51 protein-coding genes (1 of these 51 running past the window's edge) are annotated in these 48432 nt (G+C 67.3%); 44 read left to right on the top strand and 7 right to left on the bottom strand.

Annotated features, from left to right (window positions below; translation table 11 throughout):
* The 12 genes from infB to BIU82_RS18410 form a co-directional block, all read left to right on the top strand.
* Window positions 1-1948: the 3' portion of a translation initiation factor IF-2 gene (infB, locus tag BIU82_RS18355; RefSeq protein WP_070350897.1), read on the top strand. The gene continues 875 nt to the left of window position 1, outside the view; the window shows 1948 of its 2823 coding nt (coding positions 876-2823); its start codon lies off the left edge, out of view; it ends in the stop codon at window positions 1946-1948.
* Window positions 1949-2183: 235 nt separating this feature from the next.
* Window positions 2184-2693: a 30S ribosome-binding factor RbfA gene (gene rbfA, locus BIU82_RS18360; RefSeq protein WP_070350898.1), complete on the top strand. Its 510-nt coding sequence runs from the start codon at window positions 2184-2186 to the stop codon at window positions 2691-2693.
* 86 nt (window positions 2694-2779) lie between these two features.
* Window positions 2780-3256: a nucleoside deaminase gene (locus BIU82_RS18365; protein WP_070350899.1), complete on the top strand. Its 477-nt coding sequence runs from the start codon at window positions 2780-2782 to the stop codon at window positions 3254-3256.
* 10 nt (window positions 3257-3266) lie between these two features.
* On the top strand, window positions 3267-4232 hold the full coding sequence (gene truB / locus BIU82_RS18370; protein WP_074466467.1) for a tRNA pseudouridine(55) synthase TruB: 966 nt from the start codon (window positions 3267-3269) through the stop codon (window positions 4230-4232).
* A 2-nt stretch (window positions 4233-4234) separates the two neighbouring features.
* The gene (locus BIU82_RS18375; RefSeq protein WP_070350900.1) at window positions 4235-4588 is read left to right on the top strand and encodes a hypothetical protein; all 354 of its coding nucleotides are present in this window, start codon (window positions 4235-4237) and stop codon (window positions 4586-4588) included.
* A 1-nt stretch (window position 4589) separates the two neighbouring features.
* Window positions 4590-5066, top strand: a complete 477-nt coding sequence (locus tag BIU82_RS18380) for a hypothetical protein (RefSeq protein WP_070350901.1) — start codon at window positions 4590-4592, stop codon at window positions 5064-5066.
* A 76-nt stretch (window positions 5067-5142) separates the two neighbouring features.
* Entirely contained in the window at window positions 5143-6108 is a 966-nt protein-coding gene (locus tag BIU82_RS18385; RefSeq protein ID WP_070350902.1) for a bifunctional riboflavin kinase/FAD synthetase, read from the top strand.
* Window positions 6105-6959: a tryptophan 2,3-dioxygenase gene (gene kynA, locus BIU82_RS18390; protein WP_070350903.1), complete on the top strand. Its 855-nt coding sequence runs from the start codon at window positions 6105-6107 to the stop codon at window positions 6957-6959. Before BIU82_RS18385 ends, kynA begins: the two co-directional genes overlap by 4 nt.
* Before the next feature lie 185 nt (window positions 6960-7144).
* A complete protein-coding gene (rpsO, locus tag BIU82_RS18395) occupies window positions 7145-7414 on the top strand; it encodes a 30S ribosomal protein S15 (RefSeq protein ID WP_070350904.1) in 270 nt (89 codons plus the stop codon).
* A gap of 243 nt (window positions 7415-7657) precedes the next feature.
* Entirely contained in the window at window positions 7658-9895 is a 2238-nt protein-coding gene (locus BIU82_RS18400) for a polyribonucleotide nucleotidyltransferase (protein ID WP_070350905.1), read from the top strand.
* A 75-nt stretch (window positions 9896-9970) separates the two neighbouring features.
* Window positions 9971-11314, top strand: a complete 1344-nt coding sequence (locus BIU82_RS18405; RefSeq protein ID WP_070350906.1) for a pitrilysin family protein — start codon at window positions 9971-9973, stop codon at window positions 11312-11314.
* A 152-nt stretch (window positions 11315-11466) separates the two neighbouring features.
* A complete protein-coding gene (locus BIU82_RS18410; RefSeq protein ID WP_070350954.1) occupies window positions 11467-11925 on the top strand; it encodes a DUF1579 family protein in 459 nt (152 codons plus the stop codon).
* A gap of 17 nt (window positions 11926-11942) precedes the next feature.
* Here the strand turns inward: BIU82_RS18410 and BIU82_RS18415 are convergent, their stop codons facing one another.
* Both BIU82_RS18415 and moaA read right to left on the bottom strand, forming a co-directional pair.
* A complete protein-coding gene (locus BIU82_RS18415; protein WP_070350907.1) occupies window positions 11943-12209 on the bottom strand; it encodes a MoaD/ThiS family protein in 267 nt (88 codons plus the stop codon).
* 5 nt (window positions 12210-12214) lie between these two features.
* Window positions 12215-13342 (bottom strand): GTP 3',8-cyclase MoaA, encoded by a 1128-nt coding sequence (moaA, locus tag BIU82_RS18420; RefSeq protein WP_139146686.1) that lies wholly within the window; start codon window positions 13340-13342, stop codon window positions 12215-12217.
* Between the two features lie 154 nt (window positions 13343-13496).
* Between moaA and BIU82_RS18425 the strand changes: the two genes are divergently transcribed.
* The 9 genes from BIU82_RS18425 to BIU82_RS18465 all read left to right on the top strand — a co-directional run bounded on the left by BIU82_RS18425 (window position 13497) and on the right by BIU82_RS18465 (window position 21114).
* Entirely contained in the window at window positions 13497-14300 is an 804-nt protein-coding gene (locus tag BIU82_RS18425; protein ID WP_070350909.1) for a response regulator transcription factor, read from the top strand.
* Window positions 14287-15507, top strand: a complete 1221-nt coding sequence (locus BIU82_RS18430; RefSeq protein ID WP_083292418.1) for a HAMP domain-containing sensor histidine kinase — start codon at window positions 14287-14289, stop codon at window positions 15505-15507. The genes BIU82_RS18425 and BIU82_RS18430 overlap by 14 nt, the downstream gene beginning before the upstream one ends.
* Window positions 15504-17066 (top strand): molybdopterin-dependent oxidoreductase, encoded by a 1563-nt coding sequence (locus tag BIU82_RS18435; protein ID WP_070350911.1) that lies wholly within the window; start codon window positions 15504-15506, stop codon window positions 17064-17066. Before BIU82_RS18430 ends, BIU82_RS18435 begins: the two co-directional genes overlap by 4 nt.
* Window positions 17067-17134: 68 nt before the next feature.
* Entirely contained in the window at window positions 17135-18370 is a 1236-nt protein-coding gene (glp, locus tag BIU82_RS18440) for a gephyrin-like molybdotransferase Glp (RefSeq protein WP_074466468.1), read from the top strand.
* Complete coding sequence (gene moaC, locus BIU82_RS18445; protein ID WP_070350912.1) at window positions 18358-18888, top strand: cyclic pyranopterin monophosphate synthase MoaC; 531 nt, start codon at window positions 18358-18360, stop codon at window positions 18886-18888. The genes glp and moaC overlap by 13 nt, the downstream gene beginning before the upstream one ends.
* Entirely contained in the window at window positions 18885-19385 is a 501-nt protein-coding gene (locus BIU82_RS18450) for a MogA/MoaB family molybdenum cofactor biosynthesis protein (RefSeq protein WP_070350913.1), read from the top strand. Before moaC ends, BIU82_RS18450 begins: the two co-directional genes overlap by 4 nt.
* Window positions 19375-19842 carry a molybdenum cofactor biosynthesis protein MoaE gene (locus BIU82_RS18455; RefSeq protein WP_070350914.1) on the top strand — a complete coding sequence of 156 codons (468 nt, stop codon included), beginning with the start codon at window positions 19375-19377 and terminating at the stop codon, window positions 19840-19842. Before BIU82_RS18450 ends, BIU82_RS18455 begins: the two co-directional genes overlap by 11 nt.
* A gap of 42 nt (window positions 19843-19884) precedes the next feature.
* A complete protein-coding gene (dapB, locus tag BIU82_RS18460) occupies window positions 19885-20643 on the top strand; it encodes a 4-hydroxy-tetrahydrodipicolinate reductase (protein WP_070350915.1) in 759 nt (252 codons plus the stop codon).
* 3 nt (window positions 20644-20646) lie between these two features.
* Window positions 20647-21114, top strand: a complete 468-nt coding sequence (locus tag BIU82_RS18465) for a hypothetical protein (protein ID WP_070350916.1) — start codon at window positions 20647-20649, stop codon at window positions 21112-21114.
* Here BIU82_RS18465 and BIU82_RS18470 read toward each other — a convergent pair.
* The gene (locus BIU82_RS18470; RefSeq protein WP_070350917.1) at window positions 21095-22336 is read right to left on the bottom strand and encodes a heparan-alpha-glucosaminide N-acetyltransferase domain-containing protein; all 1242 of its coding nucleotides are present in this window, start codon (window positions 22334-22336) and stop codon (window positions 21095-21097) included. The two genes, BIU82_RS18465 and BIU82_RS18470, sit on opposite strands and share 20 nt — an antisense overlap.
* Before the next feature lie 77 nt (window positions 22337-22413).
* Here BIU82_RS18470 and BIU82_RS18475 point away from each other — a divergent pair, with 77 nt between their 5' ends.
* The 7 genes from BIU82_RS18475 (at window position 22414) to BIU82_RS18505 (ending at window position 30114) form a co-directional block, all read left to right on the top strand.
* Window positions 22414-22740 (top strand): hypothetical protein, encoded by a 327-nt coding sequence (locus BIU82_RS18475; RefSeq protein WP_070350918.1) that lies wholly within the window; start codon window positions 22414-22416, stop codon window positions 22738-22740.
* A 100-nt stretch (window positions 22741-22840) separates the two neighbouring features.
* Entirely contained in the window at window positions 22841-23752 is a 912-nt protein-coding gene (gene dapA / locus BIU82_RS18480; RefSeq protein WP_070350919.1) for a 4-hydroxy-tetrahydrodipicolinate synthase, read from the top strand.
* A gap of 27 nt (window positions 23753-23779) precedes the next feature.
* On the top strand, window positions 23780-25471 hold the full coding sequence (locus BIU82_RS18485) for a ribonuclease J (protein ID WP_070350920.1): 1692 nt from the start codon (window positions 23780-23782) through the stop codon (window positions 25469-25471).
* Between the two features lie 108 nt (window positions 25472-25579).
* Window positions 25580-28423 (top strand): DNA translocase FtsK, encoded by a 2844-nt coding sequence (locus BIU82_RS18490; protein WP_070350921.1) that lies wholly within the window; start codon window positions 25580-25582, stop codon window positions 28421-28423.
* Window positions 28424-28432: 9 nt separating this feature from the next.
* Entirely contained in the window at window positions 28433-29032 is a 600-nt protein-coding gene (pgsA, locus tag BIU82_RS18495) for a CDP-diacylglycerol--glycerol-3-phosphate 3-phosphatidyltransferase (RefSeq protein ID WP_070350922.1), read from the top strand.
* Window positions 29029-29532 carry a nicotinamide-nucleotide amidohydrolase family protein gene (locus BIU82_RS18500; RefSeq protein ID WP_070350923.1) on the top strand — a complete coding sequence of 168 codons (504 nt, stop codon included), beginning with the start codon at window positions 29029-29031 and terminating at the stop codon, window positions 29530-29532. Before pgsA ends, BIU82_RS18500 begins: the two co-directional genes overlap by 4 nt.
* 132 nt (window positions 29533-29664) lie before the next feature.
* Entirely contained in the window at window positions 29665-30114 is a 450-nt protein-coding gene (locus BIU82_RS18505) for a helix-turn-helix domain-containing protein (protein ID WP_070350924.1), read from the top strand.
* A gap of 69 nt (window positions 30115-30183) precedes the next feature.
* Here BIU82_RS18505 and BIU82_RS18510 read toward each other — a convergent pair whose 3' ends face one another.
* Window positions 30184-30693 carry a MarR family transcriptional regulator gene (locus BIU82_RS18510; RefSeq protein ID WP_253182845.1) on the bottom strand — a complete coding sequence of 170 codons (510 nt, stop codon included), beginning with the start codon at window positions 30691-30693 and terminating at the stop codon, window positions 30184-30186.
* A 59-nt stretch (window positions 30694-30752) separates the two neighbouring features.
* Between BIU82_RS18510 and BIU82_RS18515 the strand changes: the two genes are divergently transcribed.
* From BIU82_RS18515 to dapF, 6 genes are all read left to right on the top strand, one after another.
* Window positions 30753-30965, top strand: coding sequence for a DUF3046 domain-containing protein (locus tag BIU82_RS18515; RefSeq protein WP_253182846.1), 213 nt, complete (start codon window positions 30753-30755; stop codon window positions 30963-30965).
* A 247-nt stretch (window positions 30966-31212) separates the two neighbouring features.
* The gene (gene recA / locus BIU82_RS18520) at window positions 31213-32259 is read left to right on the top strand and encodes a recombinase RecA (protein ID WP_070350925.1); all 1047 of its coding nucleotides are present in this window, start codon (window positions 31213-31215) and stop codon (window positions 32257-32259) included.
* A 10-nt stretch (window positions 32260-32269) separates the two neighbouring features.
* On the top strand, window positions 32270-32803 hold the full coding sequence (locus BIU82_RS18525) for a regulatory protein RecX (RefSeq protein WP_070350926.1): 534 nt from the start codon (window positions 32270-32272) through the stop codon (window positions 32801-32803).
* Complete coding sequence (gene miaB / locus BIU82_RS18530) at window positions 32800-34362, top strand: tRNA (N6-isopentenyl adenosine(37)-C2)-methylthiotransferase MiaB (protein ID WP_070350927.1); 1563 nt, start codon at window positions 32800-32802, stop codon at window positions 34360-34362. Before BIU82_RS18525 ends, miaB begins: the two co-directional genes overlap by 4 nt.
* A gap of 15 nt (window positions 34363-34377) precedes the next feature.
* Window positions 34378-35289, top strand: a complete 912-nt coding sequence (miaA, locus tag BIU82_RS18535; protein ID WP_070350958.1) for a tRNA (adenosine(37)-N6)-dimethylallyltransferase MiaA — start codon at window positions 34378-34380, stop codon at window positions 35287-35289.
* A 64-nt stretch (window positions 35290-35353) separates the two neighbouring features.
* The gene (gene dapF / locus BIU82_RS18540; protein WP_070350928.1) at window positions 35354-36283 is read left to right on the top strand and encodes a diaminopimelate epimerase; all 930 of its coding nucleotides are present in this window, start codon (window positions 35354-35356) and stop codon (window positions 36281-36283) included.
* Here dapF and BIU82_RS18545 read toward each other — a convergent pair.
* Entirely contained in the window at window positions 36264-36875 is a 612-nt protein-coding gene (locus tag BIU82_RS18545) for a methyltransferase (protein WP_070350929.1), read from the bottom strand. The genes dapF and BIU82_RS18545 overlap by 20 nt on opposite strands.
* Before the next feature lie 390 nt (window positions 36876-37265).
* Here BIU82_RS18545 and hflX point away from each other — a divergent pair, with 390 nt between their 5' ends.
* Window positions 37266-38828: a GTPase HflX gene (gene hflX / locus BIU82_RS18550; protein WP_070350930.1), complete on the top strand. Its 1563-nt coding sequence runs from the start codon at window positions 37266-37268 to the stop codon at window positions 38826-38828.
* Window positions 38821-40872 carry an ATP-dependent DNA helicase gene (locus BIU82_RS18555; RefSeq protein WP_070350931.1) on the top strand — a complete coding sequence of 684 codons (2052 nt, stop codon included), beginning with the start codon at window positions 38821-38823 and terminating at the stop codon, window positions 40870-40872. The genes hflX and BIU82_RS18555 overlap by 8 nt, the downstream gene beginning before the upstream one ends.
* A gap of 72 nt (window positions 40873-40944) precedes the next feature.
* Here BIU82_RS18555 and lexA read toward each other — a convergent pair whose 3' ends face one another.
* On the bottom strand, window positions 40945-41691 hold the full coding sequence (lexA, locus tag BIU82_RS18560; RefSeq protein ID WP_070350932.1) for a transcriptional repressor LexA: 747 nt from the start codon (window positions 41689-41691) through the stop codon (window positions 40945-40947).
* Window positions 41692-42026: 335 nt separating this feature from the next.
* On the opposite strand from lexA, the gene BIU82_RS18565 reads away from it, so the two are divergent.
* The 8 genes from BIU82_RS18565 to BIU82_RS18595 are packed head-to-tail and all read left to right on the top strand — an operon-like array spanning window position 42027 to window position 48130.
* Entirely contained in the window at window positions 42027-42383 is a 357-nt protein-coding gene (locus BIU82_RS18565) for a LysM peptidoglycan-binding domain-containing protein (RefSeq protein ID WP_070350933.1), read from the top strand.
* A gap of 54 nt (window positions 42384-42437) precedes the next feature.
* Entirely contained in the window at window positions 42438-43556 is a 1119-nt protein-coding gene (locus BIU82_RS18570) for a histidinol-phosphate transaminase (RefSeq protein ID WP_070350934.1), read from the top strand.
* A gap of 40 nt (window positions 43557-43596) precedes the next feature.
* Window positions 43597-44223 carry an imidazoleglycerol-phosphate dehydratase HisB gene (gene hisB, locus BIU82_RS18575; protein ID WP_070350935.1) on the top strand — a complete coding sequence of 209 codons (627 nt, stop codon included), beginning with the start codon at window positions 43597-43599 and terminating at the stop codon, window positions 44221-44223.
* On the top strand, window positions 44220-44942 hold the full coding sequence (gene hisH / locus BIU82_RS18580; RefSeq protein WP_070350936.1) for an imidazole glycerol phosphate synthase subunit HisH: 723 nt from the start codon (window positions 44220-44222) through the stop codon (window positions 44940-44942). Before hisB ends, hisH begins: the two co-directional genes overlap by 4 nt.
* A 1-nt stretch (window position 44943) precedes the next feature.
* Window positions 44944-45102, top strand: a complete 159-nt coding sequence (locus BIU82_RS19990) for a hypothetical protein (RefSeq protein WP_171906584.1) — start codon at window positions 44944-44946, stop codon at window positions 45100-45102.
* 28 nt (window positions 45103-45130) lie between these two features.
* Window positions 45131-45877 carry a bifunctional 1-(5-phosphoribosyl)-5-((5-phosphoribosylamino)methylideneamino)imidazole-4-carboxamide isomerase/phosphoribosylanthranilate isomerase PriA gene (priA, locus tag BIU82_RS18585; protein WP_070350937.1) on the top strand — a complete coding sequence of 249 codons (747 nt, stop codon included), beginning with the start codon at window positions 45131-45133 and terminating at the stop codon, window positions 45875-45877.
* Window positions 45877-46809 (top strand): SseB family protein, encoded by a 933-nt coding sequence (locus tag BIU82_RS18590; RefSeq protein ID WP_070350938.1) that lies wholly within the window; start codon window positions 45877-45879, stop codon window positions 46807-46809. The genes priA and BIU82_RS18590 overlap by 1 nt, the downstream gene beginning before the upstream one ends.
* A gap of 55 nt (window positions 46810-46864) precedes the next feature.
* Window positions 46865-48130 carry an MFS transporter gene (locus BIU82_RS18595; RefSeq protein ID WP_070350939.1) on the top strand — a complete coding sequence of 422 codons (1266 nt, stop codon included), beginning with the start codon at window positions 46865-46867 and terminating at the stop codon, window positions 48128-48130.
* A gap of 96 nt (window positions 48131-48226) precedes the next feature.
* Here BIU82_RS18595 and BIU82_RS18600 read toward each other — a convergent pair.
* A partial coding sequence (locus BIU82_RS18600; RefSeq protein WP_253182847.1) for a DUF1844 domain-containing protein occupies window positions 48227-48432 on the bottom strand: 206 nt, incomplete at its 5' end.

The following is a 48432-nucleotide window of genomic DNA, read 5'->3' on the forward strand; positions in this document are numbered from 1 at the left end:
CCGCGGCGGCACCCAGGGTGCCTTCGGCAAGGGCGGCGCCGGTCGTGGCAAGCAGCGCAAGTCGAAGCGCGCAAAGCGCCAGGAACTGGAGCAGATGAGTGCTCCGTCCCTGGGCGGCGTATCGGTACCCCGCGGCGACGGCAACACCGTTGTCCGCCTCCGCCGTGGTTCTTCCATCACGGACTTCGCCGACAAGATCGAGGCAAACCCCGCTGCACTGGTGACCGTGCTGTTCCACCTCGGTGAAATGGCCACCGCCACGCAGTCCCTCGACGAGGACACCTTCGCCCTGCTGGGCGAGGAGCTGGGCTACAAGGTCCAGGTCGTTTCCCCGGAAGACGAAGAGCGCGAACTGCTCGACTCCTTCGACATCGACCTCGAGGCCGAACTGGAAGCCGAAGGCGACGACGTCCTCGAACCGCGCCCGCCGGTAGTCACCGTCATGGGCCACGTCGACCACGGTAAGACCCGCCTGCTCGACGCCATCCGCAAGACCAACGTGGTGGCAGGCGAACACGGCGGCATCACCCAGCACATCGGTGCCTACCAGATCAGCCACGAGCACGAAGGTGCCATGCGCGAGATCACCTTCATCGATACCCCGGGCCACGAGGCGTTCACCGCCATGCGTGCCCGTGGTGCGAAGGTCACCGACATCGCCATCCTGGTGGTCGCAGCCGACGACGGCGTCATGCCGCAGACGGTTGAAGCCCTCAACCACGCCCAGGCAGCCAACGTGCCGATCGTGGTGGCGGTCAACAAGATCGACAAGGAAGGCGCCAACCCGGACAAGGTCAAGGGCCAGCTCACCGAGTACGGCCTGGTTCCCGAAGAATACGGTGGCGACACCATGTTCGTTGAGGTTTCTGCGCGCCAGAACCTCAACATCGAGGACCTGATCGACGCCGTCCTGCTCACCGCGGACGCTGCGCTCGACCTGCGTGCCAACCCGGACAAGGATGCTCGCGGTATCGCGATCGAAGCCAACCTGGACAAGGGCCGTGGTTCCGTGGCCACCGTCCTGGTGCAGTCCGGTACCCTGGCCGTCGGCGACACCATCGTTGCCGGCACCGCCCACGGCCGCGTCCGTGCGATGTTCGACGAGGACGGCAACGCCCTCGACGTCGCACTGCCGTCCCGCCCGGTCCAGGTGCTCGGCCTCTCCAACGTGCCGCGCGCCGGTGACACCTTCCTGGTGACCCCGGACGAGCGCACGGCCCGCCAGATCGCCGAAAAGCGTGAAGCAGCCGACCGTAACGCCGCCCTGGCCAAGCGCCGCAAGCGCATCAGCCTGGAAGACTTTGACAAGGCCGTTGCCGAAGGCAAGATCGACACCCTCAACCTCATCCTCAAGGGTGACGTCTCCGGTGCCGTGGAAGCCCTCGAAGACGCCCTGCTCAAGATCGATGTGGGCGACGAAGACGTGCAGCTGCGCGTCATCCACCGCGGCGTGGGTGCCATCACCCAGAACGACGTCAACCTCGCCACCGTGGACAACGCCATCATCATCGGCTTCAACGTCAAGCCTGCTGAGCGCGTTGCCGAACTGGCCGACCGTGAAGGCGTGGACATGCGCTTCTACTCGGTCATCTACTCGGCGATCGACGACATCGAGCTGGCACTCAAGGGCATGCTCAAGCCGGAATACGAAGAATTCCAGCTGGGCACCGCCGAGGTCCGCGAAGTCTTCCGCTCCTCCAAGTTCGGAAACATCGCAGGCTCGATCGTCCGCTCCGGCATCATCCGCCGCAACACCAAGGCCCGTGTCCTGCGCGACGGCAAGGTCATCGGGGAGAACCTCTCCGTCGACTCGCTCAAGCGCTTCAAGGACGACGCGACCGAGGTCCGCGAAGGGTTCGAATGCGGTATCGGCCTGGGGTCCTACAACGACCTCACCGAAGGCGACATCATCGAGACCTTCGAGATGCGCGAAAAGCCGCGCGTCTAGTAAGTCCGTGGCTGGGGCGCCTCCGAGTTTTGAGGGCGCCCCGCCCCTACGCCGGGCGGCCTGGGATCTGCGATCCCGGGCCGCCCGGCTCCGGTAGGCCCGATGCCACTCCCGGGCGCCCCCAAAACTCTCCGGCATCGTCATAGACTCACCTCAGGTGCGCGGCAGCTCAAGCCAAGATTCGGTAGGGCAGCCGCCGTCGCCGTCGTACCCCAGATTTTTCTTAGGAGTGGAAATGGCTGATCCGGCACGTGCTGCCAAGTTGGCGCAGCGGATTAAGGTTGTTGTTGCCGAGGCGTTGGGCCGGCGGGTCAAGGATCCGCGTGTTGAGTCCATCACCGTGACCGATGCACGGGTCACCAACGACCTCCAGCACGCCACCGTGTACTACACCGTCTTCGGCGACGACGTTGCCCACGCCGACGCCGCCAAGGCACTCGAAAAGGCCAAGGGCGTCCTGCGCCAGGAAGTCGGCCGGAACATCACCGTCCGCCTGACTCCCACCCTGGAGTTCGTCCCGGACATGGTTCCCGTCAACGCCTCCAACCTGGAGGAACTGCTGCGCACCGCCAAGCAGCGCGACGCCGAAGTGGCAGCACTCGCGGCCGGGGCCAAGCACGCCGGCGACGCCGACCCCTACAAGAGCGACGCACCGCGCGATGAGGACATCGACGAAGACGATTTCGACGAGGAAGACATCGAGCTGCGCGCCAACGAGGACATCGACGAGGACGGAGGTCGCTAAGCGTCCCCGCCCGTAGGAAGGCCGGATCCGGAAACGGGTCCGGCTTTCCTGCTTTCAAAAGGGATGCCGCTGGCTATGATCGGACCATGACTGCGGACTTTGATCCCGGACGCTACCTGGACCACGCGGTCCGGCTCGCCGTGCAGAACGTTGCCGACGGCGGCGGGCCGTTCGGCGCCGTCGTGGTCACCGCCGACGGCAGCGTCCATGAAGGCAGCAACCGGGTCACCCGCGACAATGATCCCACCGCCCACGCCGAAGTCGTGGCGATCCGCCGTGCGGCCGCGGCAAGCGGCAGCTTCAATCTCAGCGGCGCGGTCCTCTACACCAGTTGCGAGCCCTGCCCGCTGTGCCTCTCGGCCGCCTTATGGGGCCGCATCGAGCGCATCTATTTCGCTGCGGACCGGCACGGTGCCGCCCGTGCCGGATTCGACGACGCCGTGTTCTACGAATACTTCAGCGGTACCCGCCCGGAGCTGCTCCCGGTCCTGCATAGCGAGGTGGACGGCTCCGAGGCGCCCTTCGATGCCTGGCGGCACAACCACGCGCGCACAGAGTACTAAACTGGGAGGCGTGCTTTCTGGACTGGTGATTGTCGACAAGCCGCAGGGATGGACCAGCCACGACGTGGTTGGACGGATGCGGAGGCTGGCCGGTACCCGGAAAGTCGGCCATGCGGGAACCCTTGATCCCATGGCCACCGGCGTCCTGGTGCTCGGCATCAACAAGGCCACGCGGCTGCTGAGCTTCATCGTCGGCACCACCAAGAGCTACTCCGCCACCATCCGCCTCGGCGAAGCCACCATCACCGACGACGCCGAAGGCGAAGTCACCGCGGCGCACAGCGCCGAAGCGGTCACGGATGAAGCCATCCACGACGGCGTCTCAGCCCTCCGCGGCGACATCCAGCAGGTGCCCAGCAGCGTCAGCGCCATCAAGGTCAACGGCGAACGCTCCTACGCGCGCGTCCGCTCCGGCGAAGACGTGAAGCTTGCCGCACGGCCGGTCACCATCCACCGCTTCGACGTGCTGGAGATCCGCAGGGTCGACGGCGGCCGCGTGGTCGACGTCGATGTCGAGGTCGACTGCTCCTCCGGGACGTACATCCGCGCCCTGGCGCGGGACCTCGGCACGGCGCTTGGCGTCGGCGGCCACCTGACGGCGCTCCGCCGCACCAAGGTGGGCCCGTACACCCTGGACCAGGCCCGCACCCTGGAGGAACTCGCAGAAGAACTGGACATCCTCGACATGTCGCAGGCCGCCCGTGCGCTCATGCCCTCCCGCGAACTCAGCGAGGCCGAAACCACCGAAATCTCCTACGGCCGCCGGGTCAGCGCCGGTCCCGCCGCAGGCACCCCCGAGGCAGCCACCGCGGACAAGCCCGTGGCCGCCTTCGCTCCGTCCGGCGAACTGGTGGCGCTGCTGGCCGACACCGGCAACCACGCCAAACCGGTCCTCGTCTTCGCGCCCGGCAATGAGAAGCAGGGCAGCGACAAGCAGGGCAATGAGACGGACACGCACGACAAGGCGGCCGGCTAAGGGTGGACGGCTACTTTTACGCGGTGCTGGCCGTCGGCCTGCTCTCCACCGTCATCTGCCTTGTGGCGGGCCTGATGAAGAAGGCCCCCAACGACGTCACCATCCTTTCGGTGGCCGCCGTCGAACTCGTCCTGCTGGTGTACCTGGTGGGCTCCATCGTCCGCGTCATCGCGGGGGAGCGGATCGCCGGGGAGGCGTGGGAGTTCTGGGGCTACCTCGTCACCGCACTGATGATCCCGCTGGGCGCGGTCTACTGGTCCATCCTGGAACGGACCCGCTGGAGCAACTTCGTCCTGGCCGCCGTCGGCGTCACCGCCCTGGTGATGGCCGCCCGCATGAACCAGATCTGGTACTGACATGAAAGAAGCACCCAAGGTGTCCACTGAGACAGAGCCCGCCGCGGCCGCCGGCCGCAGCACCCGGAACACCGGGCCCGGCCGCCTGCTGATCGCCGTCTACGCCGTGTTCGCGATTTCGGCGAGTGCCCGGGCCGGCTACCAGATCGCCACGAAGTTCTCCGAAGCACCGCTTGCCCACCTGTTGTCGGCGTTCGCGGCGCTCGTCTACGTAGTGGCCACCATCTCCCTGGCCAAGCCGGGCCGCACCTGGTTCAAGGTCTCCCTCGCCGCGGTGCTGGTGGAACTGGCCGGCGTGCTGGTGGTCGGTGGCTTCAGCCTGTTCGATCCCGTGGCCTTCCCGCATGACACCGTCTGGTCGCTCTTTGGCCGCGGCTACGGTTTCGTTCCCCTGGTCCTGCCCGTCCTTGGCCTGCTGTGGCTGAACAAGCGCCGGCCCGGCGCAGGGGACGGACCCGGGCAAACGGGCACTAACTGAACGGGTACCCTTAGAGAGTTCCGGCGCCGGACCAGGTTGCCGGTCAGGTTTGAAACAGCAGCAAAAGGCGAGGTTGATGGTCCACATCTGGAACGATCCCAGCGAGGTCCCCGCGGACTTCGGCCCCAGCGTCGTTACCATCGGAAACTTTGACGGAGTCCACCGCGGCCACCAGGAGGTCCTGGCCCGGCTCCTTGGCACCGCCGCGCAGCTTGGCAACCGCTCCGTCGTCGTCACCTTTGATCCGCACCCCGCGCAGGTGCACCGGCCCGAATCCGCGCCGGAACTGCTGATGGGCCTGCAGGACAAGCTGGACGCACTGGCGGACACCGGCGTCGACGCCGTTTTGGTGATGAAGTACAACCTGGACCTCGCCGGCATGACTCCCGAGGAGTTCGCCCGCGGCGTCCTGGTGGACGGACTGCGCGCTGCCCACGTGGTGGTGGGGCATGACCTGCGCTTCGGCGCGGGCAACTCCGGTGATGTGGTCACCATGCAGGAACTCGGCCAGGCGCTCGGCTTCGGCGTCACGGTCGTCAACGAGTACGACGGCGGCGACGGTCGCCGCTGCTCCTCCACCTGGGTGCGCGAAGCCCTCGCCGAAGGCGATGTGGCTACCGCCACCGCCGTGCTCGGCCGCCCGCACCGCATGCGCGGCGAAGTGGTGCACGGGGCCGCGCGCGGCCGGGCCCTCGGCTTCCCCACGGCAAACCTCTCCCACGACGCCACAGGCTACGTACCCGCGGACGGAATCTACGCCGGCTGGCTGATCGACGCCGCCGGCACGCGCTGGCCCGCAGCGATCTCGGTCGGCTCCAACCCCACCTTCGACGGGGTGAGCCGCCAGGTCGAGGCGCATGTCATCGACCGCCCCGACGAAGCGGTGGAGGCGTTCAACCTCTACGGGCAGACCGTCGTCGTCGAATTCATCGCGAGGCTGCGCGGCATGGTGGCGTACCGCGGGCCGGAAGCGCTCGTGGACCAGATGCGGCTGGACGTCGTCCAGGCGCGGGACATCCTGTGCGGCGAAGGAGCCAAGTGAGCATCGAGAAGAACACCCGCCCGCTCGAGGACGGAATCGTCCGGGACTTCAGCACCCGGATGAGCTACGGCTCCTACCTGCAGCTTCCCGTGCTGCTGAGCGCACAGCAGCCGGTCAGCCAGCCGGAGCACCACGACGAACTGCTGTTCATCATCCAGCACCAGACCACGGAACTCTGGCTGAAACTGGTCCTCCACGAACTCCGCAGCGCCGCGGCCTGGCTCCGTTCCGATGATCTCGGCGCAGCGTTGAAGGCCATCGCACGGGTCAAGCACATCCAGAAGACGCTCACCGAGCAATGGTCAGTGCTGGCCACCCTGACGCCCACGGAATACTCCGAGTTCCGCGGCTTCCTGGGCAACTCCTCGGGCTTCCAGTCCGCGCAGTACCGTGCGGTGGAGTTCGCGCTGGGCAACAAGAACGCCAAGATGATTCCGGTGTTCGACGCCGAGCCCGAGTCGAAGGCCATGCTGGAAGAACTGCTCCACGCACCCAGCATCTACGACGAATTCCTGGCCTACCTGCACCGGCAGGGCTTCGAGGTGCCGGCGTCCGTCCTGGAACGCGATGTCACGCAGGCCCACGAATTCAGCGAGGAACTGCTCCCGCTGTTCAAGCACATCTACGAGAACGCCCAGGACAACTGGGGTGCCTATGAGGCCTGCGAGGAACTGGTGGACCTCGAGGACAACTTCCAGCTGTGGCGCTTCCGGCACCTGCGCACCGTCCAGCGGACCATCGGCATGAAGACCGGAACGGGCGGCTCCAGCGGGGTGTCCTTCCTGCAGAAGGCCCTCGAACTGACGTTCTTCCCCGAACTGTTCGCCGTCCGCACCGAAATCGGACGCTGACGCCGGCGTTTTCCCGGTCCCGGCGGCCCCGGCGTTTCGACAACTCCGGCGCGCTGCCGGTAAACTTGTCGATGGTTCGGCTGCAGTCCGTGGCGGCTGGACCTGCTGCGTGCGCGGCTACCGCCACCAGCAACCCGGCAGCGAAGTGCTGATTCGGGACGCACGGCACAACTCTAGGAGTTCATGTGGCACTCGACGCCGCTGTAAAGCAGTCCATCATCAAGGAATACGCAACCTCCGAAGGCGACACCGGTTCGCCCGAGGTCCAGATTGCTGTCCTGACTCAGCGGATCAAGGATCTGACTGAGCACATGAAGGAGCACAAGCACGACTTCCACACCCAGCGCGGCCTGCTCGCACTGGTCGGTCGTCGCAAGCGCATGCTGACCTACCTGAAGAACGTTGACATCGCACGCTACCGTTCGCTCATCGAGCGCCTCGGCCTGCGCCGCTAGTTTGACTTCGGGCGGCCCGATCCTCACGGAACGGGCCGCCCTCTTCACGAATAACTACATCCAAGGAAATCAACCGCATCGCGCATTCGCGGTCCTCGGTAGTGATCCCCGGGAACGTCCGTCAGTACGACGGCGGAGCCCGAGGGTCTCGATCGATGACCGGGTGTCGTACAGGCTCGGAACAGGTTCCGGCCTGGGTTGATGCGGCGGGCTTCCGCTACCAAGAAACGGAGGTGACTCTCAATGGAGGGTCCCGAAATCCAGTTCTCCGAAGCGATCATCGACAACGGCCGCTTCGGCAAGCGCGTCATCCGCTTCGAAACCGGCCGCCTTGCCAAGCAGGCCGCCGGCGCGGCGATGGTCTACATCGACGACGACACCGCCCTGCTGTCCGCCACCACCGCCGGCAAGTCCCCGCGTGAAGGCTTCGACTTCTTCCCGCTGACCGTGGACGTCGAAGAGCGCATGTACGCCGCCGGCCGCATCCCGGGCTCGTTCTTCCGCCGCGAAGGCCGCCCGTCCACCGAAGCGATCCTGGCCTGCCGCCTCATGGACCGCCCGCTGCGTCCGGCCTTCGTCAAGGGCCTGCGCAACGAGGTCCAGATCGTCGTCACCGTCCTGGCGATCAACCCGGACGAGCTCTACGACGTCGTGGCCATCAACGCCTCCTCGATCTCCACCCAGCTCTCCGGCCTGCCGTTCTCCGGCCCGATCGGCGGCGTCCGCGTCGCCCTCATCGCCGACGAGCAGGGCAGCCAGTGGGTTGCCTTCCCGAAGCACTCGCAGCTTGAGAACGCCGTGTTCGACATGGTGGTTGCCGGCCGCATCGCCGGTGACGACGTCGCGATCATGATGGTCGAGGCCGAAGCCACGGACAACTCCTGGAACCTCATCAAGGAACAGGGCGCCACCGCTCCCACCGAAGAGGTCGTGGCCGAGGGCCTCGAGGCCGCCAAGCCGTTCATCAAGGCCCTGTGCGAAGCCCAGGCCGACCTGGCTGCCCGCGCCGCCAAGCCCACGGTTGAGTTCCCGATCTTCCTCGACTACGAAGAGGACGCTTACGCCGCCGTCAAGGCCGCCGCAGCCGACAAGCTTGCCGCTGTCTTCCAGATCGCCGACAAGCAGGAACGCGAAACCGCGTCCGACGAGCTCAAGGATGAGGTCCTTTCCAACCTCGCCGCAGAGTTCGAAGGCCGCGAGAAGGAACTCTCCGCAGCGTTCCGCTCGGTCACCAAGCAGGTTGTGCGCCAGCGCATCCTCAAGGACCAGGTCCGCATCGACGGCCGTGGCCTGACGGACATCCGCCAGCTCACCGCCGAGGTCGAGGTGCTCCCGCGCGTTCACGGTTCCGCCATCTTCGAGCGCGGTGAAACCCAGATCATGGGCGTCACCACGCTGAACATGCTCAAGATGGAGCAGCAGATCGACTCCCTTTCGCCGGAGAAGACCAAGCGCTACATGCACAACTACAACTTCCCGCCGTACTCCACCGGCGAGACCGGCCGCGTCGGTTCTCCGAAGCGCCGCGAAATCGGCCATGGCGCCCTCGCCGAGCGCGCCCTGGTTCCCGTGCTGCCCAGCCGCGAGGAATTCCCGTACGCCATCCGCCAGGTGTCCGAAGCCCTCGGCTCCAACGGTTCGACGTCGATGGGTTCCGTCTGCGCCTCCACGCTGTCGCTGCTCAACGCCGGTGTGCCGCTGAAGGCTCCGGTTGCCGGCATCGCCATGGGCCTCGTCTCCGACGAGGTGGACGGCCAGACCCGCTACGCCGCGCTGACCGACATCCTCGGCGCCGAAGATGCCTTCGGTGACATGGACTTCAAGGTCGCCGGTACCTCCGAGTTCGTCACGGCCATCCAGCTGGACACCAAGCTCGACGGCATCCCGGCCTCCGTCCTGGCCGCCGCCCTGAAGCAGGCCCGCGAAGCCCGCCTGCACATCCTGGACGTCCTGAACGCCGCGATCGACACCCCGGACGAGCTGTCCGAGTTCGCTCCGCGCGTCATCGCCGTCAAGATCCCCGTGGACAAGATCGGCGAGGTCATCGGCCCCAAGGGCAAGATGATCAACCAGATCCAGGAGGACACCGGCGCGGACATCTCCATCGAGGACGACGGCACCGTGTACATCGGCGCCACCAACGGCCCGTCCGCCGAAGCCGCACGGTCCGCGATCAACGCCATCGCCAACCCGCAGGTCCCGGAAATCGGTGAGCGCTACCTGGGTACGGTCGTCAAGACCACCACCTTCGGCGCCTTCGTCTCCCTGACCCCGGGCAAGGACGGCCTGCTGCACATCTCCGAGCTGCGCAAGCTGGCCAACGGCAAGCGAGTGGACAACGTGGAGGACGTCGTGTCGGTCGGCCAGAAGGTCCAGGTGGAAATCACCAAGATCGACGACCGCGGCAAGCTCTCCCTCTCCCCGGTCGTGGCCGAGGAAGAAGCTGCTGAAGAAGCTGCTCCCGCGGAATCCGCAGAGTAGTCTCTTCCTGAGCACAGGTCGCGGGGCCGGTGGTTCTCCACCGGCCCCGCGCCGTTTTTTCACCGAAAGGCTTTGATGACTGTCGTACCTCTCCCGCTTGAGCAGACCTTGCCCGGTGGCGAACTGATTCACGGCACTGAAGGCGGGTCCGTCGTCAGGCGCTCGGTGCTTCCCGGCGGGGTGCGCGTCCTGACCGAAGCCATGCCCGGGCAGCGTTCCGCCACCATCGGTTTCTGGGTGGGCGTCGGCTCCCGGGACGAGGCCGAGGGCCAGCACGGCTCCACCCACTTCCTCGAGCACCTGCTGTTCAAGGGCACCAAGCGGCGCACCGCCCTGGAGATCGCCTCCGCTTTTGATGAAGTAGGCGGCGAATCCAATGCGGCCACCGCGAAGGAAAGTACCTGCTACTTCGCCCGCGTGCTCGATTCGGACCTCCCCATGGCCATCGACGTCATCGCGGACATGATCACCGGCGCCGTGCTCGATCCGGCGGAGCTGGAGCAGGAACGCGACGTCATCCTCGAGGAAATCGCCATGGACAGCGACGACCCCACCGACGTGGCCCATGAGAAATTCGTGGCCGCCGTGCTGGGCGAGCATCCGCTGGGCCGGCCCATTGGGGGTACCCCCGCCGCCATCAAGGGCGTTTCGCGGGACTCGGTCTGGGCGCATTACCAGCGCTATTACCGCCCCGATGAGCTGGTCATCACCGCAGCCGGGGGCCTGGACCACGACGTCATCTGCGGCCTGGTCACAGAGGCATTGCGGGCTGCCGGATGGGAGCTGAGCGAAGGCGCCTCGCCGGTGGAACGCCGCTCCACCGAACGCGCCGTGATCGCCGGAACCGCAGGCCTGCACGTAGTCAAGCGTCCCGTGGAGCAGGCCAACATCATCATGGGCTGTCCCTCGCTGGTGGCCACGGATGACCGCCGTTTCGTGATGAGCGTGCTGAACGCGGTGCTGGGCGGCGGCATGTCTTCCCGCCTGTTCCAGGAAATCCGCGAAAAGCGGGGCCTGGTGTACTCCACCTATTCCTTTGCCTCCGCGTACGCCGACGCCGGCTACTTCGGCATGTACGCCGGCTGCACGCCGTCGAAGGTCAAGCAGGTCCTGGAACTGCTGGGTGCCGAGCTCGAGAAGCTCGCAGCTGACGGCATCACCGACGAGGAACTGGTCAAGGCCGTGGGCCAGCTGAGCGGCGGCATCGTGCTTGCCCTGGAAGATACCGGATCCCGGATGTCGCGCCTGGGCCGGGCCGAACTGGTGTCCGGCGAATTCCAGGACATCGACGAAACCCTGGGCCGGATCAAGGCCGTCACCACGGCGCAGGTCCAGGAGCTGGCCCGCGAACTGGCCGCCTCACCGCGGACCATCACCGTGGTGGGACCGTTCGAGGAAAGCGAAACCTTCGGCCTCTGAGCCCCTGCGCTCCACCGGACATGTCCGGTGACGGAACTGAAGAGTGGACATATTCCGTATATGTCCACTCTTCGCGTTTCCGGGTGGACATGTCCGTCCAGGGAACGGTGGACATGTCCGTGCGGCGGGCGGAAACTGGGGCCGGAGGCACCATGCGCGAGCCGCACCTGTCCGCAGCCGAATCCCTGGCGGCGTTCCTCGGCCATTGGCGGGGGAGCGCGCAACTCCTTGTGTCGCCGTCGGGTCCGGCACGCACGGTGGACGCCGAACTCGTCTTCACCAAGGCTGCGGGCGGACACGCCGTGGTGCAGAGCTACGTGCACCGGGAAACCGACGGTTCGCGGGTGGAAGGCCACGGGGTCTTCACGGTGGACCCGGACCACGGCGACACCCTCTGGTACTACGTGGACAGCGCCGGCAAACCTCCCGAAGCGCCCGCCCGCGGCCATTGGAACGGTGGCACGCTCACCCTGGAGCGGCACAGCCCGCGCGGCACCTTACGGCACAGTTTCAGGCTCGACGGCGGCGAGCTGCTGCACAGCGCGAGCGTGCGGATGGGGACGGCCCCGGAGTTCGCGCGCGTGCTGCATGCCCGCTTCCGGAAGGTGTGACCGGGCTGCCGTGGAAGTTATCCGCCGGCGAACGGCGGCAGGACGTCGACGACGTCGTCCGCTTCCAGCACGACGGAACGGTCACGCACGGCCACCTCATTGCGCAGGAAGCTGCTGCGGGCGAGGATCCGTTCCAAGGGAGGAGTCCCGGCCGGGGGAGCCGGACGTTCGACGGCGAGCAGCGCCGTGAGCAGTCCGTCCAGGCTGCTGCCTTCCGGGAGCTGGTGGTGTTCCTCTTCGACTCCTGCCGCGGAGCGTGCGGCAGCGAAGTAACGTACGAGCAAGGTGCTTAGCCTCCGATTGCGCTCATGCTGCGGTCGGGCTGGACGAAGTCCGCGGCGCCGAGTCCGGTGTGGTCCATGCCGTGGGCCTTGGGCTTGATCCACATGGCGTCCTGCCAGCGGGCGGCCAGTTCATCGTCCGTGGCGCCCTGGCGGAGCAGGCCGAGCAGGTCGAACTCCTCCCGCGAAAACAGGCAGCTCATGATCTTGCCCTCGGCGGTGATCCGGGTACGGCGGCAGTCGGCGCAGAACGGCTCGGTCACCGAGGCGATGATCCCCACGGTGCCCAGCACGGGACCGGTTCCAGCGCCGGAAACTGCGTCCCGGCGTCGTACTTCAAAGCGTTCGGCGGGTGCGCCGTCGCGTTCGCGGGGATCCGGGCCCAGCACGAAGTCGCGGGAGAGCAGTTCCCGGATTTCGGCGGCGGTGATCATGTTCCGCCGGGTCCAGCCATGGTCCGCGTCGAGCGGCATCTGCTCGATGAAACGCAGCTCGTAACCCTTGCCCAAGGCCCAGTCCAGGAGGCCGGGCGCCTCGGCGTCGTTGATGCCGCGCATCAGCACGGCGTTGAGCTTGACGGGCCCCAGCCCTGCCTCCCAGGCGGCGTCGACGCCGGCAAGCACCTTGTCCAGGAAGGGCCTGCGGGTGAGCTGGGCGAACGTTTCCTCGTGCAGGGAATCCAGCGACACGTTGATCCGGCTGAGGCCCGCCGCCTTGAGCGCGGCGGCCTTCTTGTCCAGGCCCACGCCGTTGGTGGTCATGGAGATCGGCAGCTCAGGGTGCTCGGTGCGCAAAGCGGCGATGATGTCCACGAGGTCCGCCCGGACCAGCGGTTCGCCACCGGTCAAGCGGAGTTCGCGGACTCCGAGCCGGTGCACACCCACGCGCACGATCCGGACAATTTCCTCCGCCGTCATCACGGCCTGCTTCGACAACCATTCCAAGCCTTCCGCCGGCATGCAGTACGTGCAGCGGAGGTTGCATTTGTCCGTCAGGGACAGGCGCATGTCGGTGGCGCGCCGTCCGTGGACGTCGAACAGGCCGGCGGGGAGGCCTTGCGGGCGCGGCGGGGGTACGGCGCCATTGCCGGCGTCCCCGTCCGCGCGCACCAGCGGCATTCCCAGTCCAACACTCATGTTTTCAGGCTACGCCACACCGGGCCGAAGCTCCCTACCGGGCGTCGTCGCATTTCAGCCTGCGCGGAATCCCGGTTCTTACGGAATCCCAACGGATCGCGCTGCGGGTGTCCTGGACCGTTACGGGCGGGTGGCGCAAACCTATGCTGGGAGGGTGAACAAGGCCTCCCATCCGGGCGCCCCGGAACCCAACCATGAGCCGGGCAACCGGCGCGTCCTCGTCGTCGAGGACGAATCCACGCTGGCCGGCGTGGTCCGCGACTACCTGGTCCAGGCCGGCTTCCAGGTGCGGATCGCGGGCGACGGCTTCAGCGCCCTGGACGCAGCGTCCGTTTGGCTGCCGGACCTCGTACTGCTGGACCGCATGCTCCCGGGACTCGACGGCGTGGAGGTCTGCCGCAGGCTGCGCTCGGCGATGGACGTCCCGGTCATCATGGTCACCGCGCTCGGCACCGAGGACGACCGCATCCTCGGCCTGGAAACGGGCGCGGACGACTACATCACCAAGCCGTTTTCGCCCCGCGAGCTGGTGCTTCGCGTGAAGTCGGTGCTGCGCCGCAGCATCAAGGAATTCACGCCCGAACCCGCGGTGGAGATCGCCGGATTTGTCCTGGATCCCGGAGCCCGGACCGTCACCCACCATGGTGAACCGCTTTCCCTCACGCTGCGCGAGTTCGACCTCCTGGCCTTCCTGCTGCGCCGCCCGCGCCAGGCCTTCAGCCGCGAAGAGCTCATCAAAGCTGTCTGGGGCTGGGATTTCGGCGACCTCTCCACCGTGACCGTCCACGTCCGTCGCCTGCGCGAAAAGATCGAGGAGGATCCCAACGCGCCCCAGCTGCTGAAAACCGTGTGGGGCGTGGGCTACCGGCTGGATCTGCCCGCCGAGGGCACGCCAGGCGGCGATGCCTCCGGAGACGCTCCAAGCGCAGAAGTGGAGGGCGGCCGTGGAGGGCGCTGAGCTGCTGACCATCCTGGCCTGGGTGCTGCTGTGGGCCGTCGTCATCGGCGCGGCGACCCTGGTGCTCCTGCGTTACCTGAGGCGTGCCTCCATGCTGGTACAGATCTGCCTGGTGGTCCTCGCCACCGTTGCCGTCCTCGTGGCGGGCATGGTGAGCGCGTTCAACGCCATGTTCATCTCCGCCCGGGACCTGGAAGTCATGTGGTACATCCTCGCGGTGGCCTCCGCCGTCGCACTCGGGATCGCCCTGGTGCTCGGCGCCGGGGTTTCCCGCAACGCCGCGCGGCTCGCCGCGGCAGCCAGGCAACTTGGCGCCGGAGACGCACACCCCGCAGGCGAAACGGGCAGCCGGCCGCTGCCGGCCATGACCTCGGAGCTGGCCCGGCTGGCCCGCGAACTCGAGCAGAGCAGCGTCCGCCTGGAGGAATCCCGCAGGCGGGAGGCCGCCGTCGAGCACGCCCGCCGGGAACTGGTCTCCTGGATCTCCCACGACCTCCGCACCCCGTTGGCCGGCATGCGCGCCATGGCCGAGGCCCTCGAAGACGGCATGGCCCCGGATCCCTCCGCCTACCACCGCAAGATCATCAGCCACAGTGAACAGATGGCCGCCATGGTCAACGACCTGCTGGAACTGTCCAAGATCCAGGCCGGTACCCTCCGGATGCAGGCCGAGGCGCTGGACCTGTATGACCTCCTCAGCGACGCGATTGCGGACCTTGCCCCGCTGGCCGCGCGGCGCGGAATTACGCTCGACGGCGGTGCGGTGGGCCACTGCCTGGCCGTCGCCGACGGGCCCAGCCTGGGCCGGGCCGTCCGCAACATGCTGCACAACGCAGTCATCTACAGCCGCCCGGACAGCACCGTGCGGATTGGTACCGGCCAGGACGGTACCGGCCAAGACGGCGCGGGTCCGGATGGCGCCGGTGTCCTGGTCAGCGTGCAGGACAGCTGCGGCGGGATCGCCGAGGAGGATCTCCCGCACCTTTTCGAAACCGGCTGGCAGAAAGACGCCGCCCGTCGGAGGGACGACGACGGCGGTGGTTCGCTCTTCAGCGGCGCCGGCGTCGGACTGAGCATGGTCGCCGGGATCGTCAAAGCCCACGGCGGCAGCGTTTCAGTGGCGAACAGCGACGATGGCTGCCGCTTCGAGTTGCGCCTGCCCGCCGCCGGCACGGCCAAGGAAACGCCGGGGAGGGAGACGCCATGAGCCGGTCCACGAAGAAGATGACGACGGCGGCCCGGACCCGTTGGGCGGCCGTGACGGGCGTTGCCGCGGTGGGCGCCGGCGTGGCGCTGGGCGAGCTGCTCGCCGCTGTTGTGAGCCCCGGTGTTTCCCCTGTCACCGCCTTGGGCGGCGCGGTGATCGATGCCGTGCCGCCCGTGGTCAAGGACCTCGCCGTGGCCTGGTTCGGCACGGCGGACAAGGTGGTGCTGATCGCCTGCATCGGCCTGGTGACGCTGGCGCTCGCCGCCGTCGCCGGCATCCTCGAAGACCGCAGGACCGGTACAGGGGTGGCCCTCGCCGCGCTGGCCGGAGCGGCGGGATTGACGGCGGTGCTGACGCGGGCGCAGGCCGGTCAACTGGCCGTCCTGGCGCCCGTGGCGGCAACTTTGCTGGCCATCGTGCTGCTGCGGTTCCTCATCCGGCGTCTGGCGGCATGGCGTCCCGTGAGCGGGGCGGCCACGGAAGCGGTGCCGCTTGCCCGCCGCAGCTTCCTCACCGCCGTCGGCATCACCGCCGCAGGCGCGGCGCTCGCCGGAACCGCGACGGCGGTCATCCGCCGTGCAGGGAGCCTCGCCGATTCCGCCCGCAAGGCCTTCGCCCTGCCGAGCCCGGCGACGCCGGCCCAGGCCATCCCGCCGGGCGCCGCCGTCGACCTTCCCGGGGTCTCACCGCTGGTCACCCCGAACCCGGACTTCTACCGGATCGATACCGCGCTGATCGTGCCGACCATCAGCCCGCAGGACTGGACTCTCAAAGTCACCGGCCTGGTGGAACGGGAAATCCAGCTCAGCTTCGATGAACTGCTCGCCAAGCCCATGACGGCCCGGCACATCACCATCGCCTGCGTCTCCAATGAGGTGGGCGGCGACCTCATCGGCAACGCCCTGTGGCTCGGCTGGCCCGTCCGGGAGCTCCTGGCGATGGCCCGGCCCAAGGAGGGCGCGGACATGGTGCTCTCGGTCAGCAGCGACGGCTGGACGGCAGGCACTCCGCTGGAAGCCCTCACGGATGACCGGGACGCGCTGCTCGCCGTCGGAATGAACGGCGAAGCGCTGCCGCTGGAACACGGCTTCCCCGTGCGGATGATCGTCCCGGGACTGTACGGCTACGTCTCCGCCACCAAGTGGCTCACCGAACTGAAGGTCACCCGCTTCGCCGACGACGCCGGCTATTGGACTCCCCGGGGCTGGAGCGCCCTAGGCCCGATCAAGACCCAGTCCCGCATCGACGTTCCGCGCGGCGGTGCGCGCGTTGCGGCAGGAACAGTACAGTTTGGCGGGGTGGCCTGGGCCCAGCACCGGGGCATCACCAAGGTGGAATTGCGCGTGGACCAGGGGCCGTGGCAGGAAGCGGTCCTCGCCCCGGGCATTTCGACGGACACCTGGGTCCAGTGGCGGCTCGGCCTCGACCTCACGCCGGGGGAGCACGAGGTGCAGGTCCGCGCCACGGATGCGGCCGGCACTCCGCAGATCGCCGAGCGCACCCCGGTGGCTCCGGACGGTGCCACCGGCTATCACACGGTGACAGTCACAGCCGGCTGACGGCGCGGCCATGCAGCCGCGATCCCGTAGGCTGGCTGCACCATCCAGAACAACCCCGGAGGTATGCCGTGCCCGAGTCCGCCGTGTCCGGGTCTGCTGAACGCAGATCCGTCGCCGAACACGCCGAGGCCGTCCGCAGTATGCTCGCCGGCCTGCCCGCCGCGAAGGGCAGCGAAAGGCTTCCGCTCATGGCCGCGCTCGGCCGGGCACTCGCCGTCGACGTCGTGGCCCCCGGGCACCTGCCGCCGTTCGCGAACTCCCAGATGGATGGCTATGCCGTGCGTTCCGCGGACCTTCCCGACGGCGGCGCGCGACTGCGCGTCGCCGCCCCGATCCCGGCGGGGATCGCTCCGCCCGAACTGCTCCCCGGGACCGCTGCCCCGATCATGACAGGCGCCATGATGCCAAGGGGCGCGGACGCCGTCGTGCCCATTGAACGGGCGGTACCGGACCGCTTCCCGGAACCCGGCGCGGACGCCGTCGTGGAGCTGCCCGCGACGCCGGCCGGCAGCTATGTGCGTCCCGCCGGCAGCGACATCGCCGCCGGTGCCCTGGCGTTCGCCGCCGGAACCACTCTCGGCCCCGGGCAGCTGGGCCTGTTGGCCGCGCTCGGGATCACCGAGGTGGACGTCCGCCGCCCGCTGCAGGTGCTCCTGGTGACCACAGGCGACGAGGTGGTGGAACCCGGCACCGAGCTGCCGCCGGGCAAGATCCACGACGCCAATGGCACGCTCCTGGAAGCGGCCATGCTCCAGGCCGGGCTGCTCGTCACCCGCAGCGCCATTTCCTCCGATGACCCGGCTGTGCTCCGCGGCCTCCTGCGCGGGCGCAGCGCTGGCACGGAGCTGATCGTGACCACGGGGGGCGTCAGCAAAGGCGCCTACGAGGTGGTGCGGCAGGCCATGGCGGAGGAGCCGGTGCAGTTCCTGTCCGTGGCCATGCAGCCGGGCGGGCCGCAGGGGATCGGGACCTTCGACGGCGTGCCCTTCCTCGGCTTCCCGGGCAACCCCGTGAGCTGCCTGGTGTCTTTCGAAATGTTCCTCCGCCCCGCATTGTCCGCCGTCCTCGGGACCCCCGCGCCCCGGCCCGCACCGCGCGCCAGGCTCACCGAAAGCCTCAGCTCGCCCGCGGGCAAGCACCAGGTGCGGCGGGCGAGCCTGCTCCCGGACGGCCGTGTGCGCCTGGAAGGCGGCCCCGGCTCCCACCTCGTCCACGCGCTCGCCAGCGCCAACGCCCTGGTCCACGTCCCGGCGGACGTCACGGAACTCGAGGCCGGTGCCGAAGTGGAAGTATGGATGCTGTGAGTGAATTCCCGAACACCCCGGATACCGCCGGCGGCCTGACCCATCTGCGCTCCGACGGAACGGCCCAGATGGTGGACGTCTCCGGCAAGGCCGTCACCACCCGCGAAGCCACCGCTACGGCGACGGTCCGCAGCACCCCCGAGGTCCTGACGCTGCTGGGTGCCGGCGAACTGCCCAAGGGCGATGCCCTCGCCGTGGCCCGCGTCGCCGGGATCATGGCCGCGAAGAAGACCCCCGAGCTCATCCCGCTGTGCCACCCGCTGCCGATTTCCAAGGTCACCGTCGACTTCGAACTCGGCAAGGACTCCGTGGAGATCCAGGCGACCGTCAAGACCCGCGGCGTCACCGGCGTCGAAATGGAAGCTTTGACCGCAGCGTCTGTGGCCGCGCTCAGCGTGTACGACATGATCAAGGCCGTGGACAAGCACGCCGTCATCAGCGGCATCCAAGTGCTTGCGAAGAGTGGCGGCAAGAGCGGCGACTGGACGCTCAACGGCGGGCAGGGCGGCCAGGCATGAGCGGCTGCGAGCCCGGGCACGGACCGCGGAAGGCCGGCGTCGTCATCGCCTCCACCCGCGCCGCGGCGGGCATCTACCAGGACGAGACCGGCCCCGTGATCGAAGATTGGCTGCGCGAGCACGGCTTCGACACCTTCCCCGCGATGGTGGTACCCGACGGCGAGCCCGTGGGCGCGGCGATCCGCGCACTCCTGAGCCAGGAACCCGCCGTCGTGATCACCAGCGGCGGCACCGGACTCAGCCCGGACGACCGGACCCCGGAGGTCACGCTGCCCCTGCTGGACCGCGAGATCCCGGGCATCATGGAAGGCATGCGGCGGGCCGGTACCGCCAAGACGCCGCTGGCCATGCTCAGCCGCGGCCACGCCGGAACCGCGGGCCGGACGTTCATCGTGAACCTGCCGGGTTCGCCCAAGGGGGTCATGGACGGATTGGCCGTCCTGGACCCCGTCATCGCCCACATCTGCGATCAATTGGAAGGAAGCCATGGTCACTGACAGCTTCGAAGTGGTCCACGCCGTGCTCAGTGCCGAGCCGATCTCCGTGGACCAGGCCATCGCCGCCGTCGAGTCGGACACGGCAGGCGCCGTGGTCAGTTTCTCCGGCGTCGTGCGCAACCACGACGGCGGCAAGGCCGTCGACCGGCTCAGCTACAGCGCGCACCCCACGGCGCACCAGGTGCTGGCCGACGTCGTCGCCACCCTCGTTGCCGAGCACTCTGCCGCCGGAAAGCAGGGCGAAGCCGAGCAACCCGTGCGGATCTGGGCCGCGCACCGCATCGGTCCCCTGGAGATCGGCGATCCGGCTCTCGTCTGCGCCGTGTCCGCAGCGCATCGCGGCCAGGCCTTCGCCGTCTGCTCCGAACTGGTGGACCGGATCAAGGAGCAGGTCCCCATCTGGAAGGAACAGTTCTTCAGCGACGGCACCGTGGAATGGGTCGGGGCCGGGGAGTAACCGGTTCAAGGCAGCGCGCTGCCCGACGGTAGGGTTAACGCCATGACCGAACAACTTGCCGTCGCCGTGCTGGGCGCCTCCGGGCGCATGGGAACCGAAGCCGTGAAGGCCGTCGAAGCCGCGCCGGACATGAAGCTCGTGGCCGCGCTCGGCCGCAACGATTCCCTGGATGCCCTGATCGACGCCGGCGCGAAGTACATCGTGGACCTCACCGTCCCGGACAGCACCGAAGCGAACGTCCGTTTCGCCGTCGAACACGGCATGCACGCCGTCGTCGGCACCACCGGCTGGGATGCTGCCCGCCTTGGCGCGCTGCGCGCCCTGCTGGCGGAGCACCCGGAATCCGGCGTGCTGATCGCTCCGAACTTCGCCCTCGGTTCGGTCCTTGCCTCGGCCTTCGCCGCCAAGGCGTCCAAGTACTTCGAATCGGTCGAAATCATCGAACTGCACCACCCGAACAAGGTGGACGCGCCCTCCGGCACGGCCGTGCGCACCGCCCAGCTGATTGCCGCCGCGCGCGAAGAAGCGGGCGTGCCGGCCAGCCCCGACGCCACCGAAACCTCGCTGGACGGCGCCCGCGGCTGCGCGGTGGACGGCGTGCGCGTGCACAGCGTCCGCCTGCGCGGCCTGGTGGCCCACCAGGAAGTCCTCCTGGGCGGGCCGGGGGAGCAGCTGACCATCCGCCACGATTCCTACGATCGCGCTTCTTTCATGCCCGGCGTGCTGCTGGGCCTGCGCCAGGTCGCTGCGCATCCGGGCCTCACGGTGGGCCTGGACGGCTACCTGGACCTGGGCCTCTAGGCCGTGGATACTTTGTGGTCCGCGGTGAAGAAGAACCGCACCAAGATCTGGGTCGGTGCCATCACCCTGCTGCTGGTGCTGTACCTGGTGGTGTCCTTCCAGCGCTCCCTGCTGCTGCTCGGCGACCCCAACCTCACGGCGAAGGCCATCGGCGCGGCGTACCTGGTGCTTCCGGTGGTCGGCGCCTGGGCGCTCATCCGTGAGCTTATGTTCGGTGCCCGGACGGAGCAGATGGCGAAGATCCTGGAGGCCGAAGGCGGCCTGCCGGAGGACACACTGCCCCGTACTCCGGGCGGCAGGATCGTGCGCGCCGCTGCGGACGCCGAGTTCGAAAAGTACCGCGTGGAAACCGAAGCGGCGCCGGAGGACTGGCGTTCCTGGTTCCGCCTCGCCTGCGCGTACGACGCCGCCGGGGACCGCAAGCGTGCCCGTGCCTCCATGCGCGACGCCGTCAGGCTCTTCCGCGCCTGATCTTTCCGCTCCTTAGCCGCCCGAGCGCTGTGGCCCGGTGGGCGATCCACTCCAACGGGCCACGCCATCGGCACGCCGCGAAGAGCATTCCCACGCCGACCGCGCAGAGCGCCTGGATCAGGTACATTCCTTCCGGCGTCAGCCCGGCCGGCAGTTCCTTGCCGTGGAATCCGGACACCACCCAGACGTGCAGCGTGTACAGCGTCAGCGTCATCGCTCCGGCGCCGCTGAGCGGCAGCAGCCAGGCCGCCTTTCCGGAGCGGCCCACACCGCCCAGCAGCAGGCAGAGCCCGACGACGGCGGCTGCCGTCCCTGCGGTATGCGCCAGGTCCAGCGTGGTCCCCGAATGGGGTGCGGCTGCGGCGAGCCACCATAGGGTGCCGCTCTGTTCGATCCCCGCCAGGCTCACCCGGAGGTGGCTTTCCAGCGGGAAACCGGGAGAGTCCAGGCTGGCTTCCAAAGCAGCCAGGCCGCCCCAGTCAAAAATGGCCGCATTGCCCAGGAGCCTGGCCGCAACAGCCATGGCCGCGCCGCCGGCCAGGAGCATGAGGCGGACCGCCGTCCGGGCGAGGTCCAGGCGTCCGATGGCCAGCCCGAGCAGAAGGTAGCTCAACCATTGCAGGGCGGGGTAGTAGCCGGTAAGCAGGAGGTCCGCCAACAGCGGGCCGGGCATACCCAGGTCCTCGAAGCCTGGATTGTGGCCGAGCCGGAGCGGTGGCTCCTCAGCGAGGAAGAACGGCCGCAGCAGGAAGGCGACGCCCGGCGAAAACAGCATCCAGCCTCCCGCCCAGGCGGCCAGGGCGGGGGCCCGGAGCCCGAGGAACGGCAGCGTGCAGAGGAAGAGGAGCGCGTACTGCACCAGGATGACGGCGATATCCACCTCCAGTCCGCCGAGCAGCAGCCCGACGACGGCAACCACCACGGCCCGCAGGGCCACCCCGCGCCGCGCAGCCCACAGCTCCCCGCCCTGCGGCGGATGCTGCCGGCCGCTGCTGAGTGCCAGGCCAACGCCCGCCAGGACCGCGAACAGCGCCGCCGAGCGCCCGGAAAATACGAGCCCCACCCATGTGGGGGAGCGGTCCGGGCCGAAGATCGGCATCAGGTGTGTCGCCATCATGCCGAGCAGGGCAACGCCCCGTGCCGCGTCGATGCCGGCCAGCCGGGTGCTTGCCTTGCGGGCGGACGGAACGCGGCGCCGCAAGGGACTCGCAGGCACTTCCATGTGCCGATCGTCCCACAGGACGTTCCAGGGAGTCGCCAAACCTTGTCTTCGAATATATGTTCGAATAACATTGCCGCATGAACGATCCCCTGGAAGCGGCAGGCCCCATGAAATCGGTGGAACCGAAGGCGGCCGGTCCCATGAAGGCCATGAGCCCCGGCGTGGTCGATTTCCTGTTCCGGCAGTTGGTGGCGGGCGAACCTCCCGTGGACGTCCAGTGGCAGCGCGAGGGGATTGCGCTGGCTGAGCAGCCGCCGGGTCCGGAGTTGGCCAGGCGGCTTTCGGAAACGGACCTGGACTCCCTCACGCCCGCGGAACTCTTCGACTACATCCGGGCCGCCCAGCGCCTTGGCGCCTGGGCGGACAAACTGCGGGAGGCCGCCGTCGAACACTATTGCGCCTGAAGGTCATTGATCCTGGACGGTCCGGCGGCCGGGCGATTTTGACGATGGACACATCCCGCCCATTCCCGTATCGCGCGGCGGACAAGGTAACGTTTTTCGTATGTCTGACTCGCGCGCAAATGTTCCCGCCCTCGGTACCCTGCTGACCGCCATGGTCACCCCCTTCACTAAGGATGGTGAAGTCGACTACAAGCAGGCGGCGGAACTTGCGAGCAAGCTCGTCGACGACGGCTGCGACGGCCTTGTCGTCACCGGAACCACCGGCGAAACTTCCACCCTCACCGACGAGGAAAACCTCGGCATGTTCCGCGCGGTCAAGGATGCCGTCGGAGACCGTGCCGCCATCATCGCCGGCACCGGCACCAATGACACCGCGCACTCGGTGCACCTTTCCCAGGAAGCCGCCAAGCTCGGCGTCGACGGCCTGCTGATCGTCACCCCGTACTACAACAAGCCCAGCCAGGCAGGCATCCAGGCCCACTTCGAAACCGTCGCTTCGGCCACCGACGTGCCGGTCATGCTTTATGACATCCCCGGCCGCTCCTCCGTGCCGATCGCCCCGGACACCATGATCCGGCTTGCAGCACACCCCAACATCGTGGCCGTCAAGGACGCCAAGGCCGACTTCGCCGCCGCGACCCGCGTCATGGCCCAGACGGACCTCACCTTCTACTCCGGCGACGACGGGCTGACCCTCGAATGGATGGCCCTCGGCGCCGTCGGCCTGGTGGGCGTCACCACGCACGTCGCCACCCGCCGCTTCCGTGAACTGGTGGACGCCGTCAACGCCAACGACCTCGGCACGGCCCGCAAGATCAACTTCGAACTGGAGCCCGTGGTCCGCGCCACCATGACCCGCGTCCAGGGTGCCGTCGCAGCCAAGCAGATTCTTAAATGGCAGGGAGTCCTGCCGAACTCGTATGTCCGTTTGCCCCTCGTGGAGCCGGACGCCAGCGAGATCACCATCATCCGCGAGGACTTGGCGGAAGCCGGAATGGACTTCACCGTCTAGAAGGATTCCGCCGGAAAGTAGCTCACTATGACCCAAACCGCCCTACCCGGACTTGCCACTCCGCCCAAGCTCAAGGAGGGTACGCTCCGGATTGTGCCCCTTGGCGGCCTGGGTGAAGTCGGCCGGAACATGGCCGTATTCGAGATCGACGGAAAGCTCCTCGTCGTGGACTGCGGCGTGCTGTTCCCCGAGGAGACCCAGCCGGGCGTGGACCTGATCCTGCCTGACTTCAGTTACATCGAGGACCGGCTGGACGACGTCGTGGCCATCGTCCTCACCCACGGGCATGAGGACCACATCGGTGCCGTCCCGTACCTGCTGCGTCTCAAGCCGGACCTGCCGCTGGTGGGCTCGCAGCTCACCTTGGCGCTGGTCGAGGCCAAGCTGCAGGAACACCGCATCAAGCCGTACACCCTGACGGTCACGGAAGGGCAGATCGAGCAGTTCGGCCCGTTCGAATGCGAATTCGTGGCGGTCAACCACTCCATCCCGGACGCCCTCGCGGTGTTCATCCGCACGGCGGGCGGCAACGTGCTGCACACCGGCGACTTCAAGATGGACCAGTTGCCGCTGGACGGCCGCATCACCGACCTGCGCCACTTCGCGCGGCTCGGTGAAGAGGGCGTGGACCTGTTCATGGCCGACTCCACCAACGCCGACATCCCCGGTTTCACCACCGCGGAAAAGGAAATCGGCCCCACGCTGGACAGGGTGTTCGGCCAGGCGAAGAAGCGCATCATCGTCGCGTCCTTCTCCTCGCATGTGCACCGTGTCCAGCAGGTCCTGGACGCCGCCGCCAAGCACGGCCGCAATGTGGCCTTCGTGGGCCGGTCCATGGTCCGGAACATGGCCATCGCCGCCAAGCTTGGCTACCTTGACGTTCCTCCGGGCATCCTGGTGGACCTCAAGAACATCGACGAATTGCCTGACCACCGCGTGGTCCTGATGTCCACCGGTTCCCAGGGCGAACCGATGGCCGCGCTGTCCCGCATGGCCAACGGCGACCACCGTGTCGTCGTCGGCCCCGGCGACGCTGTCATCCTCGCCTCAAGCCTCATCCCGGGCAACGAGAACGCCGTGTTCCGGATCATCAACGGCCTGCTCAAGCTCGGCGCGGACGTCATCCACAAGGGCAACGCCAAGGTGCACGTCTCGGGTCACGCCGCCGCGGGCGAACTGCTCTACTGCTACAACATCCTCAAGCCGCTCAACGCCATGCCCGTGCACGGCGAAACCCGGCACTTGATTGCCAACGGCCGCATCGCCGAGGATTCCGGGGTCGCCACGGACAATGTCATCCTTGCGGACAACGGCACCGTGGTGGACCTCAAGGACCACAAGGCCCGGGTGGCCGGCCAGGTAGAGGTCGGCTTCGTCTACGTTGATGGCTCCAGCGTCGGCGAAATCACCGATGCGGACCTCAAGGACCGCAGGATCCTGGGCGACGAAGGCTTCATTTCGGTCATTACCGTGGTCAACCGCACCACCGGCAAGATCGTCTCGGGCCCGGAAATCCACGCCCGTGGCGTGGCAGAGGACGACGCCGTGTTCGACGAGATTGTGCCGAAGATCAATGCGGCCCTCGAAGAAGCAGTGGTCAACCACCCGGACCACACGAACCACCAGCTCCAGCAGGTGGTCCGCCGCGTGATCGGCACCTGGGTGAACCGCAAGCTGCGCCGCCGTCCGATGATCATCCCGGTGGTCCTCGAGGCCTAGCCCGCACAGGGCGGCAGCCAAGGAAGCCCGGAGGCCCAGGAGCCGCCGACAGTCCGAACGGCCCGGAAATCCGCAGGATTCCGGGCCGTTTGCGGTACCGTGGCGGGTATGGCGACTCGCACTTCCTCCGCGCCTAAAGGCAACTCCACCAGTAAATCCGGCGGATCGGGCCGGGGCGGAGCCACCACGAAAACCGGCCGGGGCGCTGCCGCGTCCCGGGGCGGCAGCACGCGCGGCAAGGCAAGCGCCGAGCCGCAGCAGCCATGGATCGTCCGGGTCCTCGCAGGCGCGTGGCAGGGAATCGGGCACCTCGTCGGTGCCGGCGTGCGCCGGATCGGCCACGACGTCAGCGACCTCGATCCGGAGGAACGCCGGGACGGCGCCGCCCTTTTCAACCTCGTGCTGGGTGTCTTCATCGCCACCTTCGCCTGGTGGGGACTCAGCGGCTGGCTGCCGGACCTTGTCTACAGCGTGGTCAACGGCACCTTCGGCTGGATGTCCCTGCTCCTGCCGCTCATGCTTTTCGTCTGCGCGTTCCGGCTCTTCCGCCAGCCGTGGGACGGCCGCGGAAACAACCGCGTGGGCATCGGCTTCCTCATCATGACCTTCGCGGGCTGCGGCCTCGCACACGTCATCGGCGGGCAGCCCGCGGTCGCGGACGGCTTTGACGGACTTCGCCGGGCCGGCGGCATGGTGGGCCTCCTCGCTGCGGCGCCGCTGGCTGCCATCCACGCGGCCGTGCCGGTCGTCGTTTACTCCGCTTTGGCTTTCACGTCCCTCCTGATCGTGACCGCCACGCCGTTCGGCGCCATCCCGCAGCGCATCCGCAGCGCCTATGAGCACCTCATGGGCGTTGACCTCATGGAGGATCGCGCGGCCGGCGATACCCACGACCGCAGCTACCTCTACGAGAACGACCGCCCGGCGCCGAAGAAGAAAAAGCGCATGCGCCTCTTCGGCAAGGACGAGGACGCCGCGCCCGCGCTCGAAGGCTACGTGGGCGACGAAGCGTTTGAACACGCCCTGGTCGACGGCGAGGAAGGCGACGCCCCCAAGGCGCCCGCCGTACCGCCTGGCGTCCGCCGCCCTACCCAGGCTGAGATCGCGGTCGAGAAAATCAAGGCCGCACAGGGCCTCGGGAACAACAGCGCGGGGGAGAACCCCACCGAGGCGATTCCCGTCGTCGGCGCCCCCACCGTCCCGGCTGTCACTGTTCCTTCGACGCCGGTCAGCCCGCCACCGCCGCCCACACCGATTCCGCAGCGCACCGAACAGCTCTCCTTGGCCGGCGACGTCACTTACACACTCCCGTCCTCGGACTACCTCACGCCGGGGTCGGTGCCGAAGGAACGCACGGAGGCGAACGACGCCGTCGTCGCCGCCCTGACCGATACGCTCCAGCAGTTCAACGTGGACGCCACTGTTACGGGCTTCAGCCGCGGTCCCACCGTGACCCGCTACGAAATCGAGCTGTCGCCCGGCACCAAGGTGGAGCGCGTCACGGCGCTGTCCAAGAACATTTCCTACGCCGTCGCCTCGAGCGATGTGCGCATCCTCAGCCCCATCCCGGGCAAGTCTGCCATCGGCATCGAAATCCCCAACACGGACCGCGAAACCGTGTCCCTGGGCGACGTGCTGCGCAGCCAGAACGCACGCCGCACCGACCACCCGATGGTGATGGGCGTGGGCAAGGACGTCGAAGGCGGCTTCGTGGTGGCCAACCTGGCCAAGATGCCGCACATGCTCGTGGCCGGTGCCACCGGTGCCGGTAAGTCCTCGTTCGTGAACTCGATGATCACCTCGATCCTCATGCGCGCCACCCCGGACGAGGTCCGCATGGTCATGGTGGACCCCAAGCGCGTGGAACTGACGGCCTACGAAGGCGTTCCGCACCTGATCACGCCCATCATCACCAACCCGAAGAAGGCCGCCGAGGCCCTGCAGTGGGTGGTCCGCGAAATGGACGCCCGCTATGACGACCTTGCCAACTACGGCTACAAGCACATCGACGACTTCAACAAGGCCGTCCGGGCAGGCAAGGTGGTTCCGCCGCCGGATTCCAAACGCGTCATCAAGCCGTACCCGTACCTGCTGGTGATCGTGGACGAACTCGCCGACCTCATGATGGTGGCCCCGCGCGATGTCGAAGACTCGATCGTGCGCATCACCCAGCTGGCCCGTGCCGCCGGCATCCACCTGGTCCTGGCCACGCAGCGCCCGTCGGTGGACGTCGTCACCGGTCTCATCAAGGCCAACGTGCCCTCGCGCATGGCCTTCGCCACCTCCTCCGTCACGGACTCCCGCGTGGTCCTGGACCAGCCCGGCGCCGAAAAGCTCATCGGCCAGGGTGACGCCCTGTTCCTGCCGATGGGTGCCTCCAAGGCGATGCGCGTCCAGGGCGCCTGGGTAACGGAGTCCGAGATCCACAAGGTGGTGGAGCACGTCAAGGGCCAGCTGCAGGCCGTCTACCGCGACGACGTCGCCGCCGAAGCGCCCAAGAAGCAGATCGACGACGACATCGGGGACGATCTCGAGGTCCTGCTGCAGGCCACCGAACTCGTGGTCACCACGCAGTTCGGCTCCACCTCCATGCTCCAGCGCAAGCTGCGCGTGGGCTTCGCCAAGGCCGGCCGGCTCATGGACCTGCTCGAGTCCCGCGGCGTCGTCGGACCGTCGGAAGGCTCCAAGGCCCGCGACGTCCTCGTCAAGCCGGACGACCTCGCCCCGGTGCTCGCGGCCATGAAGGGCGAGGACGCTCCGGCGTCGCCCGACGCGCACACCGCGGCACTGAGCGATAACGCGAACGCGAACATCGCCGTCGGCGGCTATGCGGAAGACCTCGTGGCCGCGGACCTGGACAACCGCACCCAGGCGATCGACTATTACGACGGCGCGGACGGCGGAGAGGACGAGGACGGCAGCGAAGACGCCTGGTCGCTGACCGGACGGTAGCCTAGAGGCGTGACTACATCCGAAGGCAGCAAAGCCGGTTCCGGCTCCGAGGTCTGGAATCTGCCCAACATCCTGACGATGCTGCGCATCGCGCTTGTCCCGTTCTTCATTTGGTTCCTGCTCGCCGACAACGGTGAACACGGCGCCTGGCGCTGGGCCGCCGTCGTCGCCTTCGCGGCGGCGATCTATACGGACAAGCTCGACGGCGACATCGCCCGCGCGCGGAACCTCATCACCGATTTCGGCAAGATCGCGGACCCGATCGCGGACAAGCTGCTCACCGGATCGGCCCTCGTGCTGTTGTCCGTGCTGGGGGAGCTGCCCTGGTGGATCACCATCGTCATCCTGGTGCGGGAATGGGGCATCACCGCCCTGCGCTTCTTCGTGATCCGCTACGGCGTCATGCCGGCCTCCCGCGGCGGCAAGCTCAAGACCGTCATCCAGACCGTGGCCATCTTCCTGTTCATCGTGCCGCTGGCTTCGATCGCCCCCTGGCTGTACTGGGTGGGCTTCGCCGTCATGCTCCTGGCCCTGGCCATCACGGTGTGGACCGGCGTCGAATACGTCTTCCAGGCGCTCAAACTGCGCGCCGGCGGGAAGCGCCCGTGAGCGCCTCTGCCCGGGAACTGGCCGCGGAAGCGGTCGCGAAGGCCATCGCCGACGGCGTCACGGTCGCGACGGCGGAATCCCTCACCGCGGGAATGGTCGCCTCGGTCCTGGCCGATACGCCGGGAGCCTCGGGCATGCTGCAGGGAGGTGTGGTCGCGTACCAGAATTCCGTGAAGGCAGCCGTGCTTGGCGTGCCGGCCGCGCTCCTCGCGGAGGCGGGATCGGTGGACGCCGGAGTGGCCCGGGCCATGGCCGAGGGCGCCCGGACCGCCTGCGGGGCCGATATCGGTGTCTCCACCACGGGGGTGGCCGGTCCGGAGCCACACGACGGCAAGGACGTCGGGACCGTCTTCGTAGGGGTGGCCACCGCCGGCGGCAGCGAGGCCTTCGCCTACGCTTTCGACGGCGACCGTGCCGGGATCAGGGCCCTAGCGCTGTCTGCCGCCCTGGAGCGCCTCCTGGAGGCCTTGCGGGGCCGGGACCTACCACCGGTAAAGTAGGCGGGAACAAAAGCGGTAGCCCGATAGTTGTTACATTGTGTCGCTCCGGAAGAGCCGGGGCGCCTAGGATGTAGAACAAGCGGGGCATCTCATGCAGGTGCTCCGGATCGAAGAGGGAGCAAGGCGATACAGATGGTTAAGCAGCCCGTATCCGTAAACGGCGTTGTCCGCTGGAAGGATGTGGGCCTGGCCGAATCGGCACCGAGCGAACAGAAGGAGCGCAAGATGGTCGTACTGCGTCACGAGATCGGTGATGTCCTGCGCGATGTCCGCCAGCGCCAGGGCCGTACCCTGCGCGAAGTTTCGCACAGCGCCCGCGTGTCCCTCGGCTACCTGAGCGAAGTGGAACGCGGCCAGAAGGAAGCGTCCTCCGAACTGCTGTCCTCGATCTGCTCGGCCCTGGACGTTCCGCTGTCCAGCATGCTCCGTGAAGTGAGCGACCGCGTTGCTGTCGCTGAGGGCGTGGCAGTGCCGGACACCGTTCCCCAGGAATTCGCCCAGCGCTACGGCCGGGACCTGGACCGCGAACTCAGCGCGGAACTCGGCGGAGACTTCCCGGGAATGCTCTCGGCAGCCCGCTGAACACCACAGAGCTAAAAAGATAAAGAGGGCTCCGGCATCAGTGCCGGAGCCCTCTTCCGTCAAGCCCTGCTACGCCTGGTCTTTGCCGATTCCTTCGTCGTAAGCGCTGTTGAGCCGCTCCATGTAATCGGCCAGGGTGCGGATCTCTTCGAGCGGCCATTCGCCCAGCCGTTCCCGGAACACTTGCCGTCGGGCGTCCTGGACCTGGTGCATCTTTTCTTCGCCCTTGGGGGTCAGCCGGATCGACTGGGCGCGTCCGTCCTGGGGATCGGCTTCCTTGGAAACCATGCCGATGCTTTCCAGGAAGGCGATCTGGCGGCTCACGGACGGCTTGCCGACGCCGATGCAGGAAGCAAGCTCCGTCAGCCGGAGCGGGCCCTCCTTGCGGATGATGGACAGCAGCCCGTAGGCGGCAGGCTCCATGTCCGGATGCACCTGCCGCGAAAGCTGATGGGAGAGCGACCGCGCCCTGCGCCAGAAGATGCTCAGCTGGTGTTCCACCTGCTGGAGGGCGTCATCCACGCCGTCTCCGTTGCCCGGCTCCGGCGCCTCGTCGGGGGTATTGCTCATGGCAACCATTCTAGAGTCCGGCCGCATGAGAGACTCTATTGGTGCGGATCAGTGACTTTTGGCGACTCATGGACGACGAGTTCGGGAGCGGCTATGCCCGTGTCCTGGCAGGGACCCTCGTCCTGGCCGGGGTTGGCGGCCGCACCGCCGATCAGGCCCTTGCCGCCGGCCTTGAGCCGCGGAAGGTATGGCTCGCCATCTGCGATGTCCAGGATGTCCCCGAAGAACGCCGGCTTGGCCGCGACATCAAGATCAAAGACGGCGCATCGCAGCAGTTCTGACCGGGTGCCGGCCGGGACACGCGGCCAAATGTTCGAATATCTGTTCGGATAGGACTATGCTCCTTTCAGAGGAAAATTGATTCTGACGGACCTTTCCGCCTGTATCCGTATCCTGTCCGATTCCCGTGGTTATCCACATAGCGCATGTTGCCCGGTAAAAATGTCCGAGGTCGGCACTAGCGTCGGAAGCGACAGGAAAACGGCCCTCCAGGCCGGTCCACAGCGAGAAAGCTCAGAGGTGTGAACCATGGCGGCAAACCCGGATCGTGAGAAGGCGCTCGAAGCAGCGCTTGCCCAGATCGACAAGCAATTCGGCAAGGGCTCCATCATGCGCCTGGGTGACGACACCCGTGCGCCCATCGAAGTGATCCCCACGGGATCCATCGCCCTGGATGTCGCCCTTGGCATCGGCGGCCTGCCCCGTGGCCGTGTCGTGGAGATCTACGGTCCGGAATCCTCGGGTAAGACCACCGTCGCCCTGCACGCCGTGGCCAACGCCCAGCGCAACGGAGGCATCGCGGCCTTCATCGACGCCGAACACGCCCTGGATCCGGACTACGCCGCCAAACTCGGCGTGGACACGGACGCCCTCCTCGTCTCGCAGCCGGACACCGGTGAACAGGCGCTGGAAATCATGGACATGCTGGTGGGCTCCGGCTCCCTGGACATCATCGTCATCGACTCCGTGGCAGCCCTTGTTCCGCGCGCCGAAATCGAAGGCGAAATGGGCGACTCCCACGTGGGCCTCCAGGCGCGCCTCATGAGCCAGGCACTGCGAAAGATCACCGGCCGCCTGAGCCAGACCAAGACCACCGCCATCTTCATCAACCAGCTGCGTGAAAAGATCGGCGTGTTCTTCGGTTCCCCGGAAACCACCACGGGTGGTAAGGCCTTGAAGTTCTACGCCTCCGTCCGTATCGACGTGCGCCGTATCCAGACCCTCAAGGAAGGTGCCGATTCCGTCGGTAACCGCACCAAGGCCAAGATCGTCAAGAACAAGATGGCTCCGCCCTTCAAGCAGGCCGAATTCGACATCATTTACGGCCAGGGCATTTCCCGCGAGGGCGGCATCATCGACATGGGTGTCGAACACGGCATCATCAAGAAGTCCGGGTCCTGGTTCACCTACGACGGCGACCAGCTGGGCCAGGGCATGGAGAACTCCCGCCGCTTCCTGCGCGATAACCCGGAGCTCGCCCAGGAGCTGGAGCGCCTCATCAAGGAAAAGCTGGGCGTCGGAGTCAAGCCCGGTGAAGGCGAGGATTCGCCGAAGCTGAAGGCCGTTGACGGCTAGGCAGCGCGGCATGGAGGGGAGGGCCGAGGGATTCGCGGCGGATGATGCAGACGCTGATCCCGAGGCCGTAGCCCGGGCCATCGTCCTTCGTCAGCTGACCAATTCTCCGAAAAGCCGGCAACAGCTGGCACGCAAGCTCGCCGAACGGCGCGTTCCTGAGTCCGTGGCTGAGGCCGTGCTGGACCGATTCGAGGAAGTCCGGCTGATCGACGATGCCGAATTCGCCGGCATGTGGGTTCGGAGCCGCTCCCAGACCAGGAAACTGGCCAAGGGGGCTCTCCGCCGCGAACTGGCGGACAAAGGCATTGATCCTGACACCGCCGCGGAAGCCCTCGGGCAGCTCAGCGATGAGGACGAACAGCAGGCTGCCAGGGAACTGGTCGCACGGAAGCTGCGAAACGGCGTGGACCTGGGCAGCAGGGAAGAGCGCGACAAGCACACCCGCCGGCTCGCATCCATGCTCGCGCGGAAGGGATACCAGCCTTCGCTGGCGTTCCGGATCGTCGGGGAAGTGATGGACGAAGCCGGTACCCTTAACGAGTGAGTTTTACCGCTTCTCCCGCAGCCCCGTCTTCCGCAGCCGAACCCGCCGCCGTTCAAGCGGCCGAATCCGGCAAGCAGCGCACCTACCAGGTCCGCACCTTCGGCTGCCAGATGAACGTCCACGATTCCGAGCGCATGGCCGGCCTGCTCGAAGACGCGGGCTACGTGCCCGCCGACGGCGGCCTGGCCGACGTCGTGGTTTTTAACACCTGCGCTGTGCGGGAGAACGCGGACAACAAGCTGTACGGCAACCTTGGCGAGCTCAAGCAGGTCAAGGCGGCAAACCCGGGAATGCAGATCGCCGTCGGCGGCTGCCTGGCGCAGAAGGACCGGGACACCATCGTGGCCAAGGCGCCCTGGGTGGACGCTGTGTTCGGAACCCACAACGTCGGCGCCCTGCCGGCACTGCTGGAGCGCGCCCGCCACAACAACGAGGCCCAGCTCGAAATCCTCGAATCCCTGGACGTCTTCCCGTCCACGCTGCCCACCAAACGGGACTCCGTGTACTCCGGCTGGGTGTCGATCTCGGTCGGCTGCAACAACACCTGCACCTTCTGCATCGTGCCGTCCCTGCGCGGCAAGGAGAAAGACCGCAGGCCGGGGGACATCCTCGCCGAAATCCAGGCCCTCGTGGACGACGGCGCCGTCGAAGTCACCTTGCTGGGCCAGAATGTGAACTCCTACGGCGTGGAGTTCGGCGACCGCCAGGCATTCTCCAAACTGCTGCGTGCCTGCGGAGAGATCGAAGGCCTGGAACGCGTGCGCTTCACCAGCCCCCATCCCGCCGCCTTCACCGACGACGTCATCGATGCCATGGCCGAAACGCCCAACGTGATGCCGCAGCTGCACATGCCCCTGCAGTCCGGTTCGGACAAGGTGCTCAAGGACATGCGCCGCTCCTATCGCTCCTCCAGGTTCCTGGGGATCCTCGACAAGGTGCGGGACCGCATCCCGGATGCCGCTATCACCACGGACATCATCGTCGGCTTCCCGGGCGAAACCGAGGAGGACTTCCAGGCCACGCTCGACGTCGTCGAGAAGTCCCGTTTCTCTTCCGCTTTCACCTTCCAATACTCGAAGCGTCCCGGTACCCCTGCCGCTGAGTTGCCCGAGCAGCTGCCCAAGGCCGTCGTGCAGGAGCGCTACGAACGCCTGATTGCGTTGCAGGACCGGATCGCCGCAGAGGAGAACGCCAAGCAACTCGGCCGGAAGGTCGAACTGCTGGTCACCGCGCAGGCAGGCCGCAAGGCAGGGGAGACGCACCGTTTGTCCGGGCGCACCCCGGACCAGCGCCTGGTGCACTTCTCCGTTCCCGACGGCGCCGAAGCGCCACGCCCGGGTGACTTTGTGACGGTAACCATTACGGAAGCCGCCGCGTTCCACCTGCTCGCCGATCCCGCAGGCGCCGAAGACTACAGCCTGCGGCGCTCCCGCGCCGGCGACGCCTGGGACCGCTCGCAGGCCGAATCCTGCGGTGCACCCGCTCCGGGCACTTCCGTGAACGGGCCGAAGGCTGCGGTGTCGCTGGGCATGCCGTCGCTGCCGCTGCGCCGCGGCTAAGGGGCCGCGTTGACCATGAACGGGAAAACCCCTCCCGTGATCGCCGTCGTCGGACCTACCGGCTCCGGCAAGTCCGATCTCGGCGTTGAACTGGCACTGCGGCTCGACGGCGAGGTCATCAATGCCGACGCCATGCAGTTCTACCGCGGCATGGACATCGGCACGGCCAAGATCAGCGTGGCCGAACGCCGCGGCGTCCCGCACCACCTGCTGGACACCATGGACGTCACGGAGGAAGCGAGCGTCTCCGGCTTCCAGGAAGACTGCCGCGCCATCATCGAGGACATCCATGCCCGCGGCAAGCGGGCCATCCTGGTGGGAGGCTCCGGCCTTTACGTGCGGGCGGCCCTGGACGTCCTTGAATTCCCCGGTACGGATCCGGCGCTGCGCAAGGCGCTGGAAGACGAAGCAGCCGCGCGGGGACTGTCCGTGCTCCAGGAGCGGCTTCGCGCCGTCGACCCCATCTCGGCCGACAGGCTCGGTGACGCCCGTCGCATCATCCGCGCCCTGGAAGTCCACCAGCTCACCGGGCGTCCCTTCAGCTCCTTCATGCCCGTGCGCGAGTACCACCAGCCGGCCGTCCAGATCGGATTGGAGGTGGACCGCGAAGAACTACGGGAGCGGCTCGCCGCGCGAGTGCAGCGCATGGTCGACGCCGGCCTGCTGGACGAGGTCCGGGCCCTCGATGCCGCTGGCCTGCGCCAAGGAAAGACCGCCTCCCGCGCCCTTGGTTATGCGCAGTTCCTCCGGGTGCTCGACGGCGAATCGGACGTCGCGACGGCGGCCGAGGAAACCATTGTGGCAACGCGCCAATTCGCCCGCCGCCAGCTCACCTGGTTCCGCGCCGACCCGCGGATCACCTGGCTCGACTGGAAAGATCCGCAACTTGTCGACAAAGCCGTTGCGGGCATCGTAGAAGCGCACTGACAGGCGGCCGCTGGCGGCGCGGAGCTGATTTAGGCGCACGGCCGGCCAAAGGTAGCCTTGATCCATGGACGAAAGCTTCACGAACACCCCCGGCCTCAGCGGACTGCCCTTCTCCAAGGGCCACGGCACGGGGAACGACTTCGTCCTGATCGCCGATCCGCAGGACGAGCACCTGATCACTCCCGAACAGGTGGCCGCCCTCTGCAACCGGCACCTCGGCATCGGCGGCGACGGCCTCATCCGTGCAGTACCTTCACGCTTCCTGCCCGAGGGCCGCGAAATCCTCGAAAGCGAACCAGCCGCCGAATGGTTCATGGACTACCGCAACGGTGACGGATCGCTGTCCGAGATGTGCGGCAACGGGGTCCGCGTCTTCGTCCACTTCCTGATCGACCAAGGCCTGGTGACCCTCGGTGCCGGTGAATCCCTTGCCATCGGCACCCGTGGCGGCGTCAAGCGGATCTCCCGCACCGCGGACGGCTATGCGGTGGACATGGGCCCGTGGGAGTTCATTTTCCCCGCGGACGCCCGGGACAAGGCCATGGATTCCCTCGTGCACGCCGACGGCCTCGAAGTCGCACGGCCCGCCCTCTCCGTCAGCATGGGCAACCCGCACACGGTGGTGGCCCTGGCCGAACTTTCCGAGCTGGAGGCCACCGAACTCTACAAGGCGCCCCAGGTGGACCCTGTTCCGCCGCACGGCACCAACGTCGAATTCGTCGTCCCTGCCGAACCCCTCGTCCACGACGGCACCGGAACCATCACCATGCGCGTCCATGAACGCGGGGTGGGGGAGACCCAGTCCTGCGGTACGGGGGCCTGCGCGGCCGCCGTCGCGATCCGCCACTGGGCAGGAGAGGGCGCGCCGGACAGCTGGAACGTGAACGTTCCCGGCGGCGTCGTCCGTGTCCGCTTCTTCCCGGGAGCGGGCGGGCGCGAGCATGTCGAGCTCAGCGGCCCCGCCGTCATCGTCGCTACGGGTTCGCTTTCCTGACCTTCAGGATCCTGAACGACTTCGCGGTGCTTTCGCGGGTGACAGTGAAGGACTCATCCAGCTCTTCCGCCAGCCAGCGCTGAAGCGAATCGGAGCCCAGGTTCTTCTGCACCACCAGCCAGGCTTCGCCGCCCGGCGCCAGGCGCGGCAGCCACTTCAGCAGCAGCGCGTGCAATTCGGCTTTGCCGATCCGGATGGGCGGGTTGGACCAGATTGTGTCGAAGCGGATGGAAGGGTCGACGTCGTCAGGCTGGCTTGCCGTGACGTTCCCCAGTTCCAGCGCGGCGGCGTTCTCGTTGGTGAGGGTGATGCAGCGGTCGTTGACATCCACCGCGTAGACGTGGGCCTCCGGCGACATGAGCGCCATGGTCAGCGCCACCGGGCCCCATCCGCAGCCAATATCCAGCAGGTTCCCCTGTGCGGCGGGAGGCGGGACCTCGTCCAGGAGGATCACAGTGCCCTTGTCGATTCCGTCCGGGCTGAAGATGCCGGGGGAGCTGTGGAGCCTGCGGGTGGCGCCGGCCAGTTCCACCGTGAGGGGCTTGCGGGGGAAGGGCCCGGCGGGCGCGTTGAAATAGTGAGCAGACTCCATAGCTTGCCAGCGTAGTTGGCCGTGCCAGCCAAAGGAAACCGCCGGTCCGGCAATTGCTTGACAACGCCTGATAGAGTTGTATGCATGTTCTTGATCTTTGAGTAATTCAGCCCCTGCGACGCAGGCCTGCCCGCGGATCCCGCTTGGATTCCCGCCGGCACAGCCTTTCCGCCTTGGCATGATCCCGGTAGGCAGCGCCCCATTCGGCCTCTGTCATCCTTGCCGGAAACTCAACAGATCAAATCCCGCACCGTTCCAGCCGGCCCATGCCGGAGGAACTGCGTTGCGGATTTCCTGTGTGGTCCTGCGAAGGCGTCAGCCCAGCGCGAAGAGCGCACCATCAGACATCAAACGGCATTATTCTGGATATGCCGAACCTCTAAGGAGACCATGACCACGCAGCAGAACACCGGACCCGATTCCGACGCCCAGGACATGAGTCCTGAACAAATCCAGGCTGTCATCGACCGGATTCTCTCCAAGGATGTGCCGGCAGCGGCGCGGGAGCGTGAAGAACCCCGCGGCGTGCTCGGCAAGGCCCAGGCGATTTCCACCCTGGACGAAGAACACAGCATTTACGACGGCGAGCAGGAAGACCTCGCTGAGCGTCGCGCCCTGCGGCGCACGGCAGGCCTTTCCACCGAACTCGAAGACGTCACCGAGGTCGAATACCGGCAGCTGCGCCTTGAGCGCGTCGTCCTTGCCGGGCTCTGGACTGAAGGCACCCTGGCGGATGCCGAAAATTCCCTCCGCGAACTGGCCGCGCTGGCCGAAACGGCCGGTTCGGAAGTCCTGGACGGCATCGTCCAGCGCAGGACCAAGCCGGATCCGGGAACGTTCCTCGGCTCAGGCAAGGCCTTGGAGCTGAAGGAAATCGTCATGTCCACGGGCGCGGACACCGTCATCGTGGACACCGAACTGGCACCGTCCCAGCGGCGCGGGCTGGAAGACATCGTCAAGGTCAAGGTGGTGGACCGCACCACGCTGATCCTGGACATCTTCGCCCAGCACGCCAAGAGCCGCGAAGGCAAGGCGCAGGTGGAGCTCGCACAGCTCGAATACCTGCTCCCGCGCCTCCGTGGTTGGGGTGAATCCATGTCCCGCCAGGCCGGTGGCCAGGTGGGCGGTGCCGGAGCCGGCATGGGTTCCCGTGGCCCCGGTGAAACGAAGATCGAACTCGACCGCCGGCGCATCCGTACGCGGATGGCCAAGCTGCGGCGCGAGATCGCGGCCATGAAGCCGGCACGGGAGACCAAACGGGCCAACCGCCGTCGTAATGCCGTACCGTCCGTGGCGATCGCCGGGTACACCAACGCCGGAAAGTCGTCCCTGCTCAACCGGCTCACGGATGCCGGTGTGCTGGTGGAGAACGCCCTGTTCGCCACGCTCGATCCGACGGTCCGCAAGGCGCAGACCCCGGACGGTATCAGCTACACCCTGGCCGATACCGTCGGATTCGTCCGCTCCCTTCCGACGCAGCTGGTGGAGGCCTTCCGCTCCACCCTGGAGGAAGTGGCCGACGCCGATCTCATCCTTCACGTCGTGGATGTGTCCCACCCCGATCCAGAAGGCCAGATCGCGGCGGTGCGGACCGTGCTCGCCGAAGTCGACGCACGCAAGATCCCGGAAATCGTCGTGCTCAACAAGGTGGACGCAGCCGATCCCTTCGTCGTCGAGCGCCTCAAGCAGAAGGAGCCGCGGCACGCCGTCGTCTCCACCCGCACGGGGCAGGGCATCGCCGAACTGCTTGAAGCCATCAGCGCGGCCATCCCGCGCCCCGGCGTCCGGCTGGAAGCGTTGATCCCGTACAACCGCGGTGAACTCATCAACAAGCTGCACAACTCAGATGCCGAAATTCTCAGCCTCGAGCATGAGGAAGGTGGTACCCGGGTGGTTGCCATGGTGCACGAAAACCTGGCAGCCGAACTCGGTGAATTCGCCATCGATGGCTGAGCAGGAAGCAGTCATTACCGGACGGTCCAGGGCGGAACGCACCGCCCTGGACCTTCTGGACAAGGCAGTTGCCGGCATGGGCGGGCAAAGCCGTACCGGCCAGCACATCATGGCACAGCACGTCGCACGGGCCATTGAGGACAACGAGCACCTCCTGGTCCAAGCCGGCACAGGAACCGGAAAGTCGCTGGCCTACCTGGTGCCGCTGATCGCCCACGCCATGGACAGCAACAAACCTGCGCTGGTTTCCACGGCGACGCTCGCACTACAGAACCAGATTGTTGCCCGCGATCTTCCGCGCCTCCTCGAGACCTTGGACCCGCTGTTGGAGCGCCCGGTCAGCGTGGCCCTCGTCAAGGGCCGGGCGAACTACCTCTGCCTGCACAAACTGGAAGGCGGCTTCCCCAGCGAAGAGCCGTCCGAGGGCCAGCTGTTCTCCCTCGGCGAGGACACCAGCGTGCCGCATGTGGCGGCGTCGATCGGCGGCCCCGCCTCCCAGCTCGGCAAGGAAGTGCTGCGCCTGCGCGAGTGGGCCGAAACCACTCCCACCGGTGACCGGGATGAGCTTATGCCCGGCGTCACGGACCGTGCCTGGCGGCAGGTGTCCGTCACCGCCATGGAGTGCCTCGGCTCGCAGAAGTGCCCGCTCGCCGAAGAGTGTTTCAGCGAACTGGCGCGGCAGCGCGCGGCCGAGGCGGACGTCGTTGTCACCAACCACGCCATGCTCGCCGTCAGCGCCTTCGAAGGCCTCGCCGTGCTTCCCGAGTACGACGTCGTGGTGGTAGATGAGGCGCACGAACTCCAGGACCGCGTCACCGGCGCCGTCTCCGGGCAGCTGTCCGTGACAATGGTCCATGCCGCCGCCTCCAGCGCCCGCAAGCACACCGCCATCACCGTGGACGCCCTCAACGCGGCGGCGGACCGCCTGGAACTGGCCTTGGCCGGGGCACCGTCAGGCCTGCTGCCGAACGGGTTGAACGATGAGCAGCTTGACTGCATCGACCAGCTCCGCGAGGCGTGCCGTGCCGCGTTGTCCGACTCCAAGGGCGATTCTTCCCAGGCCGTCGACGGCGGCCGCCAGCTTGCGTGGTCCCGCCTCCTGCTGATCCACGACCTGTGCGAACGGCTGCTTGCCGCCCGTGAGAACCGCGAAGTGGTCTGGATTTCTCGGACCGGCAGCTTCGACCCACAGCAGGGCTACTCGGCGCCGGACGAGAGCGCTCCGGCGCTGCTGAACATCGCGCCGCTGAGTGTTGCCGGCCGCTTGCGTGAAGGACTGTTCGCGGACCGTACCGTGGTACTGACCTCGGCCACGCTTGCCATCGGCGCAGCCTTCGAGCCCGCGGCCGGCGGCCTCGGGCTGATGGGGGAAGGAGCACCAAGCTGGACCGGGGTGGATGTCGGCTCGCCGTTCGACTACCCCAAGCAGGGAATGCTCTACGTTGCCGCGCACCTGCCCAAGCCCGGGCGCGGCACGTCTCCGGAAGCACTCGATGAGCTTGAACAGCTGCTCCGGGCCTCCAAGGGAGGTGCCCTGTGCCTGTTTTCCTCGCGGCGTGCGGCAGAGGACGCTGCGGAGCAGATGCGTTCCAGGCTGGATCTGTCCATCCTGTGCCAGGGCGAATCGACCATGGCGGCGCTCGTGAAACAGTTTGCCGAGGAGAAGGACACCTGCCTGTTCGGCACCATGTCCTTGTGGCAGGGCGTGGATGTGCCCGGCGGTTCCTGCCGCCTGGTGGTGATCGACAGGATTCCTTTCCCGCGCCCGGACGATCCCCTCATGACTGCCCGTTCGCGCGCTGTAGCGCAGTCCGGTGGGAACGGATTCATGGCAGTTTCCGCCACGCATGCGGCCATCCGCCTGGCACAGGGAGCCGGGCGATTGATCCGGTCCACCGGGGACAAGGGGGTCGTGGCCGTCCTTGACTCCAGGCTTTCCACGGAGCGTTACGGCGGCTTCCTGAGGGCGGCCCTTCCTCCGTTCTGGGCGACGACGGACAGCGGCGTGGTGCGCGGAGCGCTGGAAAGGCTCAGCGGCAGTTAGCTTGAGCCCCAGCGGCAGGTGGATCGAACGCAGCTGGATTGACCGCCGCAGTTAAATCGGACACCGCCGCAGCTAAATCGAACGCAGTACCGAGACGACCTTGCCCATGATGGTGGCGTGGTCTCCGAGGATCGGTTCGTACTGGGTGTTCTGCGGCAGCAGCCAGGTGTGGCCGTCCCGCTGGCGGAAGGTCTTGACCGTGGCCTCGTCGTCCAGCAGGGCCGCGACGATGTCACCGTTGACGGCGTCGTTCTGGCGGCGCACCACAACCCAGTCGCCGTCGCAGATGGCGGCGTCGATCATCGAGTCACCGGCTACCTTGAGCATGAAGAGCTCGCCGTGGCCCACCAGCTGGCGGGGCAGGGGCAGGACGTCTTCCACGGTCTGGTCGGCCAGGATGGGACCGCCGGCGGCGATCCGGCCCACCAGGGGGACCATGGCGGTATCGCTGGCGCTGGCCAGTTCGGTCACGGCAATGCCGCCCGTGCTGCGCAGGGTGGCCGGAGCCTCCACGCCGGGAATCTCCGCTCCGTCCTCAAGGGTGAGCGGCATGAGCACTTCCATGGCACGGGGCCGTTTCGGGTCCCGTCGCAGGTAGCCCAGCTTCTCCAGCTGGGAGAGCTGGTGGGTCACGCTGGACAGGCTCGCAAGACCCACGGTGTCGCCGATCTCGCGCATTGACGGCGGGTAGCCGTTCTCGTTCACGGACCGCTGGATGGTTTCCAGGATTTTCTTCTGCCGGACGGTCAGGCCTTTTGCGGCCCGGGACGGCTGCTGGCTCCGCGGGGATGCCCCGTTGCCGTTGGCTCGTGCTGCCATGTGTGCCGCGTCCTTCCGCTCCGCCCGGCAGGTGGACCAGGTGCGGGCCGCTAAATTGTCAGACCCTCCTGATGCACTGTTCCGGTGCTTGTTCCTTCACTCAAACGTAGGCCAGGCATAGGCGTTTATCAAACATTTGTTCTAGCGAGTCTCGACACCATTCGTTGATAAGTGCTAAAAATGTCATAGCAAGGTTCGAATATGTGTTCTAGTCAGCCGTTCGAACAACCTTCGATTCGAACTTCGGGTTCGAAGGCGGCGCTGACGATGAACGAATTGGCAGCCATGTGCCGGGCGGGTCCGGGTGCAGGCTTTTCATCAGGAGGGCTCAGCTCATGTCCGGCACCACCATCACCCGCGAGTTTCCCCAGGCCGTCCCCGGCCGTCTTCGCCTCACCCGTCGCGGACGCATCGTCTTCTTCGGCATTCCTGCCATGCTCCTGCTTGCCGCCCTGCTCAGCCTGGCCGGCTTCCTGAACTCTCCGGCCAAGGCCGCTGACGAGGCAGGGGCGCTCCAAGTCACGCCGACTGTCACTGTCACGGTTCAGTCCGGCCAGTCCCTGTGGGGGATCGCCGGCGCTGCTGCCCCGGAGCGGGATCCCCGTGATGTCATCGTGGAGATCATCCAGTTGAACAACCTCGAAGGCGGTCGGATCACCCCGGGCCAGCAGCTCTTCGTCCCCGCCGCCTGACAGCCCGGCTGTCACAGTTTCAGGGCTCCACTGCTTGCGCCTTAAACTGTCAGGGTGAGTGAGCAGCTAGAGCGCCTTGACCGACTTCCCCTTCGGGACAACCTCCGTGGACTGAGCCCGTACGGCGCTCCGCAGCTGGATGTTCCGATCCTGCTCAATGTCAACGAAAACACCCATGGCGTCCCGGCTGACGTGCAGGCCGCAATCACCGATGCCGTAGCAAAGGCGGCCATGGGGCTGAACCGCTACCCGGACCGCGAATTCACCGAGCTTCGGGAAGCGCTGGCCGAGTACCTTGGCCACGGCCTGGGACCGGAGAACATCTGGGCCGCCAACGGCTCCAACGAAGTGCTCCAGCAGATCCTCCAGGCCTTCGGCGGCCCCGGCAGGACGGCGCTCGGATTCCCTCCCACGTACTCGATGTATCCGCTGCTCGCCAGTGGAACCGACACCGCGTACGTCACCGGCGTGCGCGCTGATGATTATGGACTGGACGCGGAATCCGCCGCTGCCCAGGTCCGTGAGCTCCAGCCGAACATCGTGTTCCTGTGCTCCCCGAACAATCCGACCGGTACCGGCCTCGGCCTGGATGTTGTCAAGGCCGTGTACGAAGCCGGCGAAGCCAGCCAGGCGATCATCATCGTCGATGAGGCGTACCACGAGTTCGCCCACGACGATACGCCGAGTGCGCTGACCCTCCTGCCGGGCCGCGAACGCCTCATTGTTTCCCGCACCATGAGCAAGGCCTTCGCCCTGGCCGGTGCCAGGCTCGGCTATATGGCGGCGGCCCCCGAAGTGACTGACGCGATCCGGCTGGTGCGCCTTCCGTACCACCTGTCGGCCGTCACCCAGGCCACCGCTTTGGCTGCCCTCCAGCACCGTGAGGCCCTCATGGCCGATGTCGAAGACATCAAGGTCCAGCGGGACCGCATCGTGAACGAGTTGCTCCGTCTCGGGCTGAAGCCCGCCGCCTCGGATTCGAATTACGTCTTCTTCGGCGGCCTGGAGAATCCGCACCAGGTCTGGCAGGGCCTGCTGGACGCCGGCGTTCTGATCCGCGACGTCGGCATTCCCGGGCACCTGCGCGTCACCGCCGGTACGGAGGCCGAAACCACGGTCTTCCTCGAAGCCCTCGAAACCCTGCTGGACGGCCGGGCCCCGGCCCGGGCCTAGACTTGAAGCAGATCCACCCCACCCCTCAAAGGACTATTCAATGAGCGAAAACGGCGCCGTTACGGCAGCCGCCCGGACCGCACGCATGGAGCGCACCACCAGCGAGTCTTCGGTCTTCGTCGAAATCAACCTCGATGGCACCGGCGTCTCGGACATCAGCACCACCGTGCCGTTCTACGACCACATGCTCACCGCGCTCTGCAAGCATTCGCTCATCGACATGACCGTCAAGGCTACAGGGGATACCCATATCGACGCCCACCACACCGTCGAGGACGTCGCCATCACCTTCGGCGAAGTGCTGCGCACAGCCCTCGGCAACAAGGCCGGCATCCGCCGCTTCGGTGAAGCGACCGTCCCCTTGGACGAAGCACTGGCCCACGCCGTCGTCGATGTTTCCGGACGCCCCTACCTGGTCCACGGCGGCGAGCCTGCCGGACAGGAATACCACCTGATCGGCGGGCACTTCACCGGCTCGCTGACCCGGCACGTCTTCGAAGCCATCACCCTGCACGCCGGCATCTGCCTGCACATGAATGTGCTCGCCGGCCGCGACCCGCACCACATCGTCGAGGCCCAGTTCAAGGCCTTTGCCCGCGCTCTCCGTGCCGCGGTGGAATCAGATCCGCGCGTGGAGGGCATCCCGTCCACCAAGGGAGCCCTGTGAGCAAGCAGATCCTCAAGGACGGCGCCGTCGTCGACCCCGACGCCGCCGGCCGCATCGTCTCTCCTGACGGCAAGCCCACCGTCACCGTGCTGGACTACGGCTCCGGGAACGTCCGCTCGGCGGTGCGCGCGCTGGAGCGCGCCGGCGCCCACGTCACCCTCAGTGCCAAGCCCGAAGACGTTCTGAACGCCGACGGCTTGCTGGTGCCTGGCGTCGGCGCCTTCGAAACCGTGATGCGTGAGCTTAAGGCCGTTGACGCCATCCGGATGATCGGCCGCCGGGTTGCCGGCGGCCGCCCGGTGCTCGGCATCTGCGTTGGCCTGCAGGTTCTTTTCGAGGCGGGTGTCGAACACGGCACGGAAGCCGAAGGAATGGGCGAATGGCCCGGCAAGGTCGAACTGCTGCCGGCTCCCGTGGTCCCGCACATGGGCTGGAACACGGTCAAGGTTCCGGAAGGCTCCAAGCTCTTCGCCGGCGTCGAGGACGAACGCTTTTACTTCGTGCACTCCTACGGCGTGCAGAAGTGGGAGTTCGACGTCGCGCAGCCCCGGATGGCACCGCCCATGGTGACCTGGTCCGAACACGGCGCGCCCTTCATCGCCGCCGTGGAGAACGGCCCGCTGTGCGCCACCCAGTTCCACCCGGAAAAGTCCGGCGACGCCGGCGCGCGCCTGCTGCGCAACTGGGTCGAAGGGCTGCGCCCCAAGGCCGACGCCTGATATGTGGTCCATCATCCTGATGGGAGTGGCCGGCCTGCTGATCGGCGGCGGCATCTCCTTCCACCAGCAGAAGCGCCCGCGCTGGATCTCCATCGCCTTCTACGTGCTGGCCGCCATGGCACTGCTGGCCGCTTTCCTCTTCACGCAGCCGGGCAAGTAACCCGGCCCCGACAACCCAAGGACTCTCCATGACCACCGCTTCCAAACTGCCCGTTCTGGAACTCCTGCCCGCCGTCGACATCGTGGACGGCCAGGCCGTCCGCCTCCTGCAGGGCGAAGCCGGATCGGAAACCAGCTACGGCACCCCGCTGGAAGCCGCCCTCAACTGGCAGGACGCCGGTGCGGAATGGGTCCATATGGTCGACCTTGACGCAGCCTTTGGCCGCGGCAACAACGCAGAGCTCATCAGCGAGGTCGTCTCGCAGCTGAACCTGAAGGTCGAGCTGTCCGGCGGACTGCGCGACGACGAGTCCCTGGAACGTGCCCTCGAGCTCGGCGTCGCCCGGGTAAACCTCGGCACGGCCGCCTTGGAAAACCCGGACTGGACCAAGCGCGCCATCGAGCGCTTTGGCGACAAGATCGCCGTCGGCCTCGACGTCCGCGGAACCACGCTCGCCGGGCGCGGCTGGACCAAGGAAGGCGGCGATCTCTGGGAGGTCCTGGCCCGCCTCGAAGACGCCGGCTGCGCGCGCTACGTGGTCACCGACGTCACGAAGGACGGCACCCTGCAGGGTCCTAACGTGGAGCTGCTGAAGCAGATGGTCGAGAAGACCGGCAAGCCCGTGGTGGCCTCCGGCGGCATCTCGAGCCTCGAAGACCTGCGCGTACTGCGCGAGCTGGTGCCGCTCGGCGTCGAGGGCGCCATTGTGGGCAAGGCCCTGTACGCCGGTGCGTTCACGCTTCCGGAAGCCCTGGACGTGGCCGGCCGCCGCTGATGCGTGGAACCCAGGATCCGGCGGGCGGCACCCGCGCCGATACCCCGGCGCCGCGGCGCGAGCTGCCCGGCCATATTGCCGCCGCATTGGCGGGTGCCGGGGGAGCAACGGACTCCGCCGGCGTCCCCTGGTCGGGCCGTGACCTGAGCGGCGAGGCCGCGAAGATCCACAACTTCGAGGACGACGACGGTACCGCCGACGCCGGTTATCTTGCCGCCGTCGAGGCCCTGCTTGAGGGCCGCGGCGGCGAGACGGACGTGGTCGCGGCGCTGGCAACGGCCCGCGTCTTTGTCCCGGTGATGGCCACCCTGGCCGAAGAGGCTGACGGTGTGGCCGACAGCCACGGCCACACGTTGCACGCAGACAAGCAGGCCGATATGGCCCTCGTGACCCTGAAGGCGCCGGACGGCCGCACGGCCATGCCCGTGTTCACCTCCGCCGCTGCGCTTGAAGCATGGCATCCCGAGGCCCGGCCGGTGGCGGTCTACGCGGCCCGCGCGGCACTGTCCGCGGTCTCCGAAGGTGCCCAGCTGCTGGTGCTGGATCCGGGTTCCGATTTCACTTTCGTGGTCCGCCGCCCGGCAGTGTGGGCATTGGCACAGCAGCGCGACTGGACGCCGTCGTACCTGGATGATCAACTGGAGTCTGCTCTCGCTTCCACGGCCCGGGAATTCCCCGCGGTACGCAGGCTGGAAACCCGCCAGGGCGCCGGGACGGCGGCCCGCACGGCAGCAGGTCAGACGGTCGCCGGTGGCGGCGCCGGACCGGAACTCCAGGTGGTGCTGTTCCTCGAAGACGGACTCGACGCCGCCGCGCTCCAGGCGTTGCTGGGACGGCTGAACGAAGCGTGGGCGCAGCTTGACGCCTTCGCGGAGAACGTCGACTCGCTGGAGGTCAAGCTGCAGCGCGCCGCGCAGGACACTGCGCCTTAACGAAGGTTGCACCGGTTCACGGGGCAGCCACTGGGGAACAAAGAGGTTGTAGCTCGTGAATTTCGCTCTCTACAAAGAGACGTTGTCCATCCGTTCGGTCCGGCAATTGCTGATCATCGGACTGATCGCGCGCATCCCGCACTCCGCGGCCGGTGTGCTCCTGACCCTGCACATCGTGCTGACCCTGGACCAAGGGTACGCTGCGGCCGGTGCCGCCGCCGCGTTGATGACCATCGGCATTGCCATCGGCGCGCCCTGGCGCGGCCGCCGCGTTGACCAGGCCGGGCTCCGCAAGGCGCTCATTCCTTCGGTGATTTCCGAAGCCCTGATCTGGGCCGTGGTACCGCACGTCAGCTATCAGTGGGTGCTGCCGCTTGTCTTCATCGGGGGGCTGTTCAGCCTGCCGATCTTCAGCGTCATCCGGCAGTCCCTTGGCGTGCTGGTGGAAGGTGACCAGCGCCGCTCGGCCTTCGCCCTGGATTCGATCTTCACCGAACTTGTCTTCATGATCGGCCCCGCGGTGGGCGCCATCGCGGCCACCAGCGGCTATTCGGGCCTCGCGCTTACCGCGGTCGGCGCCTCCGTGTCCGTCTCCGGCCTTTTCCTGATCTGGTTTAATCCGCCCACCCGCACCGAGGACGTCTGCACGGCCGAGGAAAGCGCAGCACGCGCCGCGGACGATCTCGCCGCGGCCGGTGCCGCCATGGTGGCTTCAGCCGCGCACGTCCAGGAGGCGGCCTCCGAACTCGCCCCGGCGGGCTCCAAGCTCGCCAGGCTCCGCGGGCACGTCGCCCGCAACTTCGCCTGGCTCACCGTTTCCGTCGCCGCAGTGTTCGTGGTGGCCGCGGGCGCGGGCATGGTCCTTAGCGGCACGGACGTCGGCATCGTTGCCATCCTGGAACGCTCCGGACATGAGACGGACCTCGGCATCGTGTTCTTCTTCTGGTGTGCCGCCTCGGTGGTCGGCGGCGTGGTGTACGGCGCCATGCACCGCCCGGTCTCGCCGCTGGTGCTCCTGCTCGGCATGGCGGCCCTGACCATTCCCATGGGCCTGGCCAAAGACACCTGGACCCTCGCGCTGCTGTCGATCCTTCCGGGCCTGCTGTGTGCTCCCGTTCTGTCGGCCGCCTCGGAGAAGGTCGCCGACGTCGTGGACGAAGAACGCAGGGGAGAGGCCATGGGCTGGTACGGCTCGGCCCTCACCGCGGGCGTCGCACTCGGCGCGCCGGTGGCCGGCGTCTTCATCGACGGCGTGGGCTCCTGGGCCGGCTTCGTCTCGGTGGGCGTGGCCGAGCTGCGGCGGGCCGCCCGGGTCCGCTGAGCCTGCTTGGCTGACAAACGACGACGGCGGGCGGTCCCCCCCCAGGGGCCGCCCGCCGTCGTCGTGTCTGCTTCGGGTGGTGTCAGTTCACCGCCGTCAGTTCACCGGTCCGGTGAACTTCTCGCCCGGTCCCTTGCCCGGCTCGTCCGGAATGAGGGAGGCCTCACGGAAGGCCAGCTGCAGGGAACGCAGGCCGTCGCGCAAGGGGCCCGCGTGCTGGGAGCCGATCTCCGGCGCCGCGGCCGTCACCAAGCCGGCCAGCGCGGTGATGAGCTTGCGCGCTTCATCCAGGTCCTTGAGGT

The sequence above is a fragment of the Arthrobacter sp. SW1 genome (assembly GCF_001766675.1).
In the GTDB taxonomy this organism is placed as follows: domain Bacteria; phylum Actinomycetota; class Actinomycetes; order Actinomycetales; family Micrococcaceae; genus Arthrobacter.

What these genes read in the sequence shown, in the direction of transcription:
- dapB (WP_070350915.1), top strand. Translation starts at nt 19,885, where the DNA reads ATGACCGAACAACTTGCCGTCGCCGTGCTGGGCGCCTCCGGGCGCATG.
- hisB (WP_070350935.1), top strand. Translation starts at nt 43,597, where the DNA reads ATGAGCGAAAACGGCGCCGTTACGGCAGCCGCCCGGACCGCACGCATG.
- BIU82_RS18380 (WP_070350901.1), top strand. Translation starts at nt 4,590, where the DNA reads ATGAAAGAAGCACCCAAGGTGTCCACTGAGACAGAGCCCGCCGCGGCC.
- BIU82_RS18455 (WP_070350914.1), top strand. Translation starts at nt 19,375, where the DNA reads ATGGTCACTGACAGCTTCGAAGTGGTCCACGCCGTGCTCAGTGCCGAG.
- lexA (WP_070350932.1), bottom strand. Translation starts at nt 41,691, where the DNA reads ATGGCAGCACGAGCCAACGGCAACGGGGCATCCCCGCGGAGCCAGCAG.
- BIU82_RS18400 (WP_070350905.1), top strand. Translation starts at nt 7,658, where the DNA reads ATGGAGGGTCCCGAAATCCAGTTCTCCGAAGCGATCATCGACAACGGC.
- hflX (WP_070350930.1), top strand. Translation starts at nt 37,266, where the DNA reads ATGACCACGCAGCAGAACACCGGACCCGATTCCGACGCCCAGGACATG.
- BIU82_RS18365 (WP_070350899.1), top strand. Translation starts at nt 2,780, where the DNA reads ATGACTGCGGACTTTGATCCCGGACGCTACCTGGACCACGCGGTCCGG.
- BIU82_RS18545 (WP_070350929.1), bottom strand. Translation starts at nt 36,875, where the DNA reads ATGGAGTCTGCTCACTATTTCAACGCGCCCGCCGGGCCCTTCCCCCGC.
- BIU82_RS18470 (WP_070350917.1), bottom strand. Translation starts at nt 22,336, where the DNA reads ATGGAAGTGCCTGCGAGTCCCTTGCGGCGCCGCGTTCCGTCCGCCCGC.
- BIU82_RS19990 (WP_171906584.1), top strand. Translation starts at nt 44,944, where the DNA reads ATGTGGTCCATCATCCTGATGGGAGTGGCCGGCCTGCTGATCGGCGGC.
- BIU82_RS18475 (WP_070350918.1), top strand. Translation starts at nt 22,414, where the DNA reads ATGAACGATCCCCTGGAAGCGGCAGGCCCCATGAAATCGGTGGAACCG.
- BIU82_RS18555 (WP_070350931.1), top strand. Translation starts at nt 38,821, where the DNA reads ATGGCTGAGCAGGAAGCAGTCATTACCGGACGGTCCAGGGCGGAACGC.
- BIU82_RS18590 (WP_070350938.1), top strand. Translation starts at nt 45,877, where the DNA reads ATGCGTGGAACCCAGGATCCGGCGGGCGGCACCCGCGCCGATACCCCG.
- BIU82_RS18485 (WP_070350920.1), top strand. Translation starts at nt 23,780, where the DNA reads ATGACCCAAACCGCCCTACCCGGACTTGCCACTCCGCCCAAGCTCAAG.
- BIU82_RS18435 (WP_070350911.1), top strand. Translation starts at nt 15,504, where the DNA reads ATGAGCCGGTCCACGAAGAAGATGACGACGGCGGCCCGGACCCGTTGG.
- moaA (WP_139146686.1), bottom strand. Translation starts at nt 13,342, where the DNA reads ATGAGTGTTGGACTGGGAATGCCGCTGGTGCGCGCGGACGGGGACGCC.
- BIU82_RS18565 (WP_070350933.1), top strand. Translation starts at nt 42,027, where the DNA reads ATGTCCGGCACCACCATCACCCGCGAGTTTCCCCAGGCCGTCCCCGGC.
- BIU82_RS18490 (WP_070350921.1), top strand. Translation starts at nt 25,580, where the DNA reads ATGGCGACTCGCACTTCCTCCGCGCCTAAAGGCAACTCCACCAGTAAA.
- rbfA (WP_070350898.1), top strand. Translation starts at nt 2,184, where the DNA reads ATGGCTGATCCGGCACGTGCTGCCAAGTTGGCGCAGCGGATTAAGGTT.
- BIU82_RS18515 (WP_253182846.1), top strand. Translation starts at nt 30,753, where the DNA reads ATGGACGACGAGTTCGGGAGCGGCTATGCCCGTGTCCTGGCAGGGACC.
- BIU82_RS18410 (WP_070350954.1), top strand. Translation starts at nt 11,467, where the DNA reads ATGCGCGAGCCGCACCTGTCCGCAGCCGAATCCCTGGCGGCGTTCCTC.
- priA (WP_070350937.1), top strand. Translation starts at nt 45,131, where the DNA reads ATGACCACCGCTTCCAAACTGCCCGTTCTGGAACTCCTGCCCGCCGTC.
- BIU82_RS18510 (WP_253182845.1), bottom strand. Translation starts at nt 30,693, where the DNA reads ATGGTTGCCATGAGCAATACCCCCGACGAGGCGCCGGAGCCGGGCAAC.
- dapF (WP_070350928.1), top strand. Translation starts at nt 35,354, where the DNA reads ATGGACGAAAGCTTCACGAACACCCCCGGCCTCAGCGGACTGCCCTTC.
- moaC (WP_070350912.1), top strand. Translation starts at nt 18,358, where the DNA reads ATGGATGCTGTGAGTGAATTCCCGAACACCCCGGATACCGCCGGCGGC.
- BIU82_RS18405 (WP_070350906.1), top strand. Translation starts at nt 9,971, where the DNA reads ATGACTGTCGTACCTCTCCCGCTTGAGCAGACCTTGCCCGGTGGCGAA.
- BIU82_RS18525 (WP_070350926.1), top strand. Translation starts at nt 32,270, where the DNA reads ATGGAGGGGAGGGCCGAGGGATTCGCGGCGGATGATGCAGACGCTGAT.
- dapA (WP_070350919.1), top strand. Translation starts at nt 22,841, where the DNA reads ATGTCTGACTCGCGCGCAAATGTTCCCGCCCTCGGTACCCTGCTGACC.
- recA (WP_070350925.1), top strand. Translation starts at nt 31,213, where the DNA reads ATGGCGGCAAACCCGGATCGTGAGAAGGCGCTCGAAGCAGCGCTTGCC.
- BIU82_RS18385 (WP_070350902.1), top strand. Translation starts at nt 5,143, where the DNA reads ATGGTCCACATCTGGAACGATCCCAGCGAGGTCCCCGCGGACTTCGGC.
- miaA (WP_070350958.1), top strand. Translation starts at nt 34,378, where the DNA reads ATGAACGGGAAAACCCCTCCCGTGATCGCCGTCGTCGGACCTACCGGC.
- BIU82_RS18450 (WP_070350913.1), top strand. Translation starts at nt 18,885, where the DNA reads ATGAGCGGCTGCGAGCCCGGGCACGGACCGCGGAAGGCCGGCGTCGTC.
- BIU82_RS18505 (WP_070350924.1), top strand. Translation starts at nt 29,665, where the DNA reads ATGGTTAAGCAGCCCGTATCCGTAAACGGCGTTGTCCGCTGGAAGGAT.